The following is a 41,909-nucleotide window of genomic DNA, read 5'->3' as shown; positions in this document are numbered from 1 at the left end:
TATCAGCCTACTCCTGGAGATTTTCCGGCGCTCGCATTGCTTGTTTTTTCACTTCTCAGACCCCAGATTTATTGTCAAGTACAATTTATACCAAATTAGATGAGCTTACCCTGGTTGTTGAGGACGCGCAACCAGGAATAGTCTACCCTAAGTTTCCTTATCGTTCTTTAGAACTAAGACTGCACATAGAAAATCAAATTCATAAGGGTATAAAATACATTCTCCAATCTAATTTTGACTGGATTGTACACCATCTCCCGCCAGAAGCTTACCCAGGGAATGTTCCTTCTGACTGGTTTGGTTGATATCGATAGAGCTTATCTAGAATAGCTAGAGCAATTGGTTGGGTTGAAATGTAGTTTCAACTCAACCAACAATTGTCAGTGAATATTTACTCGTCATTCCTAACTTTTTTATAATTCCTTAGTAAATCGCCGTAGAAGGTTTATATTTAACCATCAGTCGCGCTAATATTACTCCGAGCGCTAGTCCAATTCCATGCGTCCAGTAGGGAATATTAACTGGATTAACAGCGCTGGAAATTTTCAAGCTGCCGATTCCATAAAATACCTGCTGTACAAACCACCAAAATAGGAAGAAAAATGCAGGTAGTTTGATAGGAATAAAAACAACTATCAGGGGGATAATAGCGTCAATCTTTGCTTTAGGGAAGTTCAAAAGATAGGCACCGATGACAGATGCGATCGCGCCATTTGCCCCAATAAATGGCACACTTAAGGTAGGCTCAGCTAAAACTTGCACAATCCCGGTAAGAAGACCGCAAATTAGGTAAAATATTAGATATCTCCTATGCCCTAAAACATTCTCCACACCCTTTCCAAAAACAAATAGAAATAATAGATTTCCCAGAATCTGGCTAAAGCTGCTGTGGAGAAACATCGCTGATAATAGAGAACTAGAAACAATCAAAACAGCAAACCACGCAGCAGGATTATCCCCACTAAGTGCATCTGACATCACCGCACTTAAATGAGCCGGGACGATACCCCAATGTTGGATAAAATTAGTAAGTTCACCCGCAACTTCTAACTTTACCTCCCACAAGAACAAAGCAATATTAATACCGATAAAGAAGTAATTAATAATCGGCTTGCGGAGACTAGCAATATTATCTGCAATAGGAATCATGGACTTTGGTGTTTTGAACGCCAAGGTAAGCAGAAAAATATTTTACTTTGCGTACCTTGGTGATTACCTTCGCTACCTGGAGCGTTTAAAAAAGATAATTTATTCCAACTGGCTAAACAAATCTGCCAAAATGACATTAGAAAACAAGAACCCCTCCGGATCGGTTAATTTTATCCGCCCTGATGCTGAGAGTTTTTGAATTTGTGGTCTAATGGCTTCCCCATTGTCGGTTACAACTTCTACCCAACCTTGTTGATAGTAGGGTTGCAAACATTTGCCAATTTTTGAGAGCGTTTGTTCGCCAAACCGTTCAGCCAGGGTTGATAAACTTAAGCCTTCTGCCAAACGCAACCCTAACATCAATGTTTCTAACAATACCTCAGAGGCTGATATCTGAGGACAGTCCAACACCCCGCCAGCTTCACTGAGCTGTTGCACCCATTCGTAATATTCTCGTGTTTTGCGGGGACGGGTGAAACGGCACCCCTGCAAGTAACTTGCAGCACCCATACCAAAGGCGTAGTAAGGGCGATTCTCCCAGTAAACACGATTATGGCGGCATTGATGACCGGGCTGGGCGTAATTAGAAATTTCGTAATGTTCGTAACCAGCACCCGTAAGGATTTCGCTGGCTTGGCGATACATTTGGGCGGCGGTTTCATCCTCTGGTAAGGGTTTAGCGCCGGGTTGATATTGCCGCCCAAAGGCAGTTACAGGTTCTACTTGCAGATCGTAAATTGAAATATGAGTAGGAGCGATCGCAACTGCTTTAAGGAGAGACTCTTGCCAGTGATCTGAGGTTTGATGGGGCAATCCAGAAATTAAGTCTAAACTAAAGTCGGCAAACCCTACCTGACGGATTAGCTCCACAGATGCAAAAATGTCAGAGACAGTATGCGATCGCCCGCAGATTTCTAGCAACTTTTGCTCAAACGACTGCACCCCTAGACTGATTCGATTCACACCCGTTGAGCGGTAGCCTTGGAGTTGTTTCCTATCAAATGTCCCTGGATCTACCTCCATCGAGATTTCAGCGTCAGCAGCAATACCAAAGCAGCCGTCTAGCTTATGCAAGATACGCTCCAGTTGTTCCACCGACAACAACGAAGGAGTACCGCCGCCAAAGAAAATGGTGTTCAAGGGAAATCCCAGTGCTGGTGTTATTTCAATTTCTTGCAATAGCACCTCAAGATAATGCTCAATTGTCCCAGAGTTGTTGCCAGTCTTATGATCCCCAACCACTGACACTGGAAAATCACAGTAAAAGCATCGCCTTCTACAAAATGGGATATGTAGATAAGCGTTCCTGGGAACCTCAAAATCAATAAATTTCTTAGCTGGCTTTAAAGAATTTAATACCATGTTTGCATCAATACTCAATATAGCGATGAAATATTCAGAAATTTGATTAATAGTTGTAACTTTAATAAATTTATCGTCAGCTATTTAATTTTATACCTCACACCGCCCTAAGCCCAGACGCTAGTCTAGTCCAGCCTTCAGCAGGCTAAAGAACTCGATGAATTTTTCGCTTCCTATCTCTAATAAAAAACAATTGACTTCATTAAAAAAAATCAAATTGTATAGAGATGCTGATATTAACTGAACCTCATCCAAAAAGTGAATGTCATAACAAAAGATATAATATAACGGTAAATATAAACAAGCATCAGTTTTTGAGATCCGCTCCCAGAAATTGAAGCATTCATCCCAATCAACTTGAAACAATGCTTGACGCACTCATAATTCTTTTATTCATCCTAGCAGCGGCGGGAGTCGGTTTCGACGCTATAGAATTGCTACCCACTGGCATGCTGGATCAAGTCAGCAATCAGGACGCTTTACGCTGGGTATTCGCTGGGTTTGCCGCCATAATTGGGGGTGCATCTGGGCTGCTGGTGCAGACAACCTATCGTCGCCTAGAAAAGAAAGTCCGCGAAATGCCGATAGAGGTCATCCTGACTAGAGCAGTCGGCTTGGTGCTTGGCTTATTAATAGCAAATTTGATGCTGGCACCAGTTTTCCTGTTACCAATGCCCTTCGATTTTGCTTTTATTAAGCCTTTGGTTGCCATTTTAGGCAGCGTGATGTTTTCCTTCTTGGGTGTCACCTTAGCAGATACCCACGGTCGTTCCTTCCTGAGGCTGATCAGTCCCCACTCAGTAGAAACGATGTTGGTATCAGAAGGAACCCTCAAGCCTGCCTCTACAAAAGTTTTGGATACCAGCAGCATCATTGATGGTCGCATTGAAGAACTGCTGAACACTGGCTTTATAGAAGGTCAACTTTTAGTGCCGCAGTTTGTCTTGCAGGAACTCCAACAACTGGCAGATGGTTCCAACGATATGAAGCGCATCCGGGGACGGCGAGGGTTAGATATCCTAAACCGGATGAAAACAGCTTACCAAGAACGCATTGTCATCCACCCAGCGGACTATGATGAAATCGCTACGGTAGATGCTAAGTTAGTGCGTTTGACGCAAGAAATTAATGGCACGCTGTTAACCAACGACTACAATCTCAGTAAAGTTTCCACCTTGCAGAAGGTGCCTGTACTGAATATTAACGACTTGGCTCAGGCAATTAGAGCAATTTATCTGCCTGGTGACACTCTTGAGCTGAAAATTCTCAAAGGTGGCAAGGAACCCGCGCAGGGTGTCGGCTATTTGGACGATGGCACTATGGTAGTTGTGGAAGATGGCCGCGACTACATGGGTGGTGAAGTCCGAGTCGTGGTGACAAGTGCCTTGCAAACCTCGGCGGGACGGATGATTTTTGCCAGACCCCAGGCTTCTGTTCCTGTCTAGACAGATGTCGAGAGCCATACGAATCAAATCATGCGACCGATGCAGCGAACCTGCATCGGTTCTTTTTCGAGTTCGTTATGATGAGTCTGAACAATGGATTTTTGTGTGCCAGCAGTGTTGGCCTTCTATCAGCCAAAATAATCCATTCTACGTTTACGGCGGTACTTGGAAAGCCAGGAAAAAGGGATAGGGGGCGAGGATTTTATCGTTTTCAATCATACTCCTCCAGATGCAAGCGATCGCATAAAGCTTTGCTTCCTCCAAGAGCAAATGCTGAAATCGCTGCACATTCTGTCAGATGGCCGCGATGTATGTTTCCTGGCGAAACGGTTTAAATCCTCGTTTAAGATAGTTGGATAACGCTGCTGGGTGGTCGAGCGTACAGGTATGCACCCAAACGCGATTAGCGCCTTCCTTCCAAGCCTGCTGGACTGCAATTGTGAGCAGATACTTACCAAGTCCACGTCCTATAAATTCTTTAAGCAACCCGAAATAGGCAATTTCAACCGAGCCATCCTCATGTTGGCACAACTCGAAATAACCGCCTAGTGCGCCTGCACCATAAAGTACCCATAATGAGATACTCGGTTGGCTTAGGTGTGCGTGAATCCGATCGTCTGTCCAGCCTAGTCTGTCCACCCAGTGATAGTTGCGCCCAACTTCGGAGTACAGATAACGAAAGAAGGAAGGTGGACACTCGACAACCGGATCAACTTGTACGTGATCGTTTGCAACCGTTGCTGGCTTCAACTCATTAAGTGACAACATTTGAAGATAGGTTCGTGTTGCCTCAATGCAATCCATACAACTCATTTAAACAAAAGCAATTTAATGGGCTGCTGTCTCTGGTGGGAGTGGTTGCTGCCTAAGATAGGAGGGCCTGTGTAGGAAGCATTGCCAGGCGGAGCTTGGGAACGAGGGTCGAGGGGGTTATTCTTGCAAAATGGTTTTAGACACGATCCGCGTCTTTTTCCTATCGGCTTCTGAGAGTTCTTCTCCTGATTGCAGGCGAGTGGCACTGGTTTGCAGAACGGTCGCGGCGCTATTGTCTCCCATTTGTAGGGCAGTTTTGGCGGCAGTTTGTAACATTGTCGCAGCACCAACGCGATCGCCTTGTTGCAATTTCGCTTCTGCTAGTTGGGTTTGCCTATATTTCGCCAACGCCAAAATAGACTGTTGCACCTGCTGGTTGGGTGCGGGTTGGTAACTCCGGACAACATTCGCCTCGACTGGCATCATTTGGGAAAGTAAACCCGTTTGATTCTGGGTAGGATCGTCGTAGCGGATTTGTACATTCGCAATATTCTGACGACCTTCGGACAACTGGCCAACGTAAAGGTTAGCTAAGATGACTCGCGGCACATTCTTCATCAAGTCGCCCAAACGCACCACTAAAGAGTTGCCTTCTTGTTGCACTGGCAACTCAATTGTATCTGGAGCAACTTGGGCAATCGGTTTGAGTTCGGCAAGCCGTACCTTCGGCATCAGAGACAGTAGCAGGTAAGCATTAGTTAGTCCCACCGAAGAGATGCGATTAAACAAGCGCCCAAACTCATCCACCGCCTGCTCTGGACGCTCAATATAAGACAGCATACCCCCCCCAGCGTCGGCAATTTTCTCCAATATGTCCTGGTTCCAGTGAGCGCCAAACCCCAATGTGTTCAACGTCAGATTGTAGCCTGTAGCGACTTGGGCAAATTTCAGACAGCGGTTGTTGTCGCCATGCTCATTTTCGCCATCGGTTAAGAGGAAAACCTGGGAAACGGTTTCCTTTTTCCCCTTTGCCAGTTCTTCAATTCCCAGCTTTAGACCCTCATCAATGGCAGTACCCCCATCCGCAGTAAGCCGATTAATCTGCTTTTTGATGTTTTCTGGGTTGTCTATGACTTGGTTAGGGACGAGGACTTTGGCTCTGTGATCGAAAGCAACCACAGAAATGCGATCGCCTGGTACGAGACGCTCCACCAGTCGTACAGCTGCCTGTTTCACCGTTTCCAAAGGGCGTCCGTTCATCGAGCCACTGTGGTCAAGAACCAAACATAAGTTTAAGGGAGCGCGACCTTCAAACTCGCTGGCGATCGCAGAAATTGAAATCTCTAGTTGACGCTGGCTACTCCCTTGAGTCGCGTCAATATTGGCATCATTCAGGGTAGGCTGTAAACCAACTCTCATAACACTTGAATCCTGGCAGGAGAAGACACGATCTGACTAACCACAACGCAAAATACCGCCGCTACGGAAAATGAACCGCAAATAGTTACAGAACTTATTTTCCACAATAGCTTGCAGCCTAACCCTGGGGAAACACTCACCACGAAAATTACCACTCTTGGCAGAAACGCTAAACAACACGGAATAGTGGGACAGTGGTAATTACCGATTATCCATTACTAATCCCCTATCCTTGCATCCTTAGATTCCAAATCCTTGTATCCTAAGACCGAACCTTAACCGTAAGCGGTAATGAAAGCAAAACTGCTAGAATCCAAGCAGTACGGTGAGGTACACCGGAATTTAATGTCAAATTAAAGATAGCGCCATTATTGACCGCCCATACAACGCCATGAACTCACCCATGAAGGCTGTTCAAGCTCCTTACTACGGCGATAACTTCTACCGTACACCGCCACCAGATTTACCCTCCATGATATTGAAGGAGCGGATTGTCTATCTGGGAACGCCCTTGGTGCCAGAGGTAACGAAACTAATTATCGCTCAGCTACTGTTTTTGCAGTACGAAGACCCCGAAAAACCGATCAAAATCTACATCAATTCCACTGGCACTTCGCGTTATGACGGTGAACCCGTTGGCTTTGAAACTGAAGCCTTCGCCATCTGTGACACGATGAACTACATTAAGCCGCCCATCCACACCATCTGCATCGGTTCGGCGATGGGGATGGCGGCGATGCTACTGTCAGCTGGAACCAAAGGCTTTAGAGCTAGTCTCCCCCATGCCACGATTATCCTGCACCAGACTAAGAGCTACGCTCGCGGTCAAGCGACGGATATTCAAATTCGCGCTAAAGAAGTGTTGGCTAATAAGGACACGATGCTTGATATCCTATCGCGCAATACGGGTCAGTCAAAACAAAAAATCTCTAAGGATATGGATCGGCTCTACTACCTGACACCCCATCAAGCTGTTGAATATGGCTTGATTGACCGGGTTCTGGAGAGTAAAGCAGACTTACCAACACCGCTTCCCGCAGGTGTCATCTAAAGAGTTAAAAATTAAAAATTAAAAAAGGAAATGCTTCATTTTTAATTTTTAATTTTGCATTTTTAATTCTTTAGATACCAATTTCAAAGATTCAAAAACGGAGTTTTGTACCATGCCTATTGGCTACCCTAGAGTTCCCTACCGGATGCCAGGGGGACAATATACTGATTGGATTAACATCTACGATCGTCTTTACCGGGAACGGATTATTTTCCTGGGGGAAGACGTGGATGATGAACTGGCTAACCAGATTGTTGCTGTGATGCTCTATCTGGATTCTGAAGATCCAGGTAAAGACATCTACCTCTATATCAATTCTCCTGGTGGTGTGATCACATCTGGCATGGCTATTTATGACACCATGCAGCACATTAAATCTGATGTGGTGACAATTTGTGTCGGCTTAGCTGCGTCGATGGGTTCTTTTCTGTTGGCAGCTGGCACAAAAGGCAAACGCCTTGCTTTGCCTCACTCGCGAATTATGATCCACCAACCCTCCGGCGGTACGCGGGGACAAGCCACAGATATTCAAATCGAGGCTAAGGAAATTCTGCGGATTCGTCACCAACTGAACCAGATTTATGCTGACAGAACAGGTCAATCCATCGAAAAAATCGAGAAAGACATGGATCGTGACTTTTTCCTATCTGCCCACGAAGCTAAGGAATACGGTTTGATTGACCGCGTGATTGAAGAACGTCTGTAATAAGTAGAGACGCGATGCTCCTCGCGTCTCTACAATGGCAATGGAAACTATAAACAAAAATTGGAAGAAGATAGTTAAAGATACCTCTGATGAACCTCGCAGATTGTTACCGATTGTTGGGGTTAGGCTCAGGGGCATCTTTTGCAGAAATTAAAGCGTCTTATCGGCGTTTGGCACGAAAGTATCATCCTGATGCAAATCCTGGCAATCGCCAAGCTCAAGATAAGTTTATTGAGTTGACTGAGGCTTACAAGTTCCTTCTCGGCGTGGTGCAAACGTCGGAAACCCAAGAGGAGGAATCAAGCCAACAAGAGACAGTCGGAGAAACGCCACCTCAACCAACCGTCACCAAGATTACTCGCAAGGAGACGCAACTGCCAAAGACTCCCCAGTTGTCGCAAATGGATCAACAACTGAAGTGGAGTTCTTATCAGCAGTTGCAACAGTTGCTGAAATATCGCCGTTTTGCGCGAGCGATCGCTCTGATTGAAGGACTCGCTCAACGTCTACCACAAGATCCGGAAGTTCGTCAGTGGCAAGCGATCGCATATCAACAGTGGGGCCGTCAACTAATCGCTGAAAAGCAACTTGATAAGGCAAGAATTTATCTAAAAAAAGCCTTGAAAACTGACCCCCACAACCGTTCCCTCTGGGCTGAGGTTGAGCGAGATTTTCGCCGCCTAGAGCAGCTTTTTTGAATCTTTATTTATTTTCTGCAATTCTCTAAGCTGTTAGCTTTCGGTGGGGGATAGTTCACAGGTACAAAAGTGTAACTATCGGTTGAGCAATTTGCTCGAACTACTTTAACCAAAGTAGAAATAGGCTCATTGCGATCGCCACCTCGAAAACTAATCGTCCCTGTAGCTCCTTGGACTTTAAAGTTTTTGTCTGCTAAAGCTTGTTGCAAACTAACACGGCTCGGTGATGATTGTTTTTCTAAAGCTATTATCAGCGCACGAGTAGCATCATAAGCCGTAGCTGTGCGCCAACTTACATCACCTTTCCATAAATTCCTAGCCGCTTGGGGAAATTCTGGGTTTTCATGGCTTTCTAAATGATGCCATGTTACAACCACCACAAAGCGGTTTAAAGCATCTTTCCCTAACAGCAGTAAAGTATCAGGACTGTAGAGGGTATTACCTCCCACTATCCAAGAACTACCTTGATTAGCTTTGATCAACCTTAAAGTATTGGGAATAGCAAAAGTAGTGGTTCCACCATCGGGAAATACACCCAACGCTGTAACTCCTTGCTTGCGTACTTGAGCGATCGCAGCCCCAGCATTAAACAGAGGGTTAGACAGATCAAACTCCTTCACGACCTTACTGCCACTGGCTTTAAAGCTAATAAGAAATTGCTCTCGCATAGAACGGCTAAAATTACTTCCAGGAGCGTAAAAAACTGCTGCTTGTTGGTAACGAGATTGAGCTAGTAAGTAGCTTGCTAAATATTGGGCAGCCACTCGCGTATTCGGTATAATACGAAAGAAAACGTGATTGGGAATATCGCCCCAGCGTGAAAGTTCTTCTGCTGTGCTACTAGGGGAAATTACTACCAATTTGTGTTCTTGATAAACAGGCACAGCTGCTAGCGTCACTTCACTGGCATAGTGACCGACAACTGCTAAAAGATCCCTTCGTTTCACCAGCTTATTAGCAATTTCTTGAGCTTGTTTAGGGCTATTTGCATCATCGGCAATTAACACTTTAAGTCCAATACCATTAATCTTTTTTCCTTGATTTATTTCCTCTTGGGATTGGGCGACTCCTCGCATCATCTCCATTGCTGTGTCTGAACTCTTGCCTATGGGAGCAACAACCGCAATAGTGTAAGCTTTTTTGTTTCCAAGTTTGGCATTATTCAGATAAATCAAAGTTTCAGGATCGCTGGGTTGTTCTTCTCGTGCCTTTTTTAATAAGCTAACAGCTTCAGCATATTTACCATCTTTGATTTTTTGCACTCCCTGTTGTTTAAACGATACTTCAGAGTCGGGAACTAAAACTTCTTCTCCACAACTTAAATTGTCTCCGATAATTTTATCGCAAGCCTTGGGTAGGTTTATTAAATAGATTATTGCTGCTATTGCCGACAGTAAAATTGCACCAGCTAAAATTCCAAATGTAAGTTTTTTATTTGGTGGTTTGAAAAGTGTTGTAGTTTCCTCGTTTATATTATTACTGCTAGGAGGAATTAGAGGCTTTTGGGAAGGTTGCATAAGCTGAAAGCTGCTACTGATTGGTGTCTCAATCTTTTTTAACCGTTGTAAAATTTCTTGTGAATTTCTCGGTCGCTTTTTTGAGTCTGGAGCCATCATGTAATCAATCAAATCTGCTAAATTTGGCAAAACCTTCGGCGCTTTGTTTCGCCAAATTAAGCGACCTGTCTTAGCGTTTTCAGGCAGCAAATCGGGAGATATTCCTGTGAGCAGATGAACAAAAGTTCGCCCCAAAGCATAAAAATCAGATGCGAGAACAGCTCTGCCATTTACTTGTTCTGGAGGCGTGTATCCACGGGAAATAATTACTGTGCAACCTTTTTCTTGTAAGTTGTGCAAGTAGGTTTCTGTAGCTTCTCGTACTGCACCAAAATCAATCAATACAAGTTGATTATCAGGTTGCAGCATAATATTAGACGGCTTAATATCTCGATGAAAATAATTGTGTTGATGTATCTTGTTTAAAATTTCTGTTATTTGTTTTAACCATTCGCAAGCTTGCTGTTGGGTGACGGGTTCATTATTCCGATTCAGCCAGTCTCTCAAATTGCTTCCTTCAATTTTCTCCATTACCAGACAATGCAATGGCTTGTTGCTATTTACAAGATCGATTTTGAAGTATCCATCTGACTCGACTCTGGGAATACCTTGATAATTCAGCTGCTTTAGTACCTCTGCTTCCCGCTGAAATAGGCAGATTGCCTTATCGCAATCAATGTGCAAAACTTTCAGGACTTTTCGCGTACCTCCGCGACACGTATCCTCGACCTCAAAGGTTTGACCAAAGCCTCCTTTGTCCAGACGTTTAATTACTCGATACCGTCCTGTCACTAAGATTTCTGGCCCACAGCTAGGACAAGCGAGTTGATTCGCAGGGTTATCGAAATGAAGGCAGGTGGGATTGATGCAATAACTCACGACGAATACACCATCCCGATTAAAGTGGGAATGTTATAGTATTATAGTTGCTGGCGCAAAGTAAGTTAATTTCTTAAAAAATAGTTTAATTAAAGTTTCTTATAACATACTTTTCCCAACTGATGGAAGTGTGAAAATAGCTTCGTTGCTTTCAGGAGAGCTTTTAGCTCAGGGAATAACGTCCTAATGGTTGGATGGCTGAGCTTATGTTGGTGGAAAATTATAGTTAAAAATTATCCTTTACTTGAGATATTGAATTCGTCTGACAATAATTTTGTCCTAAATATTTGCCAAGCTTCTGTATGATTTAGATTGGTCTAAGAGAAAAGGACGAACCTGTAGATCTCCCTACACTATTGCAAAAATCCCAGCGATCGCATTCTTGATGAAGGTTGTAGTAGATGCTCCCTCGCTGGCAGTCCATAATATACCAACTACTACCCAGTGGTTACTAAGGCGCGATCGCGCTAATCTAATGACAATCGAAGAGCATCAGTTCCTATGTCCCAACAAGTGATCGCTATTACCGTCAAATTATTCGCCGCCTATCAAGAAGCCTATGGAGTTTCGGAACTGTCGCGAGAATTTCCGCCCAATACACCTGTCAAAGCAGTGCTAGATAGTTTCATGACTGAGCATCCAGAACTCAACAAATGGCGCGAATTTACCCGCTTCGGTGTAAATCTCCAATTCGTTGATCCAGATACCATTATCCAAGATGGTGATGAAGTTGTGCTGATTCCACCAGTCAGCGGCGGCTGACCCGATGCAAGGATTTTGGATTAATCAAACGAAAAGACGCGATGTTTCTCGCGTCTTTTCGTTTAGCCTCGCATTGTCTGGGCTTGATAGATTAGGTTAGGTCGCTAAGTATTGGCTTTTAGGCAACGTATAGCAATCCTATTTAAGTTGTGAACGAGTATTTGCCCTAGTGTAGGGGGCACTGCCATGCCCCTACAGGCTTTCACGAATCATTTAGGATTGCTATATCAGTTAACAACAGTTGTATTGATGGGACTGGTCGTTTCCGAAAGCTGAGGCTGCTCGGCTATAATCGCATTACCCAGCAGGACGGCGATAACGATCATTATTCCAAAACCAAACCCACTAAGGGCAGGCTCACGGCGCTGATTGCAGCAGCAGCATGACTGTTGAGAGAAAGAGTCGGATCTGCAAGAACATGGCATGAGAGCGAACACCTCCAAAGTAATTGCCGAAGGTAGATGGGAATTGCAAGCTGGAAACCTGACGCTATTGCTTAACGCACTCTCAAGAGGTTGTTATCGTCGATGCGCGATGCAGCTTGTTTTTGCTCTTTTATGGAGTAGAACCATCATCCTTTCAGTAATGCTGTCTATCAGCACAATTTGTTGGCGCTGTCAACTAGCACATTATTTTTCTTCACAGGTGTTGGCTGGGTTTCGGGAAAAAGCTGAAATTTAATTGAAAAAACCTTCACAATCTGGGGGGAAGGAAGGGGCAAAGCGATCGCTTCCCTTCCTTGGGCCCAGTTCAACCCCAAATTAAGGCATCCATTCCAAAACAATGCCAACGCGACTATCTTTTTGTTGTCGGGCGTTTTGCTTCTGGATGTCAGTCGATAAGCGGAAATTGCGGGTGAAGGCATAGCCAACAGAAAGCGTTGTGATGCCGACTTCTTCACTGGTGGCTGGAGCAACCCAACTCTGAGTTAAAGAGATATCTGCGGCACCAGTGCGAGACAAAACTAGCAACACTCTTGCACCGACATTAACGCCATCCGTCGAATATTTGTCAGTTTCCAAATGACGATAGCCTACGACGGGCGCAAAGTTCACGTAACTGCCTAAGGGACGCACGTAATATCGCAAGTCTACCCCGTAGGCACTCGTGTCGCCTTCAAAGGTTCCCTGATAGTCGCCACTAACCGTTAAACCAGAGCGGCCAATAAACAAATCTTCCACACCAACATTTACTCCCCCCGCTTGCCCAGATGAGGGAAACTGAGAGTAACCCAGCCGTACTCTGGTACGGAAGCTGGGGTCATTACGAATTTCTTCTAAAACATTCGGTACTTTTTCCCGCCACCGCTGCAAGGCTGGACTATTTTCAATTTTTTCCGGTGTCGCTTGTGGTTGGGTTTGACTTGATGCAGGCGGTATCCCGATCAAGCTTATACCGAATGTTAACAGCCACCAATAATTTAATCTCATGCAAAAATTTTGAGGTTTAAACGCTTTAGGTAGCGAAGGGAATCACAAAGGTACGCAGAGCCAGATTAACCTCCTTGCATACCTTTGCGTCAACCGTACCTTTGCGTTAAAAAAAGTGGCTTTGCTTTGTGCAAAACCACTTCAGTTGAAGAAGCCTAAAATTAGCGTACTGTGCCGTGTACTGATGTCATGTCAATCGGCTTCATCAGGTATAACCGCAGCAATTGCCAAGCATTGGAAACGTAGAACGGTAGCTTCTGGAAGAATTGCAGGAATTTGGGGGTGTTGGAGTTAGCGATCGCACCCAGTTTTTCGTTATTGTTGATGCAAACATCCAGCCGTTGATAAAATTCCGGCTTCGACACATCCAGAATTACTGGAAAAACACGTCCTGCTGTTTCATTGGTCTTTTCAATCACTTTGATATCATAGTCTCGTGCATCCAACCCTAGTGAGGCGTAGAAGCCGGAACGCTGAATATCGTTGAGGTACATTGTTGCAAACACTGACAGCAGGAAGAACCGACACCACAGCTTCGCTCTCCAATCGTTCAAAAACTGGGGTTGCGCTCGCATTACCGCATCGAAAAAGTCACCGTGGCGGTTTTCATCCTGACACCAGTTTTCAAAGAACCGGAAAATCGGATAAATCCGGTTTTCGGGATGTGCTTCCAAATGACGATAAATTGTGATGTAGCGCCAGTAGCCAATTTTCTCAGACAGATAGGTAGCGTAGAAGATAAACTTTGGCTTAAAGAAGGTGTATTTATGAGTCTTGGTCAAAAATCCCAAGTCTAGCGACAGGTTGAAGTCTGACAGCGCCTTATTCAGGAAACCTGCGTGACGTGCTTCATCCCGCGACATCAGGTTAAAGCCTTCCGCCAACAGTGGATTTTTGTCTTTCAATCTGCGTCCCAGTTCTTTGTATAGCAGGAAACCGGAGAATTCTGCTGTGCAGGAACGTTCTAGGAATTCGATAAATAATTTGCGAGTTTCCCCGTCGATGCTATCCCAGGATTGTTCAAATTCTGCATCTCTGACAAAGTGGTGACGGTTATAGTCAGCGCGAAACTCTTCCAGCAGCGCTTTAAGTTCTTCTTCATTCGGCGAGAGATCCATCTTCGCCATTTCATCAAAGTCGGTGGTATAGAACCTGGGTGTCAGCAAAGTTTCTTTTGCTGGTACTTTCACCCCTGGTCTTAATTCTTCAAAGCTGGGTTTTTTGAGGGAATCCACCATATTCTCTTTCTCTCTTGTTATAAATTTCTGTCGCTCTCACTCTTTGCCTGCGTTCCAGTCTACCAATCTCCAGGGTAGCGATCGCTCACCTGTTCGGTTAAGACTTGCTAAGCACTTTCAACTTTTGTCACATTTGCTGGGGGCTAGGGAGTGGGGACTAGGGACTGGGGACTAGGGACTGGGTAAGATTCTTCCCAATCCCCAATCCCCAATCCCCAATTCCCAATTCCCCAATTCCCAATTCCCAAAACAAAATATCTATCATTGAAACCAGGATACCTGAAGCAAAGCGGGAATTTTATGAACAATGTCTCCACTGCCTATTTTCTTTGGCTCGGCTGTTTATTTTCTCCGCCCATAGCGGGGCTGCATCGCCTTTACAATGGAAAAATCGGGACTGGTCTGCTGTGGCTGTTTACTTTTGGTTTATTTGGTGTCGGGCAGGTAGTGGATTTATTTTTGATTCCCCGAATGGTTGAGGAGCATAACGCCCTGTCTAAAGCCAAATTGGGGGTATCTGCCAATGGTGTGCCTTTGTCGCAGCCTGCGATCGCTCTCACCAAGCAAGAGCTAACCCGCGACGAAATGATGCTCAAACTTCTGAAAGCTGCTGCTGTTAGAGGGGGCAAACTTTCCGTCACCCAAGCAGTAATGGAAACTGGGCTTAACTTTACCCAGGTAGAAGCCACGTTGAAAGACATGGTTAAAAGTGGCTACGTTATGATTGACAATCATCCCGAAACAGGCATCGTTATTTACGAGTTCATCGAGTTGTAAAGGGGTTTATCCAATACTTGCAATACGCCCTACAGGTGTTACCTGGAGATAAAGCCGAAGGTAGAGACGTTGTATATAACGTCTCTACCTTCGTCAGGCATTTTCACTAATTTCTAGTCAGCCACTTTTGAGCATTCAACCGCTGCGTAACTCCAAACACCAGTAAATCTAGCGTTATTTTACGCTCATCACACAAAAAAGGCTCAATCGTGCTAGGTTTAGAACCTTCATAACAGGAAAAAGCTCTTTGTTTTTGGATGTCTTCTTCAGGGAAATAAACGTTAAATTGACGTTTACCGCCTTGCCAACTACCGTAGACTTGCCAGCAGTCAGAGACTTCTTGAAGCGATCGCTTTTCCAACTTCAACTCTAAATCTTGAACACCCGTTTTCTCAAGTGCTGTTTTTAAAGCTGGCAAGTAGTCTTGCTGGATAAATTCCATAAATGGCTTATCTTCAACCGCCGGAGCTTTTTCTTTTTTTGCTGCTGCGGGTTTTGCTGCTGGCTTGTCCCCATCTTTAGCGGCTTTAGCTGCTGGCTTGTCCTCTTTCGGTACTTGTGCAGTTTTTTTAGGATTTGCCTGCACTTGAGCCGAGTCATCTGGAGTTGATGCCGCTGTAGAAGATTTCTCGCCAGCAGCATTAGGGTTGACTTCTGGATTGGTGGATGCGGGGTCGGGGGCGTTTGCTGTAGGAATGTTGGTTGCTACATCCGAGTCGGTACTGGGAGCATTGTCCTCAGAAACATCGGGAGCTTGTTTATCAACAGTGCTAGGAGCTACCTCTCCAGCATCATTATGATTAATTTCTTCTGGCATTCTTCTACTCCAAGGCTTGACGGTTCCTTTATTGCCAATCCTAACTTGAATCAGCCTCCAGCCTGCGCTGCCACAATGCTTACTTCATCGCCTTCTTTGAGAGGCGTTTTGGCTCCTTCCAGAAAGCGGATGTCTTCGCTGTTAACGTAGAAGTTTACAAATCTGCGTACCTCCCCTTGTTCGTCGCAAAGACGCATTTTGATGCCAGGGAAGCTTTGCTCTAGGGATTCAAGCAATTCACTAATCGTACTGCCATTACCTTCGACAGCGGCTTGATTGTTTGTCAGCTTTTGTAGAGGGGTGGGAATTAAAACTTTGACGGACATAGTAATCAGTAATTGGTAATTGTCAATTTCTCGTTCCCAGCATCTGACTCGGAACGAAATAACGAGGCTCTACCTCGGTGCTAAGAAAATTAGACCAGCACTTGCTGCCAGTCGAGACGCTCCAGTGTACGCGATCGCTCCAAGGCACGCTCGAAACTATCCAACTTCGCCTCAATTGTCAGCGGTTCACCAATGTATCCTTGCACGGCTTCCTGAGTTTTCAACCCGTTGCCCGTGATATATACAACAGTGGTTTCCGAAGGATCAATCTTACCAGCTTCCACCAGCTTTTTCAGCACAGCCACAGTTGTGCCGCCAGCAGTTTCGGTGAATATGCCTTCAGTTTCAGCCAACAGCTTGATGCCGTCAACAATTTCCGCATCGTTGACTGATTCGATGCTCCCGTTTGTTTTCTTAGCTATTTCCAGCGCATAGATCCCATCAGCAGGGTTACCGATAGCGATAGATTTAGCAATTGTATTCGGCTTGACTGGGGTCACAAAGTCGCGTCCATCCCGATAAGCTTGGGCAATTGGGGAACAACCTTCTGCCTGTGCGCCACTGAAACGGACGCTCTTTTCGTCAACTAGGCCGACTTTGATAAATTCTTGGAAGCCTTTGTAGATTTTGGTGAACAGAGAGCCGGAGGCAAGAGGGGCGACGATATGATCCGGCAATTGCCAGCCTAGCTGTTCTGCAACTTCATAGCCGAGGGTTTTGGAACCTTCGGAGTAGTAGGGGCGCAAATTGATGTTGACAAATCCCCAGCCTTGCGTGTTGGCAACTTCGCAGCAGAGGCGGTTTACTTGGTCGTAGTTACCTTGAACTGCCATAACCGTAGGGCCGTAGATGAGCGTACCCAGGACTTTGCCAGCTTCGAGGTCAGCGGGGATGAAAACGCAGCAGTCTAGTCCGGCGTGGGCAGCGATCGCAGCTGTAGAATTAGCCAAATTTCCTGTACTGGCGCAGGACACCGTAGTGAAACCTAACTCCTGCGCTCTTGTTAAAGCCACCGACACCACCCGGTCTTTAAAACTCAGGGTGGGCATATTGACGGCATCGTTTTTTATATAAAGATTTTTAATACCCAGGCGACGTGCCAAGCGATTTGCTTTAACTAGCGGTGTCATGCCAGTTCCTACATCAATTGGTGTTTCGGTGACAACTGGCAAAAATGGACGATAGCGCCAAATTGAGTTCGGCCCTTTCTGAATACTTTCACGAGTAACGGTGCGGCGCAGCGCATCGTAGTCATAAGTTACTTCCAAAGGGCCAAAACAAAACTCACATACATGAGTTGCCTTGGGTTCGTACTCGGTGCCGCACTCTTTACACTTAAGAGCTTTAAAGGTTGCCGTTGTTGACTGGGTTGCCTGGGTCATGGGTATTTACACTCTACTGAACTTCCGTCATCAGTTCGGTTGATACTAGCACAGGTAAAAATACCCGTCAAATATATCCGACTATTTTAGTCGGGATTAATAAAATGCTAGTGGTCTTAACTATTCCTTAGGGGTAACAAGGTGTGTTGCTCTGGGGTGATGATAATCCAGAGGCTTTCTGGGTAAACGAACGAAAATTATTAGCAGCCTGAGAATAAATATTTTTTTGCCTTGGCAAATAATTCTTCACCGCGATCGCATCCCCAAAATAAAAAGCCCCCACAGGGGGGCGAAGTTTTGCGTAGCCGCACCTTCCGGCATTCGGCATTTTAATTAGTTGGGAAATTAGTAGGCGATCGCATCCCCAAAATAAAAAGCCCCCACAGGGGGGCAAAGTTGTGCGTAGCCGCGCCTTCTGGCATTCGGAATTTTAATTAGCACCAATTTCCGGCGCACGCAAAGACACCGTTTCCGTACTCTGTCGCTGTTGCGCCAAAGACGGTACAGAATCTCGCAATCTTGCCGTCAGCTGTATCGTTGTCGCATCATAAATCTGCGTCAACAACTTCGGATAAAAACCAATGCCAATAATTGGCACCAACAGACAAGCAATAATAAACACCTCTCGTGGTTCAGCATCGATCAAGGCTTCGTGTTCAACTAATTCCTTGTTCTCCGAACCGTAGAAAATTTCCCGCAGCATTGAGAGTAGGTATATTGGTGTCAAAATCACACCAACAGCCGCTAGGAAGACCACTATCACCTTAAAAGTCGGGTTATAAGCATCGCTGGTAGCAAAGCCGACAAACACCATCAATTCCGCCACAAAGCCGCTCATCCCAGGCAATGCCAAAGATGCCATCGAACAGGTAGTGAACATGGCGAAAATTTTCCGCATTTTCTGTCCGACACCGCCCATTTCATCCAGCATCAGCGTGTGAGTGCGATCGTAAGTCGCTCCCACCAGGAAGAATAAGCTCGCCCCAATTAAGCCGTGGGAAACCATTTGCAGTACTGCACCACTCAAACCTAAATCGGTGAATGAGGCAATCCCAATCAGCACAAATCCCATGTGAGAGATGGAGGAATAGGCGATTTTGCGCTTCAGGTTGCGCTGGGCAAAAGAGGTGAGAGCAGCGTAAATGATGTTAGTAACACCCAGAATCACCAACGCTGGCGCAAACAGCGCATGAGCGTCAGGGAGCATCTGGGCATTCATCCGAATCAGCGCGTAGCCGCCCATCTTCAGCAAAATTCCCGCCAGCAACATATGTACGGGCGCGGTAGCTTCGCCGTGGGCATCAGGAAGCCAGGTATGTAGAGGAATAATGGGCAGCTTAACGCCGTAGGCTATTAGGAATCCGGCGTAAATCCAGAGTTGGAAATTGAGGGCGTAATCTTTGGCAGCCAGCGCGCTCATATCGAACGTTACCGTATCGCCGTAGAACGCCATCGCCAGCGCTGCCACTAAAATGAACAGCGAAGCGCCTGCGGTGTAGAGGATAAACTTGGTTGCCGCGTAAAGACGCTTTTTACCGCCCCAGATTGCCAATAGCAGGTATACCGGAATCAGTTCCAGTTCCCACACTAGGAAAAACAACAGCATATCTTGGACAGCAAACACGGCAATTTGACCGCCGTACATTGCCAGAAGCAAAAAGTAAAACAGCTTCGGCTTAAAAGTTACAGGCCAAGCTGCCAAAGTTGCCAGCGTGGTAATGAAGCCAGTGAGCAACACCAGGGGCATTGACAAGCCATCTACGCCCACCGACCATTTTAAATCCAGCTGCGGCACCCAAGAATAACTCTCTACCAGTTGCAAACCGGGGTTAGAAAAATCGTACTGGGTATAGAAGGTGTATACTATGACCGCGAAATCAATCAGCCCGACAATCAGGGCATACCAACGCACTGTTTTGCCATCTTTATCCGGCACCAGAGGCACCAGCAGAGAGGCGGCGACGGGAAACAAAATGATGAAAGTCAGCCAAGGAAAGTTTGCATTCATTGGTAATTGCTAATTGCTATTTGCTAATTGGCAATTGGGGAAAGGGTGATTGGGGAAAGGGTATTGGGAATTGGCGAAAAGTCTTACCCAGTCCCTAGCCCCTAGTCCCCAGTCTCCAGTCCCTAGTCCCCATTCCCCAATATCAAGTGACACCAAAGACAATCACGCCTACCAGCACCGCAGCAAACACAATCAGCGCATAGAATTGGACGCGACCAGTTTCAAAGTATTTCAGACTTTCACCACTTAAGAGGGCAGCTAATCCCGTGAGGTTAACTGCACCATCGACAACTCGAAAGTCCACTTCCATGACTTGTCGTGCTATGCGGCGGCACCCCTGAACGAAAAGGTTGTCATAGATTTCGTCAAAGTACCACTTGTTGAGAGACAGCTTGTACAGGAAGGGGATTCTGGATGCGATCGCTGCCGGATCGATTTTGCCATGTAAGTACATCAGAGAAGCCAAAGTAATTCCGATCAAGGCAATTCCTACCGAATTACCACCCATGATCAGAAATTCCGTCAAGTTGAACTCGCTTGCTTTTTCCAAAACTTCCTCAACGGACTCGCTTGGCGCGTGAATGAACTCCTCAAAGTAGTTGTGGAATGGCGTTCCCACCAAACCAATTAGCGCCGAAGGCACCGCCAAAATTAGTAGTGGCAGCGTCATAGAAATTGGTGACTCGTGGGGATATTCGCTGTGGCTGTGGTCGTCGTGGCTATCATGTGCTTTAGCCTTCAACTCTCTGGTATCCATTGCCCCAGGTCCAAAATTAGGACTAAGGGTTGCGGACTCAGAACCCAGTTCTAAGCTAGATTTAGCGCCTGCTAGAAGTTGCTTGCGAATATCCATCTCATTGCCCCGGAATTCGCCCTCAAACGTCCGGAAGTACATCCGGAACATATAGAAAGCGGTCATCCCAGCCGTCAGCCAACCGATACCCCACAGCAACGGATTAGCGCCAAAGGCAGAACCCAAGATTTCATCTTTCGACCAGAAGCCAGCAAAAGGCGGAATCCCACTAATTGCCAAAGTTCCCACCAAAAACGTCATGGCGGTAATCGGCATATACTTTCGCAGTCCCCCCATCAGCCGCATATCCTGATTTAGGGCGGTATCATGACCCACGACATCTTCCATGCCGTGAATTACAGAACCAGAACCCAAAAACAACATCGCCTTAAAGTAGGCGTGAGTCATCAGGTGAAACAAACCAGCAGTGTATGCCCCTACTCCCATCGCCATCACCATGTAGCCCAGTTGGGACATAGTGGAATAAGCTAGACCTTTCTTGATATCGTTTTGGGTAATAGCGATTGTGGCACCTGTAAAGGCGGTAACGGCTCCCGTCCAGGCAATCACATCCATTGCCACTGGGATGCCTTCAAACACCGGATACATCCGGGCAATTAGGAAAACACCAGCCGCCACCATCGTTGCCGCGTGAATCAGCGCCGAGATGGGCGTAGGGCCTTCCATCGCGTCTGGTAGCCAAACGTGTAGGGGAACCTGGGCAGATTTGGCCACAGGCCCCATAAATACTAAAACTGCGAACAAGGCGGCAAGACCAGCGCTGAGGTAGCCAGATTCGACCAATGTTTGCAAGCGATCGCCCATCACGTCGAACTCAAAGCTGCCAGTTGCCCAGTAAAGCCCCAGCATACCCAACAGCAGACCAAAATCGCCAACGCGGTTGGTTACAAAAGCTTTTTGACAGGCATCAGCTGCCCCTTTGCGGTCATACCAGAACCCGATCAGTAGGTACGAACACATACCGACCAGTTCCCAGAAAATATAAACCTGTACCAGGTTTGGGCTGACCACTAGACCCAACATTGAAGAGCTAAATAGGCTCAGGTAGGCGTAAAATCGCACATACCCCGGATCGTGAGCCATGTAGCCATCGGTGTAAATCATCACCAGGAAGGCTACTGTCGTCACGATGACCAGCATCAAGGCTGTTAAGTGGTCAATCGTGTAGCCCATATTCAGGTGAAAATTTCCTGCTGCTGCCCATTCTAGGGCGTGCGTGTAGGGCGGATGTCCGTGAAATTGACTCCAAAGCAAAGCTAAGGAGTAACCCATCGCCGCCCCCAGCAGGGAAACTATAACTACGGCGTTTAACTGCCGCAGACGGTTAGTAAATTGGTTAATCGAGATTAGTCCCAGACCGACCAGCATCGCCCCAGCTAGTGGCAGCACCGGGATGATCCAGGCATACTGATAGAGTGGTTCCATCACTAACGCCTACTTTATATTTCTTCACTAATTTGGCAAGACCGTTTACATTGTGACATATACAGTCCTCTAAAGTATTTATAACTAACCGTTTGGGAAGCGACAAAGCAATAGAAAAAAATGAACCCATCGGTAGAGATAACCAATGGGTTCATTTTTGGGGGATTGGGGATTGGGGATTAGAAATTGGGAAAAAGTTTTACCCAGTCCCTAGTCCCCAGTCCCCAGTCTCCTTTTTAGGCCGAATTCGGCAGACAGCTAACCATAATTTTCTCCAGCCCTAGCCGTAAATCATCCCGTCCTTGGAAGCCATCGATGCGGTGAACCGCTTTGCCACCTTCAAACAAGATTAGCGTTGGCAGAGTTTTCAGGCGATAAGTATTCGCCAGCTTCAAATTTTGATCGGCGTTAATTCCAACCAATTTAACTTGTCCCCCCCATTCCGCTTGAAATCGCGTCAGGAGAGGGTTGATCAACCGGCACACTCCACACCAAGGTGCCGAAAAATGAACTAAAACAGGGGTCGAAGATTCTAAAACTTCTTGTGTAAACGTTCGTTCGCTTACAGAAAGCACCATGATCCCTCTAGATTTTATAGTTTTTTACTATTAATAGCCTGCGTTATTAGGTTGTGGGTTATAGGAAACTTGGTTAATGATTGAGTAAAATTACTTACTCGATATCACCTGTTACCTGTTAATTATTCCTAATTGCATATGGCTATTTGGGATCATGCTACATCCAATTGGGATCGCGTGACGCTTTTTGATCACTAAACTACCAATTGAGTTTTGCTGTTGATCCAATCAACAAGGGGTGCGCCCACCACAGCAGCAGGATGAAACCGACGACTCCCGCATAGGAGGGACGGAGAAATTCTTGCAAATTAAGGGTTTGACGACCTTGCAGAAGCGCCAAGAAGGGGATGACGGAGGTACGAGATTTGGCAGCAACAAAGGCTTCTCCATAGCGAGCTAAAAGACGGCGATCGCCATGCCATACTGCGAATAAATGGTGTAGCACTAATCCTACTGATGTCAATAGGGTGAAGCTGGTGCCAATCCAAAGCGTGTGGGCAATACACCAAATTACCTGTCCTACCATTTGGGGGTGCCTGGTGATGCGGATAATCCCAGTTTCGTACAGATGGACTTGGGGCTTTTCAATGGCGGCGATTTCCAGCAAATTGAAGGTGGCGGGATAGAGAAACAAAAACGAGATGGCTGAGAGTACCCATACCAGGGTTTGCACGCCTGATACACCTTGAACTTGCCACAGTTGGACACCATCATAGCGATGATTGAAAAAGTAAATTATCAACACCACCGCCAAGGGAAGACTGACGAGGGCAAACAGGATGCGGTAGAGTCGGGGGCCGATTCGTTTTTCGCCCCACGGTCTTAGCGCCGCTAACCCACTGTGAGCGATCGCAAACCCTAAAAGTAGCGCCAGCATTACCCAGTGGCTAGGAGTAAGAACCTCAAATAACATAAACTTCGATTACACAATAGGGACTTTTGGACTGGGTAATGGCGAAAAAGGTAATAGGTTTATATAGGTAGGTGCCAATTTTATTTTTCGCCATTACCGATTACCCATTCTCTGAGCAAAAACCATACCCCCAAATATTAAGCGCGGGACTTGATCTCGTGTTGTGTTACTGTCGATGACTGAGAGGCTTGACAAGGTCGTGGGCAATAAATCACGCTCAAAGGAAGCGCGATCTCCAAAATTGTTAGTTGCCTCAGTCGCTCCTTCCCCTGTTTCGGGTAAAGCCTGTATGTCTGACCTTCCTTTCACTTTAGACCAACTCCGCATTCTTAAAGCGATCGCCGCTGAGGGGAGCTTCAAGCGTGCCGCCGATAGTCTGTATGTCTCGCAACCGGCTGTCAGCCTCCAAGTGCAAAACTTAGAGCGACAGTTAGATGTGCCGTTGTTCGACCGAGGTGGACGCCGCGCCCAGCTAACGGAAGCAGGGCATCTCCTCCTCAGCTATGGGGAAAAAATCCTGACACTTTGCCAGGAAACTTGCCGTGCAATTGAAGATTTGCAAAATCTCCAAGGCGGTACGCTGATTATCGGTGCTTCTCAGACGACAGGAACGTATTTGTTGCCCCGGATGATTGGGATGTTTCGGCAACAATATCCGGATGTAGCAGTGCAATTACACGTTCACTCGACGCGCCGCACTGCTTGGAGTGTCGCTAATGGGCAAGTTGACCTGGCAATTATCGGCGGAGAAGTTCCTTCTGAGCTACATGACTCCTTAGATATTATTCCCTACGCCGAAGATGAGTTGGCGCTGATCTTGCCAGTGTTTCATCCCTTCGCCAAACTGGAAACCATCCACAGAGAAGATTTGTATAAATTGCAGTTTATTGCCTTGGACTCTCAATCAACCATTCGTAAGGTGATTGACCAAGTGCTAACACGCAGCGACATTGATACTCGCCGCCTCAAAATCGAGATGGAACTAAACTCGATTGAAGCGATAAAAAATGCTGTGCAAGCAGGATTAGGAGCAGCTTTTGTTTCAGTTTCGGCGATAGAAAAAGAGTTGCAGATGGGCGTTCTCCACAGGGCTCACATTGACGATGTAGTGGTGAAACGGACGCTGTGGGTGATTGTTAACCCGAATCGTTACCGCTCTAAGGCAGCAGAAGCTTTTACTAAAGAAATTTTGCCAGAATTTGCCTCACCTGGATGGGGAAAGGTGCTGGAGGAGTCATCTGTCCTTGAAGCAGATGCTTTTAAAGCAGCTGCTCCTAACCCAGCAGGAAGTTAAGCTTAGGTTAGTCATTAGCCCTTAGTCCTTAGTTTATGACCAATGGCTAATGACTAACGGCGAAGGACTAATGACTCATGACTCATGGAAATTTATTGCACCCGTCCAGGCTGCCCCCGACCCCAAAACTTTTTTTCCGAACTCGATAACAACACTATTCTCAAGACGGTGCAACAAAAGTATTGCACTACTTGTGGAATGCCCCTAATTTTAGATGGGCGCTATGTGCCAACGAAGCTGTTGGGGCGTGGGGGATTTGGGGCGGCGTTTCTCGCACGCGATCGCCGTACTCCTGGTATGCGCTACTGCGTGGTAAAACAGTTTCAGCCTGTGGGCGACTTAAACCCGGAACAGCTACAAATCGCACAAAATTTATTTGAACGGGAAGGAGAAGTTTTAGAAGACTTGGGCAGACACCAGCAAATTCCAGACTTGTTTGCTTTCTTTGAAATAATACTGCCCAGTATGCAAACAGGAAAACAAGATCAGTTTTTCTATCTGGTACAGGAATTTATTGATGGACAAAACTTGGAGGAGGAACTAGCGACTAAGGGACAGTTCTCGCAAGCAGAGGTGTTGCAACTGTTGCAGGAAATCCTCCCGGTGCTGAAGTTTGTCCATGACAATAACTCGATCCACCGAGATATTAAGCTTTCTAACATCATGCGTCGTCAAGACGGTTTGATTTATCTGTTAGATTTTGGTGCCGTCAAGCAGGTGACGAAGGGAACGTCTGGTGGATCGTCAACTGGGATTTATTCGATGGGATTCGCGCCACCAGAGCAAATGAGTAGGGGACCAATCTACCCCTCAACAGATTTGTATGCTTTGGCTGTGACTTGCATTACCTTGCTGACTGGCAAACAGCCAAACGAGCTATTTGATACTTTCAACAACCAGTGGAACTGGAGAAGTCAGGCAAAAGTAAGCGATCGCTTTGCCCAAATCCTCGACCGAATGCTATTGCCTGCACCCAATCACCGCTTTCAGTCCGCCCAGGAAGTTCTCAATGCCATCAATGCCATCAACCAAACAACGCCACCGCCACGACCAGTAGCACCCACTCAGGTTCCTTCGACCCGTCCAGTAGCGCCAGCAGCGCCTATTAGCCTCCCAACACCTGCACCGACTCAACCGCCAGCCCCCGTCCCACTTGCCTCTAAACCGAGATTTTCCCTAATAGATATCTTGGCAGGGGCAGCTTTCACTGGGTTTGAGGGTGGCTTACTGTTGATAGCCTTGAGCAGTCTTTTGCCATCACCAGGGATTAGCATTGGATTATTGGGGATGGTTATCGGAGGCCTGATTTTTGCCCAATATCGCCGCATAATTGAAGGCAAGGATTTGCCAATTATCGCTGGCATTACCCTGCTACTTGTGATGTTCCTCCCCGGCGTGAAAACGTTGATTGCCAGCTTGATACCTGGAAATCCTGCGATCGCGGGTGTATTATTTGTGGCGATTGTAGCTGCGGCGGGGGCGATCGCAATTACAGCTCTGTTTCGCCTCATCTACAAATTGCTTTCTAGTATGTTTTAAATCTCTTGTATAATTGACCGCTTTATGTCTCACAAAAATGAAACTGCGGTTCTAGTAACATCTTTATTTCTCACTGCTATCTTCATAGCGGCTGTTGCTTGGTGGGTTACAAAACCGCAAGACAAAACTGCGGTTGTACAAAACCCAAATGGCTCTTTGGTAGATACAACCGCAGAAAATCCGCTCAACTCTATCAGTTTTGGGGAAAAAATTTTAGTGCCAGAGGAGGTTAGAGGTGGGAGTCCGGCCTTCAAAACTTTAAAACAAGCGGGAGTAAATGACATTGCAGCCGGAAAATATAATGAAGCAGTTTCCCAACTATCAGCAGCACTAAGGGAAAACCGTAACGCTCCCGAAACGTTAATTTATTTAAACAATACCCGAATTAATCTTAATCAGCAAAAGTCTTACACGATTGCCGTAGCCGTACCGATTGGCAGTGACCCCAATGGTTCTTTAGAGGTCTTGCGCGGAGTGGCTCTTGCCCAAAATGAAATTAATCAGGCTGGGGGAATTAACGGGGTACTGCTGAAAGTAGCGATCGCCAACGACAATAATCAAGAAGAACAAGCAAAAAAAATTGCCAGCGCCTTAGTTGACAATAAAGACGTTTTAGGAGTTGTCGGTCATTGGGCAAGTCAAGTTACTTTAGCAGTGGCTCCCATCTACGACTCTAAACTTGTTGCGATTTCCCCTATCAGTACCGCCGTTAGTCTTTCCGGCAAAAGTCCCTATATTTTTCGCACCGTCCCCAGCGATTATATGGCGGCTAGGGCATTAGCGGATTATATGCTTACCAAATTGCAACGAAGAAAGGTAGCTGTTTTCTTTAATTCCAAAAGTACCTATAGTCAGTCCCTCAAGTCTGAGTTTGTCACGGCTGTGGGACTGGCAGGCGGACAGGTGAAAAATGAGTATGACCTATCTGATTCTGCTTTTAGTGCTGCTCGGAGCGTAGAACAGGCAATTGAGCAAGGGGCAGAGGTGCTAATGTTAGCCTCAAACACGGGTGAACTAGACAAGGCACTTCAGGTAGTTCAGGTAAACCGGAAGCGGTTAAGTATGCTGGCAGGAGATGATGTTTACGCGATCAAAACTTTGGAAATTGGTGCAGATGCGGCACTAGGAATGGTGGTGGCTGTTCCCTGGGACATTGACGGCGACCCAACTTCAGCCTTTCCCCGCCAAGCCAGAGAGCTTTTTGGATCTGATGTGAACTGGCGTACCGCCCTCGCCTATGATGCTGTAAAGGCTTTGATTGCGGCGATCCAGCGCAACCCCACCCGAACCGGGGTGCAACAAGCGCTCGCATCACCAGACTTTGCGACAAAGGGAGCCTCTGGCACAATTGGTTTTTTGCCGTCGGGCGATCGCAATGGGACAATTCAACTGGTGAAAATCGTTGCCGATAAGCGCTCACCAACTACCTATGACTTTGTACCAGTACCTCGATGATAGAGCAACAAAGATTAAACTAAGGTTGCAACAGCCCTAAACTAAAATCTGCCCATGTCGCAGAAAAACGAAACGACAGTTCTAGTCTTAGCTCTCCTGATAACGGCTGGGTTGTTAGGCGGCGGGTTCTGGTGGTTGACCAATCGGTCGGGTGTAAATTTGGGTGGTAAGCGCATTAATCCAACCAACCAATCTGCACAATCTACAGTTGAAACTTTTGCTCAGGTTCAAGACGTTCCATCGGGACTATTTAGTTACGGTGGTAGCACGACTTGGGCCCCAATTCGTAAAGAAGTAGACCGGGGAATCCAAACTGTTTGGCCTAAATTTGTCCTGCGCTACACCGATCCTACCAGTGGTGCGCCTGGATCTGGTGCTGGCATCAAAATGCTCTTAAATAATCAGCTCGCCTTTGCACAATCTTCGAGATCAATTAAAGATGAAGAATATCAGCAGGCACAACAACGGGGTTTTATTCTCAAAGAAATACCAGTAGCGATTGATGGAATTGCGATCGCAGTGAATCCAAATCTCAACATCCCCGGTCTTACCATCGCCCAACTCAAAGACATTTACACAGGCAAAATAACCAACTGGCAAGAAGTCGGTGGTTCCAATCTTTCCATTAAACCTTACTCTCGTCGCATTGAAGAAGGAGGCACAATCGAATTCTTTGCAGAAAACGTCTTACAAGGACAGAACTTTGGTACCAACGTTCAGTTTATCGGCACGACAACCGAAGCCTTGAGAGAAGTAGCAACTAATCCAGGCAGCATCTACTACGCCTCAGCGCCGGAAGTAGTCGGTCAGTGTACCGTTAAACCCCTGCCGCTTGGTCGGACACCCGATCAACTGGTTCCTCCTTATCAAGAGCCTTTCGTACCCCTTGAACAATGCCCAACTCAGCGCAACGGCTTAAACTCCAGTGCCTTTCAAAGCGGTAAATACCCAATTACTCGCAATTTATTTGTCATTGTTAAACTAAATGGTCAAGCAGACCAACAGGCAGGAGAAGCATACGCCAATTTATTGCTTACACAGCAAGGTCAACAACTGCTGGAAGAAGCTGGATTTGTCAGAATCCGCTAACGCAGATTTTGAACTTGAGGATATCAATACAAAGCACCATACGCCAATAGTTAATTTAAAAATCAGCTCATGTCTCAGAAAAACGAAACACCTGTTCTGATATTGGCTCTTTTGATTACCGCTGCATTATTAGGCGGCGGCTTCTGGTGGTTTACCAAACGTTCTGCCGTTGACGTGGGTAACTTGTCCAAACCCACCCCATCGGGAAGTCAACCCGCGCCACCCGATAATTCTGCCTCCAGTCCCCCAGTCAATCAAACTAATCAAACAGCACAATCGGCGGGTGAAGGCTTTGCCCAAGTGCAGAATGTCCCCACCGGGCTATTTAGCTATGGTGGTAGCACCTCGTTTGCACCGATTCGCCTTTCAGTAGACTCAGCTATACAAGCAGCTCGACCTGAGTTTAAATTGCGCTATGTTAATCCAACCAGCGGTTCCGCCGGATCTGGTACGGGCATCAAGATGTTAATAGATGGGAAACTTGATTTTGCCCAATCCTCCCGACCAATTCTTCCACAGGAATATCAACAAGCACAGCAACGCGGTTTTGGACTGAAAGAATTTGCCATTGCCATTGATGGATTAGCAGTAGCTGTTAACCCAAATCTCGATATTCCAGGTTTGACCTTAGACCAGTTGAAATCTATCTACACTGGCAAGATTACCAACTGGCAAGAAGTGGGCGGCCCGAATATGGCAATAAAACCCTATACCCGCCCAAACGAGGGCGGCACAGTGGAACTATTTATCGAAGAAGTTTTAGGCAATGAAAAGTTTGGTACAAATGTTGAGTTTGTCCCTGACACTACTACCGCACTACGAAAACTCGCTGCTAACACTGGCGGAATTTATTTTGCTTCTGCGCCAGAGGTAGTGCCGCAGTGTAGCATTAAACCTTTGCCACTGGGCAGTAAAGCGGGTGAATTTGTGACACCCTATCAAGAGCCTTTGGTGTCTCCTCAAGAGTGTCCCCCCAAACGCAATCAGCTCAATATTGCGGCTTTCCAAAACGGGCAATACCCGATTACTCGAAAGCTGTTTGTGGTAGTTAAACAGAATGGTCAACGAGAGCAACAAGCAGGGGAAGCTTATTCTAACTTTTTACAGACACAGAAGGGTCAGGAGTTGGTTAGCGACATGGGCTTTGTCCGCATCCGCTAAATAATAGCTATTAGCTATTATTTATAATTCGTCATAGCCCAACAACTAAAGGCTAGGAGCTAGAACTAGCGAATAGCTGTTAAGTAGAGTCACTTAATTAGTTGTAGGATGGGCAGAGCGATCACGAAACCCATCAAACCTTTACTAATGTTTGATTTCCTGCCTCCAATGCCACGCATCAAAAAGACTGGAAACAAAGCAGCACGGGCGTGGACTCCCCAACCTACACGATGATATCGGTTAGTTTGGTTCTCCAACTTAGCTATTAGCTAGTTGTTATTATTGGAACCCAAAGTAGATATCGGTAAACACAGCAAATTATCTCCTTGTGTTCGGATTAATCCCTTTTGGCGTAACTTGCCCATTAACCGAGTCACGGTTACGCGCGTGGAACCAATAGCACTGCCAATTTGGGCATGAGTCAGAGGAAATGGCAGACAGTAACCGTTTTCATATGGTTCGCCGAATTCTTCAATTAACAGGGTCAAAAATCCCAAAAGTCGGTCAATTGTCCGCCTTTGTCCCAGGGTACTCAGCCACAGCAGCTTGCGCTGATGCTGATAGCGAAAGGCATCAAATACCTCTCGGCGAAAATGCGGCCAGTTGTCCAGGTCATGCCAGTACATCCACACCACAGAAGTTTGATCGACGTGGGCGTAAGCCTGGAGTGTAAATGGTGACTGCGCCACAATTTCAAATGGCTGTCCGGCACCAACAAAGCCTAAAAAAGCTTCTTCTGGACTCAAACGCATGGCTTTAGCAGCAGAACTACTGGTGGTAGCAGTAATTTGAGCTGTACCTACCAAGCGGATAGCACCCCTCTGCACTAGATACAACAGTCCTGGTCTGGCCGGAATCCGTTCGTCTTTGGTGAAAGTTCGATAACGATAATGTTCCTGCGCCCAGTCAAGAATTCTTTGCCAGGTTAAAAAGGGGCGAGATACCTCTGATGTGGAGGATGGTGAATGCATATAACGCAGCGATAATCTTTTATAGATTCTACCAAGATTTCAATGTAGCAAAAAATACTTGCTGCGGCTTCAGCTCAAATTAGAAATTTTTCTCAAATAACTCTTCCATTAGATAGACGTAAAAACGATACTGATAATTAGGTTACGCCATTACAAACCTTCGAGGATCAAGGTGAGTTTATCAAACATTGGTTGCGCTAGTCTTCAGCATCTGTTGATTATTCAGCTACAGGCAGCTATCGGTTTGTACAGAGAAAGAGAAACTTTGTATACACAAGCACAACAATTGTCTACAGGCGAGGAAAATTTGCCTTTGATTGTTGGGTTGATCGCTGGGGAGGCAATTCCTTTAAAGCGATTTTGGCAAAGTACGGGCATTCTATACAGGTCGAGCGTAGCGCTGAAACTTGCACCCCTGTGGAACCTGCCAGCTCTGGAAATTGCCGCTGGCTTGGCTAGATATCTCTGTGCTACTGCCGATACAAATCAGGAAAATATAACTTTACAAAGTTTTACAATTCAAGTTACTCCTCCCGGTTTAATGGAATTCCAACTAACCGATCCGGGGATGGCACTTTGGTTGCAGTTCTTGGTGAACTCAGAGTTTGGACAATTCCCAATTCCCAATTCCCAATTCCCAATTCCCAATTCCCAATCCTTATCAAGTTTCCCTATACAGTACGCCCATGCTCGTTGCTGCTCTCTGCTGCGCTTAGGAGAGCGGGAAGGTTTAATCCGGCTAGGTGTTCCGGCTCTGAGGATAGTCGAGCCAGAGGTGATTCCTTGGCTGAATCAAGATTCCATCCGCTTAGTTGATCCAGCAGAACGCTCTTTGATTTTTCAGGTACTGGGGTTGTTAGATGAATTGGACGGATGGGGTCAACCCGACTGGGTGAAACTGGCGATCGCTTTGAGTCAAACTTGGGAAAGCTTCTACCGTGAGTGTCGCATTTTTGGTGAAGTGAAGACCCAGACACCGCATCTGGCTCAAGCCAGATTAGGTTTAGTGGCGGCTACTCGCTCCATTTTGCGATCGCTGTTGCAAAATCGGTTATTCATCCTAGCACCTACAGAACTTTGATCGGAAAAAAGTATACCTAAAGGTAGAAAATTTGCTCAAGGGGAGTGACAAATTAAATTAAGTCGAATAATATTGCTCTTGTGTGAGGAGCGAACCAGATAGGGGAACCGAGACGAAACACGGCCAGTCGTCGGTTCCCTTTCTGATTTGTAGTGTAAGAATTAAAAATAAAGCAATTGAAGGGTTGGATGACATAGATAGTAGGAGCATAGCAATGCCATGCCCCTACCGAAGGTACGAACCGCAATATATTCCACCCAACTGAGAAACGCTATAAAAATTGAAGAGAATTTAAAGGGATGGGCGGGCAAGATGCCCACCAGACCAGAATCGAAAGATATTTTTAAAGTAGGAATTTTTCAATTGCGGTAGCAGCACCGTCTTGCTCAACACTGGGAGCTACCCAAGTAGCGATCGCTTGAACGTCTGCGGGTGCATTACCCATTGCTACAGCAATTCCAGCGTATTCCAGCATCTCGAAATCATTAAAATTATCCCCAATAGCCATCACATTACTGGCTTCCAGTCCCAGTATCTCTTCAGCTAAGTAGCGCACTGCTGTTCCTTTATTAACGCTGGGGTGAGTTGCTTCAAAGAAAGTCGCCACCGATGTAGTCAAGTACAGTTCAGCCGGGGTGTAACGCGATCGCAACGTACCCAGCAGGTTGTCAATTACGGCAGTATCCTCACACAGAGCCAAAACTTTTGTCGGTTCAGTATTTAAAACGTTACGCAGGTCGCCTACAGCGATAGGCTGGATACCAGAACGCTCTGAGTAAGCTTGTGTCGCTGGCGTAATTTCCCGGACATAAAGCTGGTCGTTGATATAGAAGTGGATAGAAAGTAGCGATCGCAACGCTGGTTCCTCAAAGTAATCCAACAACTGCAACACTAATGGTTTAGAGACAGGGCAATGCCTGAGAACTTGGTTTTGTGCAGGATCTTGAATCCATGCCCCCTGATACGCCATCACAGGCAGCGTCGAGCCGACTTGCTGATGGAAGCGCAAAGCAGAACGATACATCCTCCCGGTTGCGATCGCTATCTGAATGCCCTTCGCCTGGGCAGCACGAATCGCCTGGAGTACAGGTTCCCGGATATCGTTGGATACACCAGCAATGGTGCCATCGATGTCTAGCACCAGTAATCGAATAGCATCACTTACACGGGGCAAGCTTCCCGCACTTACCTGGTTAGCAGAAGAAGGTTTTGGCATAAGTTGTTAATTATTCCTTGTTCGTTGTTAGAGTAACCAAACCTCTGAAAACTAACAACTAAAAACTCCTTAAAGGCCATGACCGAGGCAAAAAATCGCTTTCGTGCCAGTCGTCGGGTTTTATATGTCACCCTTTGGCTTACATTGTTCATTTTGTCAGTCAAAGTTTCAGCCGCATGGGTGACGCAAAGTCTCAGTCTCTTAGCAGAGTCGCTGCATACCCTGATTACCAGCTTCAGTACCCTACTGAGTTTGCTCGCCGTTGCTGCACCTAACCGTCTGGCAGGGCGCGAAATCTATGGTCATAGCAAACTGGAAAGCTCAGCAACACTAATACTGGTGGCATTTTTGGGCTTTGCCTGTACAAATTTATTGGGGATGTCCGCCCAGCAACTAATAGCTGTCACTAATGCAGCCGATCTACCATTTCCCACCCAGGTAAGTCTACCCCTGATTCAAATCCTATCCGCACTTGCAGGAGTTACTATCCTCTTGGCTTTCTTAAACATCCACCAAGCCAAAGTGTTGAATAGCCCTACCCTACGTTTCAATGCTAACCAGCTGCTCAAGGATGTGTTGCTGACACTCGTCGTGGTGCTGTGTTTAGTAGGAGTTTTGTGGGGTGTGTTCTGGCTGGATTTACTGCTGGCAGTTTTATTGGTAATCCAGACAGTGAGAAGTTGTTGGTACGTGGTGAATTGGCAGTTACCACTGATGGTGCAACAAAGCGCGATCGCTCCTGAAGTTCTGGCTCAAATTGCCCGTCAGGTTGGCGGTGTCACCCACTGCTACCACATTGAGTCGCGGGGAATTGTGGGGCGTTTAGTATTTGTACAGATGCACCTGATTCTGCATCCAGAGTTTGTGGAAGTTGCGTCCCAGATTGCCGAACGCATCGAATTGGCGATTAGAGAACGCTACGGCCCCATTCAAGCCATCTTCTACATTGATGACTATCTGCGAGAGCCTCCCGGCACCAGTCTGCCAAATCAGCCCTCACAGGTCAATGGTAGAAGCGATCGCCACGATGAGACACACAGCCAAAATTAATTGAGCATAAGTTCAACTAAAAAACCGAATTATTACTGATTCGCGTCAGGACTGCATTGCTGCGCTTATCGCGTAGCAAGCTCTGCCTCGTGCATATCGCCAATTTCTGCTTGCGTTTTCAGCTCAGCAGAAGCAATTATTCTAGTCTCGATAACACCGATTTCTGGTCTTTAACACTTGTTGAACAAAAAGTATTATCCGCAAAAACTCTTACAAGTTCTCAGCAAATTTACTGATATTTCTCAGATAAGAACTCTTTTTTCAGAAGACCGCCTCCTGCTAAAAAATAAATATGAATTACTTTTAATGTAGTCAGCGAAATTACCGATAGTTTTTAAATGGCGTCTTTTTTAAAACTGAGGAAAATACTGCTGGAAAAATCAACGATAATCAGTAAATTAGTAAGTAGATTCGGGCTTTGCGTAAATGTCGAAAGAGTGTGAAGAGTTAAACAAGACTTGCAAAACTTGTAGACATTCAACTGCAAACTCAGATATGAATAGAGAAGAAAAGCAAATCACTTCAACATCGGTTGTCTGAAAGAAATAACTAAATTTTTTTTAGGTTATATGCCGATTAAATGAGGTGAAGTCGTTCATCGCCTTGGTAGAGGTACTTAAATGAAAACCAAACTTACTACACTGCTTGCCGCTGCTGCTGCCCTGACCGGCGTCATCTCTGCAACTGCTCCGGCATCCGCTCAAATTAACTGGGGTCCTAATTCTTTTGATAGCGCGCCGACAAAGAATACATTGAGTCAATCTTCTGATGCTTTTAACATTCAAAAGATTTTGAATGGATTAAACACTCAGCTCAACAAGACTCAAGAGAAAAACGCATTCCCTGACTTAAGCCTTTTAGGAGGTAAATCGTTTGATCTGAGCAAGCTAACGGTGAAAAACAACACTGATATTCGCGCTTACTTTGTCAATGAAGGCGCGGATTATAATAATCAGTTGGGTTATCAAGCGCTTGACGCTAACGGCAACGTTGCCAAAGAAGGGCTGGCTTTTTGGGAACTCAACAGCACGGATAGCATTAGAGAAAACGACATTAGTTATACTAATCTCAAGCAAGGAGACTGGGTAAGCTTAGGCAGCTTCACCAAAGGTACGACTCTGAATTTCCAGTTGAATGCCAATAGCTTATACGGCACAGAAAACTCATACGGCATCTACAATTCTGTTTCTAGTGCTGCTAACCCAGATGGACTACAGCACGCCAGAGGCTATATGTTTGACTCTCGTTACCTAGTAGTTGGTTTCGAGGATTTGTATGGAGATGGCAGCTGGACTGGCGTAACTCCAGCATCTGACCGCGACTTCAACGACACTGTGTTCATCGTCGATTTGGGTGAAGGCGGTTTTGCAAGCGTACCTGAGCCTTCTGCGACCTTAGCGCTAGCGGGAATGAGCCTTGTTGGTATGTTTGGGGTGCGTCGCCGCCGCAACAGCCAAATCAATGGGTAATCTGCTGACACATCACTGATGTTTATCTAAGTTTGATTAGTCAACACCCATTTTTTCTAGCCTGCTGTTGCGGGCTTTTTCCATTAGGGATAATTTGCACATCAGAAAGCTGCTACACTTACAACCCCCTCAATCCTCCGCTGCATGGAGATATTGAGGGGGTTGTAAGTGTAGCAGATACCAAGCTAATTGTATTACCCGTTTAACACTTATTACTGTCCTTGACTACAGCAGTAATGTAGAGAGTGGTTGAGGGACGAAACCCAATTTTAGCAAAGGTTTGATGGGTAACGCTTAGCCGCTCTACCCATCCTACAAATAATTAAGCCCCTCTACTTATCAACCCAGGCGAGACAGTTTTTTAATTGGCATTGGAGACTTTCGTAGGTTGAATTACACAAAAAATGAGATACCGCTCCTGAGGATTACTGAGAAACATCAGCGCGTACCTATATCAACCACAAATTTAAAATATTTTTAAAGATCAACGCTCTGTAATATTACTACTAAGAGTGACTGTTATCCCAAGGCTTGATGATATTAAGCAGTCTTTATATGTAACAAATACTGATTCAAAGTGCTTGAAGTAAAAATCGGTATTCTCTTCGCTAACAATGCCGATAAGAACTTAGTAAAATCAAGCAGTGTGATGAAGAAATAAACAAGGTTTGCCAAAACTGTAGACAAAAAAGCATTAAATCGAATATCAATGATTTAGTAACGCAAAAGCACTTCCAAATCAATCGGTAACTTTAGGTAAATTCAGCTAGTTTATTTTGGGTGTATCAGCTAGGTCAAAGATATAAAATGTTCACCGCTTCTACAAGTAATCAAATGAAAACTCAATTCTTCGCTGGTCTGTTCGCTGCTGCTACTACCCTGACTGTTGCAATTTCCCATACTGCGCCTGCAACTGCTTACGATATTAAAGGTAGAGATCAAGCCCCAGCTAATTTCAACATCCAAGAATTCAAGGATTTCGTCGGGAAAGAAGCTAGATACTTATCACCTGAAACCATAGGGGCGCACAGGTTAGATATTACGAAGATAAAGATGAACTTCGACCATGATGTTAAGGTTTACTTTATCGGTGAAACGGCTGGGGCATATCGCAATCAATTAAATTTCACAGCTACTAACGGCTCACAAGTCACAGGTGGGAAAATTTTTGGCGATACTTCCTGTAAACCTGGGCAAGATATTGCTAACTTTGGTGAGTTCTGCGCGAACCCGAATAACCCGTTGGCAAACAAAGCTAAGGAAGATCAGCCTTTGAATGTAGGGGACTTTGCAGAACTTGGCAAATTTAAAGCTGGTACTGAGTTTGACTTCCAATTAGTATCCAATGGCATTAACGGCGGAATCTGGAATAATGGCGTACAAGGAATCTTTGGTCTAAATGATGCTACCAACCCAGATAAATTGCAGCACGTTATGGCGTATTACTACAAAGATTTCCTGGTGCTGGGTTACGAAGATTTATGGGGTGGTGGAGACAAAGATTACAACGATACAGTTTTCGCCATCGATTTTGGTAAAAACAACGCTCGTGAAGTAGCTGGGATCAGCGTACCTGAGCCTTCGGCAACTGTGGCACTCATAGGTGCAGCAGCAGTAGGTATATTTGCCAGCCGTCGCAGTCGCCCCAAGCAAGTTGATTAATTGGTTGTTGAAGCGTTCCTGAAGGACTTATAGTCAAAAAACCGTTGAATATACCACTCAACGGCTTTTTGCTGTGAATTATGAATCTGAACCATAGAAAAACCCGAATCAGTTTGCAAGCGGCTAGATAAAATAAGGCTATGTCTCAATCCACCTCTGCCTCATCCCAAAACCGACCTCTACTCATCCTAGTAGATGGTCACTCTTTAGCCTTCCGCTCCTACTTTGCGTTTGCCAAAAGTCGGGATGGGGGCTTAAAAACAAAAACAGGTGTTCCTACGAGTGTCTGCTTTGGCTTCCTCAAGTCCTTGCTGGAGGTGATAGCATCTCAGCATCCGCAAGCGATCGCGATCGCATTTGACCTCGGCTTACCCACTTTCCGCCACGAAGCCGACGACACATACAAAGCCGACCGAGCCGAGACACCAGAAGATTTTATCACTGACCTAAAAAATCTTCACGAACTTTTGGATGCCTTGAATCTACCAATTCTCACCTCTCCTGGTTATGAGGCAGATGATGTCTTGGGAACTTTGGCAGTTCAGGCAAGTGCTGCGGGTTACAGTGTCAAAATCGTTACAGGTGATAGAGATTTATTTCAACTGGTTGACACGGCAAAGGAAATTAACGTTTTATATCTCGGTCAAACCTTCTGGCAACGCACCAGCACCGCAGGGCCAGTAGAATTTGGCCCTGCGGAAGTAAAACAGAAGCTAGGAATACTACCAGAGCAGGTTGTCGATTACAAAGCTCTCTGCGGAGATAGCTCCGATAACATCCCCGGCGTTAAGGGAATTGGGGACAAGACGGCGGTGAAGTTGCTTACAGATTATGGCTCTCTAGAAGGGATTTATGCTTCCCTAGATGAGATTAAAGGAGCAGTCAAGCAGAAACTGGAAACTGGAAAACAAGAGGCATATCGCTCGCAGCACTTGGCGAAAATAGTTCTTGATGTTCCTCTGGATTTTAGTTTAGAAGACTCCCATCTGAAGGGATTTGATGCCCCTGTCTTGAAGCAGCAGCTGGAAAAGCTAGAGTTAAACAAATTTTTAAGCAAAATCAGCGAAATCCAGCTAGCGTTTGGTGGTTCAGATGAGGAACCTAATGTAGAGCAGGTTTCTAGCTTGCCAGAGGAAAAGGGTGGGCAGAAACCAGAGGATGCTCAACTGGAAGATGAAGACGGCGACCTGTGGTTTTTCAGTGCAGCTGACACCGAAGCGGCTGCAAAGACAGACAAAAATGCTGCTAGCACGATTACACCCCAAATTATTGATACTCCAGAAAAACTTACTCAACTGGTAAACCAGCTGAAAACTTGTACTGACTCAGCTTCTCCTGTGGCTTGGGATACGGAAACTGATTCCCTAGAGCCGCGAGATGCTTCTTTAGTGGGGATTGGCTGCTGTTGGGGAACCGACCCCACGGAAATTGCCTACATCCCTACTGCACATAAATCAGGCTCAAACCTGGATAAAACAACTGTTTTAGAAGCTTTGCGTCCAATTTTGGAAAGTAATGATTATCCCAAAACGTTGCAAAATGCCAAGTTTGACCGCTTGGTACTACGCTTTCAGGGAATTAAGCTTTCCGGAGTCATCTTTGACACGATGCTTGCCAGTTACGTACTAAATCCAGAAGATAGCCACAACCTCGGCGATTTAGTTCTGCGCTACTTGGGGCTACAAATAAGCAATTATACGGATGTGGTGCCAAAAGGCAAGAATATTGCCGATCTGGATATTCAGACTGTAGCCTACTACTGCGGGATGCAGGTCTATGCCACATTCCAGTTGGTGCCAAAACTACGAGAAAAACTGAAGCAAGTTGAAGCTCTCCACAAGCTGCTGCTGGAAGTAGAACAACCTCTAGAACCAGTCTTAGCCCAGATGGAATACACGGGCATCCGGATTGATCCAGTTTATCTCCAGACATTATCGCAACAGCTAGAAACAGATTTAGCAGCAATTGAGCAACAAGCTTATGAAGCAGCTGGGGAAAAATTCAATTTAGGTTCGCCGAAGCAACTGAGTCAGCTGCTGTTTGACAAGCTCAAATTAGATACCAAGAAATCTCGTAAAATCGCCACGGGTTATTCTACTGATGCAGCGACATTGGAAAAGTTGCAAGGCGACCATCCAGTTGTTGATGCCATCTTAGAGTACCGCACCCTCTCGAAGTTGAAGTCTACTTACGTGGACGCGCTACCGCTACTGATGGGGAAAGAAACTGGGCGGGTGCATACGAATTTCAATCAGACGGGTACGACGACGGGACGATTGTCTTCTTCTAACCCGAATTTGCAGAATATTCCTATCCGCACGGCGTTTAGTCGGTTGATTCGCAAAGGATTTGTGCCAGAAACAGGGTGGTTGATGGTTGCTGCGGACTATTCGCAAATTGAGTTGCGAATTTTGGCTCACCTGAGCAAAGAGCCAGTGTTAGTTGAAGCATATCGGCAAAATGAGGATATCCACAGCGTTACTGCTCGGCTGTTATTTGAGAAGGACACAATAACATCTGAGGAACGCCGCTTAGGGAAGATTATCAACTTCGGAGTGATTTACGGGATGGGTGCGGCGCGGTTTGCGCGGGAAGCTGGGGTAAAGGCGACCGAGGGTAGACTGTTTATCGATCGCTTCAACGAGCGTTATCGCAAAGTTTTTGATTATTTGGAGCAAGTGAAGAGGGAAGCGATCGCGCACGGTTACGTCGAAACTATTTTAGGTCGTCGTCGCTACTTTAATTTCGAGGGCGGCAGTCTCCGCAAGCTCAAAGGTAGCAACCCGGATGATATCAAACTTGATGAATTCCGGCGGTTAGGACAATCTGATGCCCAACTTTTGCGAGCAGCCGCTAACGCGCCGATTCAGGGTTCTAGCGCCGATATCATCAAAATTGCGATGGTGCAATTGCACGAAGTTTTGCAGAATTATCAGGCACGTTTGCTGTTGCAAGTTCACGATGAATTAGTGTTTGAAGTTCCTCCCTCGGAGTGGGAAGAATTACAGATGAAGATTCGTTCCACAATGGAAAATGCTGTTTCTTTGAGCGTTCCTCTATTAGTTGATGTTCGTGCTGGACAAAACTGGATGGAAACGAAGTAAATCTACATCTATAATTAAATAGAGCCTTTCTTGATTGCGTGAGTTACACTAAAACTCCTACGATAGCAAGCATTCCAACCTGTCAGTTTGTACCTCGGTAGATTGAGAACCGCTATAGCGCTCTTCCATCACTCTAGGCAGAGGAAAATAAGAAATCTTCTGAATATGAGGTGTCTGGAATAGCACCTCGCATTCGATTCATCAATGTAATTAATGTGAAAAAGCCAACCGATAAATGTGAAATGGGAAAAACTCTAAGCCAAGGCTTAAGTAAATTGAAGAATTGGTAAGGTTGAATAACTAAGCGTAAATTATTGAGGAGATTTTTCCAGCCTGTCCCCTCGTCCCACAACTGATGCTCAGGAAATTTACTAACAACTGAATCGGTGGGTTCGTGTAGACCTTTATCTGGAATGTTATTCAAAACCTCAGCCTGAAGACTAATCAAGAGATATGCACTCATGACTAGTTCCCACCACTTGGAGATTTGGGAATAGTTAGTGAAGCGAAAGTCTGCCCATCCTAATTCGTTCTTACTTTGCTTAAGTCCGTATTCAATCCAATTTCTCAACCCATAGATATTGCCAACTTCTTTAAATTTTACTCCAGTTATTTTTGTCATGACATACCAAGTAGAGTTTCCTGGTAATTTGTTAGGGTCTGTAGTAATCAGCCAGTATTGAACTTCTCGCCGCCTTCCAAAAACTATCTCTCGAATATATCGAGTTTGCTGGCTACCATCTGAGAACACTCTATCAAATGTTCGCCACCGATTCTGCCTCACTGTCTGGTCTTGAGGCAACCACACTCCATGATTGCTACGAATCGCCACGGCATAATTCAGTTGCAATTCATTGAGGGCTTTGATGAAAGTACTGTGGCTTTCACCATATAGACTATCAGCTAATACTAATTTAAATCGGAACCCAAGCTTTTGTAAGTACCGAATCATTTCAACGGCTATCTTGGGTTTACTTAAATATGTGTCTCCCTCCAATAACCTTTCTTTGGGTTTATAAACTTCAAAGACTAATGGAAACGTCATCCTCTCCAATAACCCATAGGCGGTGACTGCAACTATCCCATTCTCAATTTTCCCTAAATTCCCTATGTACTGCCGTTTAACATAGTCTGTTGTCGAGCCTTTTTCTCGATCTCCTGTCTCATCAATAATTAGTGTGATTTCTCGTCCTGCCAATACTTGTAGGATTAGCCTTAGAGGATGTTTGGAAAGTGGTGAGGGGTTAAATATTATGCCAACCGCCTGACCATGATACGGATCATTGCCAGATAAATAAAAGTCTCCGATGTTTCTGGCAATAACTCATAA

Annotated in this window: 36 protein-coding genes and 1 pseudogene; 18 read left to right on the top strand and 19 right to left on the bottom strand. The window is 45.8% G+C overall.

The annotated features are described in order from the left end of the window. Positions 1-305: pseudogene (locus tag H6F66_RS20130) on the top strand (hypothetical protein); the annotation flags it as partial. Positions 306-423: 118 nt separating this feature from the next. Here H6F66_RS20130 and H6F66_RS20125 read toward each other — a convergent pair. Then, positions 424-1,149 (bottom strand): rhomboid family intramembrane serine protease, encoded by a 726-nt coding sequence (locus H6F66_RS20125; protein ID WP_190424596.1) that lies wholly within the window; start codon positions 1,147-1,149, stop codon positions 424-426. A 99-nt stretch (positions 1,150-1,248) separates the two neighbouring features. Beyond that, the gene (gene hemW / locus H6F66_RS20120) at positions 1,249-2,511 is read right to left on the bottom strand and encodes a radical SAM family heme chaperone HemW (RefSeq protein ID WP_190424594.1); all 1,263 of its coding nucleotides are present in this window, start codon (positions 2,509-2,511) and stop codon (positions 1,249-1,251) included. A 365-nt stretch (positions 2,512-2,876) separates the two neighbouring features. Here hemW and H6F66_RS20115 point away from each other — a divergent pair, with 365 nt between their 5' ends. Beyond that, positions 2,877-3,956 carry a PIN/TRAM domain-containing protein gene (locus H6F66_RS20115; RefSeq protein WP_190424592.1) on the top strand — a complete coding sequence of 360 codons (1,080 nt, stop codon included), beginning with the start codon at positions 2,877-2,879 and terminating at the stop codon, positions 3,954-3,956. Positions 3,957-4,109: 153 nt separating this feature from the next. Here the strand turns inward: H6F66_RS20115 and H6F66_RS29045 are convergent, their stop codons facing one another. From H6F66_RS29045 to H6F66_RS20105, 3 genes are all read right to left on the bottom strand, one after another. Next, a complete protein-coding gene (locus tag H6F66_RS29045; protein ID WP_277874034.1) occupies positions 4,110-4,244 on the bottom strand; it encodes a hypothetical protein in 135 nt (44 codons plus the stop codon). Positions 4,245-4,250: 6 nt separating this feature from the next. Then, a complete protein-coding gene (locus tag H6F66_RS20110) occupies positions 4,251-4,760 on the bottom strand; it encodes a GNAT family N-acetyltransferase (protein WP_190424590.1) in 510 nt (169 codons plus the stop codon). 126 nt (positions 4,761-4,886) lie between these two features. After that, positions 4,887-6,128, bottom strand: a complete 1,242-nt coding sequence (locus H6F66_RS20105; RefSeq protein ID WP_190424588.1) for a VWA domain-containing protein — start codon at positions 6,126-6,128, stop codon at positions 4,887-4,889. Between the two features lie 391 nt (positions 6,129-6,519). On the opposite strand from H6F66_RS20105, the gene H6F66_RS20100 reads away from it, so the two are divergent. From H6F66_RS20100 to H6F66_RS20090, 3 genes are all read left to right on the top strand, one after another. After that, complete coding sequence (locus tag H6F66_RS20100; protein WP_190424586.1) at positions 6,520-7,179, top strand: ATP-dependent Clp protease proteolytic subunit; 660 nt, start codon at positions 6,520-6,522, stop codon at positions 7,177-7,179. A gap of 112 nt (positions 7,180-7,291) precedes the next feature. Beyond that, positions 7,292-7,885, top strand: a complete 594-nt coding sequence (locus H6F66_RS20095) for an ATP-dependent Clp protease proteolytic subunit (RefSeq protein WP_190424584.1) — start codon at positions 7,292-7,294, stop codon at positions 7,883-7,885. Positions 7,886-7,974: 89 nt separating this feature from the next. Beyond that, positions 7,975-8,583, top strand: a complete 609-nt coding sequence (locus tag H6F66_RS20090; protein WP_190424583.1) for a J domain-containing protein — start codon at positions 7,975-7,977, stop codon at positions 8,581-8,583. A gap of 8 nt (positions 8,584-8,591) precedes the next feature. On the opposite strand, the gene H6F66_RS29480 is transcribed toward H6F66_RS20090, so the two are convergent. Continuing rightward, the gene (locus H6F66_RS29480) at positions 8,592-11,018 is read right to left on the bottom strand and encodes a bifunctional serine/threonine-protein kinase/ABC transporter substrate-binding protein (RefSeq protein WP_190424581.1); all 2,427 of its coding nucleotides are present in this window, start codon (positions 11,016-11,018) and stop codon (positions 8,592-8,594) included. Between the two features lie 501 nt (positions 11,019-11,519). Between H6F66_RS29480 and H6F66_RS20080 the strand changes: the two genes are divergently transcribed. Beyond that, entirely contained in the window at positions 11,520-11,780 is a 261-nt protein-coding gene (locus H6F66_RS20080; protein ID WP_190424579.1) for a MoaD/ThiS family protein, read from the top strand. Positions 11,781-12,203: 423 nt separating this feature from the next. Beyond that, the gene (locus H6F66_RS20075; protein ID WP_190424577.1) at positions 12,204-12,461 is read left to right on the top strand and encodes a hypothetical protein; all 258 of its coding nucleotides are present in this window, start codon (positions 12,204-12,206) and stop codon (positions 12,459-12,461) included. Between the two features lie 80 nt (positions 12,462-12,541). On the opposite strand, the gene H6F66_RS20070 is transcribed toward H6F66_RS20075, so the two are convergent. Continuing rightward, complete coding sequence (locus H6F66_RS20070; RefSeq protein WP_190424575.1) at positions 12,542-13,210, bottom strand: hypothetical protein; 669 nt, start codon at positions 13,208-13,210, stop codon at positions 12,542-12,544. 161 nt (positions 13,211-13,371) lie between these two features. Beyond that, complete coding sequence (gene acsF, locus H6F66_RS20065) at positions 13,372-14,448, bottom strand: magnesium-protoporphyrin IX monomethyl ester (oxidative) cyclase (RefSeq protein ID WP_190424573.1); 1,077 nt, start codon at positions 14,446-14,448, stop codon at positions 13,372-13,374. Between the two features lie 300 nt (positions 14,449-14,748). Between acsF and H6F66_RS20060 the strand changes: the two genes are divergently transcribed. Further along, a complete protein-coding gene (locus H6F66_RS20060) occupies positions 14,749-15,225 on the top strand; it encodes an NINE protein (RefSeq protein ID WP_190424571.1) in 477 nt (158 codons plus the stop codon). A 106-nt stretch (positions 15,226-15,331) separates the two neighbouring features. Here H6F66_RS20060 and H6F66_RS29475 read toward each other — a convergent pair whose 3' ends face one another. The 8 genes from H6F66_RS29475 to H6F66_RS20020 form a co-directional block, all read right to left on the bottom strand. Next, complete coding sequence (locus H6F66_RS29475) at positions 15,332-16,042, bottom strand: DUF2996 domain-containing protein (protein ID WP_190424570.1); 711 nt, start codon at positions 16,040-16,042, stop codon at positions 15,332-15,334. A gap of 50 nt (positions 16,043-16,092) precedes the next feature. Continuing rightward, positions 16,093-16,368, bottom strand: coding sequence for a MoaD/ThiS family protein (locus H6F66_RS20050; protein ID WP_190424568.1), 276 nt, complete (start codon positions 16,366-16,368; stop codon positions 16,093-16,095). An 89-nt stretch (positions 16,369-16,457) separates the two neighbouring features. Then, on the bottom strand, positions 16,458-17,750 hold the full coding sequence (gene thrC / locus H6F66_RS20045) for a threonine synthase (RefSeq protein ID WP_190424566.1): 1,293 nt from the start codon (positions 17,748-17,750) through the stop codon (positions 16,458-16,460). A 127-nt stretch (positions 17,751-17,877) separates the two neighbouring features. Beyond that, positions 17,878-18,144 carry a hypothetical protein gene (locus H6F66_RS20040; protein WP_190424564.1) on the bottom strand — a complete coding sequence of 89 codons (267 nt, stop codon included), beginning with the start codon at positions 18,142-18,144 and terminating at the stop codon, positions 17,878-17,880. A gap of 36 nt (positions 18,145-18,180) precedes the next feature. Next, positions 18,181-19,758, bottom strand: coding sequence for a photosynthetic/respiratory NAD(P)H-quinone oxidoreductase subunit D1 (gene ndhD1 / locus H6F66_RS20035; protein WP_190424562.1), 1,578 nt, complete (start codon positions 19,756-19,758; stop codon positions 18,181-18,183). Between the two features lie 142 nt (positions 19,759-19,900). Then, positions 19,901-21,997 carry an NAD(P)H-quinone oxidoreductase subunit 5 gene (locus tag H6F66_RS20030; protein ID WP_190424560.1) on the bottom strand — a complete coding sequence of 699 codons (2,097 nt, stop codon included), beginning with the start codon at positions 21,995-21,997 and terminating at the stop codon, positions 19,901-19,903. 236 nt (positions 21,998-22,233) lie between these two features. Then, positions 22,234-22,575: a thioredoxin family protein gene (locus H6F66_RS20025; protein ID WP_190424558.1), complete on the bottom strand. Its 342-nt coding sequence runs from the start codon at positions 22,573-22,575 to the stop codon at positions 22,234-22,236. Between the two features lie 199 nt (positions 22,576-22,774). Further along, positions 22,775-23,488, bottom strand: coding sequence for an NnrU family protein (locus tag H6F66_RS20020; protein ID WP_190424556.1), 714 nt, complete (start codon positions 23,486-23,488; stop codon positions 22,775-22,777). Between the two features lie 289 nt (positions 23,489-23,777). Here H6F66_RS20020 and H6F66_RS20015 point away from each other — a divergent pair, with 289 nt between their 5' ends. The 5 genes from H6F66_RS20015 to H6F66_RS19995 all read left to right on the top strand — a co-directional run bounded on the left by H6F66_RS20015 (position 23,778) and on the right by H6F66_RS19995 (position 30,026). Beyond that, positions 23,778-24,782 (top strand): LysR family transcriptional regulator, encoded by a 1,005-nt coding sequence (locus H6F66_RS20015; RefSeq protein WP_190424554.1) that lies wholly within the window; start codon positions 23,778-23,780, stop codon positions 24,780-24,782. An 84-nt stretch (positions 24,783-24,866) separates the two neighbouring features. Beyond that, positions 24,867-26,321 carry a serine/threonine-protein kinase gene (locus tag H6F66_RS20010; RefSeq protein WP_190424552.1) on the top strand — a complete coding sequence of 485 codons (1,455 nt, stop codon included), beginning with the start codon at positions 24,867-24,869 and terminating at the stop codon, positions 26,319-26,321. A gap of 24 nt (positions 26,322-26,345) precedes the next feature. Next, positions 26,346-27,776, top strand: coding sequence for an ABC transporter substrate-binding protein (locus H6F66_RS20005; protein ID WP_190424550.1), 1,431 nt, complete (start codon positions 26,346-26,348; stop codon positions 27,774-27,776). A gap of 54 nt (positions 27,777-27,830) precedes the next feature. Further along, positions 27,831-28,865 carry a substrate-binding domain-containing protein gene (locus H6F66_RS20000; protein ID WP_190424548.1) on the top strand — a complete coding sequence of 345 codons (1,035 nt, stop codon included), beginning with the start codon at positions 27,831-27,833 and terminating at the stop codon, positions 28,863-28,865. A gap of 69 nt (positions 28,866-28,934) precedes the next feature. After that, positions 28,935-30,026 carry a PstS family phosphate ABC transporter substrate-binding protein gene (locus tag H6F66_RS19995; RefSeq protein WP_190424546.1) on the top strand — a complete coding sequence of 364 codons (1,092 nt, stop codon included), beginning with the start codon at positions 28,935-28,937 and terminating at the stop codon, positions 30,024-30,026. Between the two features lie 269 nt (positions 30,027-30,295). On the opposite strand, the gene H6F66_RS19990 is transcribed toward H6F66_RS19995, so the two are convergent. After that, positions 30,296-30,997: a Crp/Fnr family transcriptional regulator gene (locus H6F66_RS19990; RefSeq protein WP_190424545.1), complete on the bottom strand. Its 702-nt coding sequence runs from the start codon at positions 30,995-30,997 to the stop codon at positions 30,296-30,298. Positions 30,998-31,169: 172 nt separating this feature from the next. On the opposite strand from H6F66_RS19990, the gene H6F66_RS29470 reads away from it, so the two are divergent. Next, positions 31,170-32,078 carry a DALR anticodon-binding domain-containing protein gene (locus H6F66_RS29470; protein ID WP_190424543.1) on the top strand — a complete coding sequence of 303 codons (909 nt, stop codon included), beginning with the start codon at positions 31,170-31,172 and terminating at the stop codon, positions 32,076-32,078. A 343-nt stretch (positions 32,079-32,421) separates the two neighbouring features. Here the strand turns inward: H6F66_RS29470 and H6F66_RS19980 are convergent, their stop codons facing one another. Beyond that, positions 32,422-33,294 carry a Cof-type HAD-IIB family hydrolase gene (locus H6F66_RS19980; protein WP_190424542.1) on the bottom strand — a complete coding sequence of 291 codons (873 nt, stop codon included), beginning with the start codon at positions 33,292-33,294 and terminating at the stop codon, positions 32,422-32,424. A gap of 78 nt (positions 33,295-33,372) precedes the next feature. Here H6F66_RS19980 and H6F66_RS19975 point away from each other — a divergent pair, with 78 nt between their 5' ends. From H6F66_RS19975 to polA, 4 genes are all read left to right on the top strand, one after another. Continuing rightward, on the top strand, positions 33,373-34,344 hold the full coding sequence (locus H6F66_RS19975; protein WP_190424538.1) for a cation diffusion facilitator family transporter: 972 nt from the start codon (positions 33,373-33,375) through the stop codon (positions 34,342-34,344). A 620-nt stretch (positions 34,345-34,964) separates the two neighbouring features. Continuing rightward, positions 34,965-35,813, top strand: a complete 849-nt coding sequence (locus H6F66_RS19970; protein ID WP_190424536.1) for a DUF4114 domain-containing protein — start codon at positions 34,965-34,967, stop codon at positions 35,811-35,813. An 834-nt stretch (positions 35,814-36,647) separates the two neighbouring features. After that, positions 36,648-37,475, top strand: a complete 828-nt coding sequence (locus H6F66_RS19965; protein ID WP_190424534.1) for a DUF4114 domain-containing protein — start codon at positions 36,648-36,650, stop codon at positions 37,473-37,475. A 140-nt stretch (positions 37,476-37,615) separates the two neighbouring features. Next, the gene (polA, locus tag H6F66_RS19960) at positions 37,616-40,579 is read left to right on the top strand and encodes a DNA polymerase I (protein ID WP_190424532.1); all 2,964 of its coding nucleotides are present in this window, start codon (positions 37,616-37,618) and stop codon (positions 40,577-40,579) included. Between the two features lie 133 nt (positions 40,580-40,712). Here the strand turns inward: polA and H6F66_RS19955 are convergent, their stop codons facing one another. After that, positions 40,713-41,834: an IS701 family transposase gene (locus H6F66_RS19955; protein WP_347269411.1), complete on the bottom strand. Its 1,122-nt coding sequence runs from the start codon at positions 41,832-41,834 to the stop codon at positions 40,713-40,715. Positions 41,835-41,909 lie beyond the last annotated feature (75 nt).

The organism is Trichocoleus sp. FACHB-6 (assembly GCF_014695815.1).
GTDB classification, from domain to species: Bacteria; Cyanobacteriota; Cyanobacteriia; order Cyanobacteriales; family FACHB-T130; genus Funiculus; species Funiculus sociatus.
This window is presented reverse-complemented; position numbering and strand designations above follow the sequence as displayed.

What these genes read in the sequence shown, in the direction of transcription:
- H6F66_RS19980 (WP_190424542.1), bottom strand. Translation starts at nt 33,294, where the DNA reads ATGCCAAAACCTTCTTCTGCTAACCAGGTAAGTGCGGGAAGCTTGCCC.
- H6F66_RS19975 (WP_190424538.1), top strand. Translation starts at nt 33,373, where the DNA reads ATGACCGAGGCAAAAAATCGCTTTCGTGCCAGTCGTCGGGTTTTATAT.
- H6F66_RS20105 (WP_190424588.1), bottom strand. Translation starts at nt 6,128, where the DNA reads ATGAGAGTTGGTTTACAGCCTACCCTGAATGATGCCAATATTGACGCG.
- polA (WP_190424532.1), top strand. Translation starts at nt 37,616, where the DNA reads ATGTCTCAATCCACCTCTGCCTCATCCCAAAACCGACCTCTACTCATC.
- H6F66_RS20015 (WP_190424554.1), top strand. Translation starts at nt 23,778, where the DNA reads ATGTCTGACCTTCCTTTCACTTTAGACCAACTCCGCATTCTTAAAGCG.
- thrC (WP_190424566.1), bottom strand. Translation starts at nt 17,750, where the DNA reads ATGACCCAGGCAACCCAGTCAACAACGGCAACCTTTAAAGCTCTTAAG.
- H6F66_RS20125 (WP_190424596.1), bottom strand. Translation starts at nt 1,149, where the DNA reads ATGATTCCTATTGCAGATAATATTGCTAGTCTCCGCAAGCCGATTATT.
- H6F66_RS20010 (WP_190424552.1), top strand. Translation starts at nt 24,867, where the DNA reads ATGGAAATTTATTGCACCCGTCCAGGCTGCCCCCGACCCCAAAACTTT.
- H6F66_RS20070 (WP_190424575.1), bottom strand. Translation starts at nt 13,210, where the DNA reads ATGAGATTAAATTATTGGTGGCTGTTAACATTCGGTATAAGCTTGATC.
- H6F66_RS20030 (WP_190424560.1), bottom strand. Translation starts at nt 21,997, where the DNA reads ATGGAACCACTCTATCAGTATGCCTGGATCATCCCGGTGCTGCCACTA.
- H6F66_RS19995 (WP_190424546.1), top strand. Translation starts at nt 28,935, where the DNA reads ATGTCTCAGAAAAACGAAACACCTGTTCTGATATTGGCTCTTTTGATT.
- H6F66_RS20095 (WP_190424584.1), top strand. Translation starts at nt 7,292, where the DNA reads ATGCCTATTGGCTACCCTAGAGTTCCCTACCGGATGCCAGGGGGACAA.
- ndhD1 (WP_190424562.1), bottom strand. Translation starts at nt 19,758, where the DNA reads ATGAATGCAAACTTTCCTTGGCTGACTTTCATCATTTTGTTTCCCGTC.
- H6F66_RS20025 (WP_190424558.1), bottom strand. Translation starts at nt 22,575, where the DNA reads ATGGTGCTTTCTGTAAGCGAACGAACGTTTACACAAGAAGTTTTAGAA.
- acsF (WP_190424573.1), bottom strand. Translation starts at nt 14,448, where the DNA reads ATGGTGGATTCCCTCAAAAAACCCAGCTTTGAAGAATTAAGACCAGGG.
- H6F66_RS20100 (WP_190424586.1), top strand. Translation starts at nt 6,520, where the DNA reads ATGAACTCACCCATGAAGGCTGTTCAAGCTCCTTACTACGGCGATAAC.
- H6F66_RS20110 (WP_190424590.1), bottom strand. Translation starts at nt 4,760, where the DNA reads ATGGATTGCATTGAGGCAACACGAACCTATCTTCAAATGTTGTCACTT.
- H6F66_RS20090 (WP_190424583.1), top strand. Translation starts at nt 7,975, where the DNA reads ATGAACCTCGCAGATTGTTACCGATTGTTGGGGTTAGGCTCAGGGGCA.
- H6F66_RS20080 (WP_190424579.1), top strand. Translation starts at nt 11,520, where the DNA reads ATGTCCCAACAAGTGATCGCTATTACCGTCAAATTATTCGCCGCCTAT.
- H6F66_RS19970 (WP_190424536.1), top strand. Translation starts at nt 34,965, where the DNA reads ATGAAAACCAAACTTACTACACTGCTTGCCGCTGCTGCTGCCCTGACC.
- H6F66_RS20075 (WP_190424577.1), top strand. Translation starts at nt 12,204, where the DNA reads ATGAGAGCGAACACCTCCAAAGTAATTGCCGAAGGTAGATGGGAATTG.
- H6F66_RS20000 (WP_190424548.1), top strand. Translation starts at nt 27,831, where the DNA reads ATGTCGCAGAAAAACGAAACGACAGTTCTAGTCTTAGCTCTCCTGATA.
- H6F66_RS20115 (WP_190424592.1), top strand. Translation starts at nt 2,877, where the DNA reads ATGCTTGACGCACTCATAATTCTTTTATTCATCCTAGCAGCGGCGGGA.
- H6F66_RS20050 (WP_190424568.1), bottom strand. Translation starts at nt 16,368, where the DNA reads ATGTCCGTCAAAGTTTTAATTCCCACCCCTCTACAAAAGCTGACAAAC.
- H6F66_RS29475 (WP_190424570.1), bottom strand. Translation starts at nt 16,042, where the DNA reads ATGCCAGAAGAAATTAATCATAATGATGCTGGAGAGGTAGCTCCTAGC.
- H6F66_RS19990 (WP_190424545.1), bottom strand. Translation starts at nt 30,997, where the DNA reads ATGCATTCACCATCCTCCACATCAGAGGTATCTCGCCCCTTTTTAACC.
- H6F66_RS20060 (WP_190424571.1), top strand. Translation starts at nt 14,749, where the DNA reads ATGAACAATGTCTCCACTGCCTATTTTCTTTGGCTCGGCTGTTTATTT.
- H6F66_RS20005 (WP_190424550.1), top strand. Translation starts at nt 26,346, where the DNA reads ATGTCTCACAAAAATGAAACTGCGGTTCTAGTAACATCTTTATTTCTC.
- H6F66_RS20020 (WP_190424556.1), bottom strand. Translation starts at nt 23,488, where the DNA reads ATGTTATTTGAGGTTCTTACTCCTAGCCACTGGGTAATGCTGGCGCTA.
- hemW (WP_190424594.1), bottom strand. Translation starts at nt 2,511, where the DNA reads ATGGTATTAAATTCTTTAAAGCCAGCTAAGAAATTTATTGATTTTGAG.
- H6F66_RS19965 (WP_190424534.1), top strand. Translation starts at nt 36,648, where the DNA reads ATGAAAACTCAATTCTTCGCTGGTCTGTTCGCTGCTGCTACTACCCTG.